Origin of the sequence: Prauserella endophytica, from assembly GCF_005146945.1 — a bacterium.
Lineage (GTDB): Bacteria > Actinomycetota > Actinomycetes > Mycobacteriales > Pseudonocardiaceae > Prauserella_A > Prauserella_A endophytica.
Genome location: NZ_SWMS01000027.1, coordinates 1 through 56,140 on the forward strand (window position 1 = coordinate 1; position 56,140 = coordinate 56,140).

Annotated in this window: 62 protein-coding genes (1 of these 62 cut by a window edge); 48 read left to right on the forward strand and 14 right to left on the reverse strand. The window is 67.7% G+C overall.

The features are described from left to right. The 10 genes from FCN18_RS31930 to FCN18_RS31975 all read right to left on the reverse strand — a co-directional run. A partial coding sequence (locus tag FCN18_RS31930; protein WP_137096818.1) for a methyltransferase, FxLD system occupies window positions 1-1,628 on the reverse strand: 1,628 nt, incomplete at its 3' end. A gap of 27 nt (window positions 1,629-1,655) precedes the next feature. Further along, on the reverse strand, window positions 1,656-2,903 hold the full coding sequence (locus FCN18_RS31935; protein ID WP_137096819.1) for a lanthionine synthetase C family protein: 1,248 nt from the start codon (window positions 2,901-2,903) through the stop codon (window positions 1,656-1,658). Beyond that, entirely contained in the window at window positions 2,900-5,974 is a 3,075-nt protein-coding gene (locus FCN18_RS31940) for a lantibiotic dehydratase (protein ID WP_206078025.1), read from the reverse strand. The genes FCN18_RS31935 and FCN18_RS31940 overlap by 4 nt, the downstream gene beginning before the upstream one ends. Before the next feature lie 126 nt (window positions 5,975-6,100). Next, window positions 6,101-6,271: an FxLD family lanthipeptide gene (locus FCN18_RS31945; protein ID WP_206078022.1), complete on the reverse strand. Its 171-nt coding sequence runs from the start codon at window positions 6,269-6,271 to the stop codon at window positions 6,101-6,103. Between the two features lie 110 nt (window positions 6,272-6,381). Continuing rightward, window positions 6,382-6,729 carry a hypothetical protein gene (locus FCN18_RS31950; RefSeq protein WP_137096821.1) on the reverse strand — a complete coding sequence of 116 codons (348 nt, stop codon included), beginning with the start codon at window positions 6,727-6,729 and terminating at the stop codon, window positions 6,382-6,384. Next, window positions 6,722-7,063: a hypothetical protein gene (locus FCN18_RS31955; protein WP_137096822.1), complete on the reverse strand. Its 342-nt coding sequence runs from the start codon at window positions 7,061-7,063 to the stop codon at window positions 6,722-6,724. Before FCN18_RS31955 ends, FCN18_RS31950 begins: the two co-directional genes overlap by 8 nt. A gap of 216 nt (window positions 7,064-7,279) precedes the next feature. Further along, window positions 7,280-8,167, reverse strand: coding sequence for an aldo/keto reductase (locus FCN18_RS31960; protein WP_137096823.1), 888 nt, complete (start codon window positions 8,165-8,167; stop codon window positions 7,280-7,282). Window positions 8,168-8,300: 133 nt separating this feature from the next. Then, on the reverse strand, window positions 8,301-8,912 hold the full coding sequence (locus tag FCN18_RS31965) for an AAA family ATPase (RefSeq protein ID WP_158303203.1): 612 nt from the start codon (window positions 8,910-8,912) through the stop codon (window positions 8,301-8,303). Continuing rightward, entirely contained in the window at window positions 8,909-9,475 is a 567-nt protein-coding gene (locus tag FCN18_RS31970) for a 3'-5' exonuclease (RefSeq protein ID WP_137096824.1), read from the reverse strand. Before FCN18_RS31970 ends, FCN18_RS31965 begins: the two co-directional genes overlap by 4 nt. Window positions 9,476-9,524: 49 nt before the next feature. Then, the gene (locus FCN18_RS31975) at window positions 9,525-10,736 is read right to left on the reverse strand and encodes a radical SAM protein (protein ID WP_228714236.1); all 1,212 of its coding nucleotides are present in this window, start codon (window positions 10,734-10,736) and stop codon (window positions 9,525-9,527) included. A 150-nt stretch (window positions 10,737-10,886) separates the two neighbouring features. On the opposite strand from FCN18_RS31975, the gene FCN18_RS31980 reads away from it, so the two are divergent. From FCN18_RS31980 to FCN18_RS31990, 3 genes are read left to right on the forward strand one after another with little or no spacing between them, the layout of a single operon-like run. Further along, window positions 10,887-12,404, forward strand: coding sequence for a helix-turn-helix domain-containing protein (locus FCN18_RS31980; RefSeq protein ID WP_158303204.1), 1,518 nt, complete (start codon window positions 10,887-10,889; stop codon window positions 12,402-12,404). A gap of 42 nt (window positions 12,405-12,446) precedes the next feature. Then, the gene (locus FCN18_RS31985) at window positions 12,447-13,520 is read left to right on the forward strand and encodes an asparaginase (protein WP_228714237.1); all 1,074 of its coding nucleotides are present in this window, start codon (window positions 12,447-12,449) and stop codon (window positions 13,518-13,520) included. Continuing rightward, the gene (locus tag FCN18_RS31990; RefSeq protein ID WP_137096826.1) at window positions 13,513-13,983 is read left to right on the forward strand and encodes a PPC domain-containing DNA-binding protein; all 471 of its coding nucleotides are present in this window, start codon (window positions 13,513-13,515) and stop codon (window positions 13,981-13,983) included. Before FCN18_RS31985 ends, FCN18_RS31990 begins: the two co-directional genes overlap by 8 nt. A gap of 284 nt (window positions 13,984-14,267) precedes the next feature. Here the strand turns inward: FCN18_RS31990 and FCN18_RS31995 are convergent, their stop codons facing one another. Both FCN18_RS31995 and FCN18_RS32000 read right to left on the reverse strand, forming a co-directional pair. Further along, window positions 14,268-15,245 carry a tyrosine-protein phosphatase gene (locus FCN18_RS31995; RefSeq protein WP_137096827.1) on the reverse strand — a complete coding sequence of 326 codons (978 nt, stop codon included), beginning with the start codon at window positions 15,243-15,245 and terminating at the stop codon, window positions 14,268-14,270. A 6-nt stretch (window positions 15,246-15,251) separates the two neighbouring features. After that, a complete protein-coding gene (locus FCN18_RS32000; protein ID WP_158303205.1) occupies window positions 15,252-16,664 on the reverse strand; it encodes a helix-turn-helix domain-containing protein in 1,413 nt (470 codons plus the stop codon). Window positions 16,665-16,935: 271 nt separating this feature from the next. Between FCN18_RS32000 and FCN18_RS32005 the strand changes: the two genes are divergently transcribed. The 11 genes from FCN18_RS32005 to FCN18_RS32055 all read left to right on the forward strand — a co-directional run bounded on the left by FCN18_RS32005 (window position 16,936) and on the right by FCN18_RS32055 (window position 25,908). Then, window positions 16,936-17,160: a hypothetical protein gene (locus FCN18_RS32005; RefSeq protein ID WP_137096829.1), complete on the forward strand. Its 225-nt coding sequence runs from the start codon at window positions 16,936-16,938 to the stop codon at window positions 17,158-17,160. Between the two features lie 3 nt (window positions 17,161-17,163). Continuing rightward, a complete protein-coding gene (locus FCN18_RS32010; RefSeq protein WP_137096830.1) occupies window positions 17,164-17,526 on the forward strand; it encodes a recombinase family protein in 363 nt (120 codons plus the stop codon). Between the two features lie 178 nt (window positions 17,527-17,704). After that, entirely contained in the window at window positions 17,705-18,310 is a 606-nt protein-coding gene (locus FCN18_RS32015; protein ID WP_137096831.1) for a hypothetical protein, read from the forward strand. Between the two features lie 94 nt (window positions 18,311-18,404). Then, window positions 18,405-19,484, forward strand: coding sequence for a radical SAM protein (locus FCN18_RS32020; protein WP_137096832.1), 1,080 nt, complete (start codon window positions 18,405-18,407; stop codon window positions 19,482-19,484). After that, a complete protein-coding gene (locus tag FCN18_RS32025; RefSeq protein WP_137096833.1) occupies window positions 19,481-20,848 on the forward strand; it encodes a B12-binding domain-containing radical SAM protein in 1,368 nt (455 codons plus the stop codon). The genes FCN18_RS32020 and FCN18_RS32025 overlap by 4 nt, the downstream gene beginning before the upstream one ends. Beyond that, on the forward strand, window positions 20,845-21,813 hold the full coding sequence (locus tag FCN18_RS32030; protein WP_137096834.1) for an amino acid--tRNA ligase-related protein: 969 nt from the start codon (window positions 20,845-20,847) through the stop codon (window positions 21,811-21,813). The genes FCN18_RS32025 and FCN18_RS32030 overlap by 4 nt, the downstream gene beginning before the upstream one ends. Before the next feature lie 10 nt (window positions 21,814-21,823). Beyond that, complete coding sequence (locus tag FCN18_RS32035; protein ID WP_137096835.1) at window positions 21,824-22,768, forward strand: S66 peptidase family protein; 945 nt, start codon at window positions 21,824-21,826, stop codon at window positions 22,766-22,768. Window positions 22,769-22,799: 31 nt separating this feature from the next. Further along, window positions 22,800-23,195 carry a hypothetical protein gene (locus FCN18_RS32040; RefSeq protein ID WP_137096836.1) on the forward strand — a complete coding sequence of 132 codons (396 nt, stop codon included), beginning with the start codon at window positions 22,800-22,802 and terminating at the stop codon, window positions 23,193-23,195. A 32-nt stretch (window positions 23,196-23,227) separates the two neighbouring features. Beyond that, window positions 23,228-23,926 carry an SDR family NAD(P)-dependent oxidoreductase gene (locus FCN18_RS32045; protein ID WP_158303206.1) on the forward strand — a complete coding sequence of 233 codons (699 nt, stop codon included), beginning with the start codon at window positions 23,228-23,230 and terminating at the stop codon, window positions 23,924-23,926. Window positions 23,927-23,928: 2 nt separating this feature from the next. Then, entirely contained in the window at window positions 23,929-24,966 is a 1,038-nt protein-coding gene (locus tag FCN18_RS32050; protein ID WP_137096838.1) for a helix-turn-helix transcriptional regulator, read from the forward strand. Window positions 24,967-24,969: 3 nt separating this feature from the next. Continuing rightward, on the forward strand, window positions 24,970-25,908 hold the full coding sequence (locus FCN18_RS32055) for a DNA-3-methyladenine glycosylase family protein (RefSeq protein ID WP_137096839.1): 939 nt from the start codon (window positions 24,970-24,972) through the stop codon (window positions 25,906-25,908). A 285-nt stretch (window positions 25,909-26,193) separates the two neighbouring features. On the opposite strand, the gene FCN18_RS32060 is transcribed toward FCN18_RS32055, so the two are convergent. After that, entirely contained in the window at window positions 26,194-26,775 is a 582-nt protein-coding gene (locus FCN18_RS32060; protein ID WP_158303207.1) for a prepilin peptidase, read from the reverse strand. Between the two features lie 581 nt (window positions 26,776-27,356). Between FCN18_RS32060 and FCN18_RS32065 the strand changes: the two genes are divergently transcribed. From FCN18_RS32065 to FCN18_RS32125, 13 genes are all read left to right on the forward strand, one after another. Further along, complete coding sequence (locus FCN18_RS32065; protein WP_228714238.1) at window positions 27,357-27,713, forward strand: hypothetical protein; 357 nt, start codon at window positions 27,357-27,359, stop codon at window positions 27,711-27,713. Further along, window positions 27,707-28,750: a hypothetical protein gene (locus tag FCN18_RS32070; protein WP_170200630.1), complete on the forward strand. Its 1,044-nt coding sequence runs from the start codon at window positions 27,707-27,709 to the stop codon at window positions 28,748-28,750. The genes FCN18_RS32065 and FCN18_RS32070 overlap by 7 nt, the downstream gene beginning before the upstream one ends. Window positions 28,751-28,870: 120 nt before the next feature. After that, window positions 28,871-29,584 (forward strand): SAF domain-containing protein, encoded by a 714-nt coding sequence (locus tag FCN18_RS32075; protein ID WP_137096842.1) that lies wholly within the window; start codon window positions 28,871-28,873, stop codon window positions 29,582-29,584. Then, a complete protein-coding gene (locus FCN18_RS32080; protein WP_137096843.1) occupies window positions 29,584-30,426 on the forward strand; it encodes a chromosome partitioning protein in 843 nt (280 codons plus the stop codon). Before FCN18_RS32075 ends, FCN18_RS32080 begins: the two co-directional genes overlap by 1 nt. A gap of 125 nt (window positions 30,427-30,551) precedes the next feature. Continuing rightward, window positions 30,552-31,865 carry a CpaF family protein gene (locus FCN18_RS32085; RefSeq protein WP_228714239.1) on the forward strand — a complete coding sequence of 438 codons (1,314 nt, stop codon included), beginning with the start codon at window positions 30,552-30,554 and terminating at the stop codon, window positions 31,863-31,865. Then, window positions 31,862-32,785: a type II secretion system F family protein gene (locus tag FCN18_RS32090; RefSeq protein ID WP_137096845.1), complete on the forward strand. Its 924-nt coding sequence runs from the start codon at window positions 31,862-31,864 to the stop codon at window positions 32,783-32,785. The genes FCN18_RS32085 and FCN18_RS32090 overlap by 4 nt, the downstream gene beginning before the upstream one ends. Further along, window positions 32,782-33,675: a type II secretion system F family protein gene (locus FCN18_RS32095; RefSeq protein ID WP_137096846.1), complete on the forward strand. Its 894-nt coding sequence runs from the start codon at window positions 32,782-32,784 to the stop codon at window positions 33,673-33,675. The genes FCN18_RS32090 and FCN18_RS32095 overlap by 4 nt, the downstream gene beginning before the upstream one ends. 49 nt (window positions 33,676-33,724) lie before the next feature. After that, a complete protein-coding gene (locus FCN18_RS32100) occupies window positions 33,725-33,910 on the forward strand; it encodes a hypothetical protein (protein WP_137096847.1) in 186 nt (61 codons plus the stop codon). A 76-nt stretch (window positions 33,911-33,986) separates the two neighbouring features. Then, window positions 33,987-34,406, forward strand: a complete 420-nt coding sequence (locus tag FCN18_RS32105) for a TadE/TadG family type IV pilus assembly protein (protein ID WP_228714240.1) — start codon at window positions 33,987-33,989, stop codon at window positions 34,404-34,406. Next, complete coding sequence (locus tag FCN18_RS32110; RefSeq protein WP_228714241.1) at window positions 34,403-34,900, forward strand: TadE/TadG family type IV pilus assembly protein; 498 nt, start codon at window positions 34,403-34,405, stop codon at window positions 34,898-34,900. Before FCN18_RS32105 ends, FCN18_RS32110 begins: the two co-directional genes overlap by 4 nt. Beyond that, entirely contained in the window at window positions 34,897-35,349 is a 453-nt protein-coding gene (locus FCN18_RS32115; RefSeq protein ID WP_137096848.1) for a pilus assembly protein TadG-related protein, read from the forward strand. The genes FCN18_RS32110 and FCN18_RS32115 overlap by 4 nt, the downstream gene beginning before the upstream one ends. A 54-nt stretch (window positions 35,350-35,403) precedes the next feature. Beyond that, window positions 35,404-35,841, forward strand: coding sequence for a hypothetical protein (locus tag FCN18_RS32120; RefSeq protein ID WP_206078023.1), 438 nt, complete (start codon window positions 35,404-35,406; stop codon window positions 35,839-35,841). A 64-nt stretch (window positions 35,842-35,905) separates the two neighbouring features. After that, window positions 35,906-38,962 (forward strand): BTAD domain-containing putative transcriptional regulator, encoded by a 3,057-nt coding sequence (locus FCN18_RS32125; RefSeq protein ID WP_137096849.1) that lies wholly within the window; start codon window positions 35,906-35,908, stop codon window positions 38,960-38,962. 26 nt (window positions 38,963-38,988) lie between these two features. On the opposite strand, the gene FCN18_RS32130 is transcribed toward FCN18_RS32125, so the two are convergent. Then, entirely contained in the window at window positions 38,989-39,414 is a 426-nt protein-coding gene (locus FCN18_RS32130) for a winged helix-turn-helix transcriptional regulator (RefSeq protein WP_137096850.1), read from the reverse strand. A gap of 1,898 nt (window positions 39,415-41,312) precedes the next feature. On the opposite strand from FCN18_RS32130, the gene FCN18_RS32135 reads away from it, so the two are divergent. The 21 genes from FCN18_RS32135 to FCN18_RS32235 all read left to right on the forward strand — a co-directional run. After that, complete coding sequence (locus FCN18_RS32135) at window positions 41,313-41,708, forward strand: hypothetical protein (protein ID WP_030472522.1); 396 nt, start codon at window positions 41,313-41,315, stop codon at window positions 41,706-41,708. A 16-nt stretch (window positions 41,709-41,724) separates the two neighbouring features. After that, window positions 41,725-42,012, forward strand: a complete 288-nt coding sequence (locus FCN18_RS32140; RefSeq protein WP_137096851.1) for a hypothetical protein — start codon at window positions 41,725-41,727, stop codon at window positions 42,010-42,012. A 14-nt stretch (window positions 42,013-42,026) separates the two neighbouring features. After that, the gene (locus tag FCN18_RS32145) at window positions 42,027-42,842 is read left to right on the forward strand and encodes a DUF7178 family protein (RefSeq protein ID WP_137096852.1); all 816 of its coding nucleotides are present in this window, start codon (window positions 42,027-42,029) and stop codon (window positions 42,840-42,842) included. A 37-nt stretch (window positions 42,843-42,879) separates the two neighbouring features. Further along, window positions 42,880-43,116 (forward strand): hypothetical protein, encoded by a 237-nt coding sequence (locus FCN18_RS32150; RefSeq protein WP_137096853.1) that lies wholly within the window; start codon window positions 42,880-42,882, stop codon window positions 43,114-43,116. A gap of 168 nt (window positions 43,117-43,284) precedes the next feature. After that, complete coding sequence (locus FCN18_RS32155) at window positions 43,285-43,509, forward strand: hypothetical protein (RefSeq protein ID WP_137096854.1); 225 nt, start codon at window positions 43,285-43,287, stop codon at window positions 43,507-43,509. 82 nt (window positions 43,510-43,591) lie between these two features. Beyond that, window positions 43,592-43,813, forward strand: coding sequence for a hypothetical protein (locus tag FCN18_RS32160; RefSeq protein WP_137096855.1), 222 nt, complete (start codon window positions 43,592-43,594; stop codon window positions 43,811-43,813). 179 nt (window positions 43,814-43,992) lie between these two features. Continuing rightward, window positions 43,993-44,511 (forward strand): hypothetical protein, encoded by a 519-nt coding sequence (locus tag FCN18_RS32165; protein WP_137096856.1) that lies wholly within the window; start codon window positions 43,993-43,995, stop codon window positions 44,509-44,511. Then, window positions 44,508-45,386 (forward strand): hypothetical protein, encoded by an 879-nt coding sequence (locus FCN18_RS32170; protein WP_137096857.1) that lies wholly within the window; start codon window positions 44,508-44,510, stop codon window positions 45,384-45,386. Before FCN18_RS32165 ends, FCN18_RS32170 begins: the two co-directional genes overlap by 4 nt. A gap of 149 nt (window positions 45,387-45,535) precedes the next feature. Then, the gene (locus tag FCN18_RS32175; protein ID WP_137096858.1) at window positions 45,536-46,051 is read left to right on the forward strand and encodes a hypothetical protein; all 516 of its coding nucleotides are present in this window, start codon (window positions 45,536-45,538) and stop codon (window positions 46,049-46,051) included. Between the two features lie 53 nt (window positions 46,052-46,104). Next, entirely contained in the window at window positions 46,105-46,689 is a 585-nt protein-coding gene (locus FCN18_RS32180) for a hypothetical protein (protein WP_137096859.1), read from the forward strand. 164 nt (window positions 46,690-46,853) lie between these two features. Next, on the forward strand, window positions 46,854-47,447 hold the full coding sequence (locus tag FCN18_RS32185; protein ID WP_137096860.1) for a hypothetical protein: 594 nt from the start codon (window positions 46,854-46,856) through the stop codon (window positions 47,445-47,447). 47 nt (window positions 47,448-47,494) lie between these two features. Then, complete coding sequence (locus tag FCN18_RS32190; protein WP_137096861.1) at window positions 47,495-48,301, forward strand: hypothetical protein; 807 nt, start codon at window positions 47,495-47,497, stop codon at window positions 48,299-48,301. Window positions 48,302-48,392: 91 nt separating this feature from the next. Then, window positions 48,393-48,776, forward strand: a complete 384-nt coding sequence (locus FCN18_RS32195; RefSeq protein ID WP_137096862.1) for a hypothetical protein — start codon at window positions 48,393-48,395, stop codon at window positions 48,774-48,776. Window positions 48,777-48,882: 106 nt separating this feature from the next. Beyond that, window positions 48,883-49,497, forward strand: a complete 615-nt coding sequence (locus FCN18_RS32200) for a hypothetical protein (protein WP_137096863.1) — start codon at window positions 48,883-48,885, stop codon at window positions 49,495-49,497. Window positions 49,498-49,716: 219 nt separating this feature from the next. Beyond that, complete coding sequence (locus tag FCN18_RS39565; RefSeq protein WP_228714242.1) at window positions 49,717-50,919, forward strand: phosphoadenosine phosphosulfate reductase domain-containing protein; 1,203 nt, start codon at window positions 49,717-49,719, stop codon at window positions 50,917-50,919. A 113-nt stretch (window positions 50,920-51,032) separates the two neighbouring features. After that, the gene (locus tag FCN18_RS32210; protein ID WP_137096864.1) at window positions 51,033-51,560 is read left to right on the forward strand and encodes a hypothetical protein; all 528 of its coding nucleotides are present in this window, start codon (window positions 51,033-51,035) and stop codon (window positions 51,558-51,560) included. A 101-nt stretch (window positions 51,561-51,661) separates the two neighbouring features. Beyond that, window positions 51,662-52,231 carry a hypothetical protein gene (locus FCN18_RS32215; RefSeq protein WP_137096865.1) on the forward strand — a complete coding sequence of 190 codons (570 nt, stop codon included), beginning with the start codon at window positions 51,662-51,664 and terminating at the stop codon, window positions 52,229-52,231. Between the two features lie 87 nt (window positions 52,232-52,318). Beyond that, on the forward strand, window positions 52,319-53,164 hold the full coding sequence (locus FCN18_RS32220; protein ID WP_206078024.1) for a Mom family adenine methylcarbamoylation protein: 846 nt from the start codon (window positions 52,319-52,321) through the stop codon (window positions 53,162-53,164). Between the two features lie 81 nt (window positions 53,165-53,245). Beyond that, window positions 53,246-53,797 (forward strand): hypothetical protein, encoded by a 552-nt coding sequence (locus FCN18_RS32225; RefSeq protein ID WP_137096866.1) that lies wholly within the window; start codon window positions 53,246-53,248, stop codon window positions 53,795-53,797. A gap of 271 nt (window positions 53,798-54,068) precedes the next feature. Then, a complete protein-coding gene (locus tag FCN18_RS32230) occupies window positions 54,069-55,274 on the forward strand; it encodes a hypothetical protein (protein ID WP_137096867.1) in 1,206 nt (401 codons plus the stop codon). Between the two features lie 133 nt (window positions 55,275-55,407). Then, window positions 55,408-56,140, forward strand: partial view of a hypothetical protein gene (locus tag FCN18_RS32235; RefSeq protein WP_137096868.1) — the 5' portion only. Its footprint extends 68 nt past the window's final position; 733 of the gene's 801 nt are visible here — the first part of the coding sequence; the start codon lies at window positions 55,408-55,410; the stop codon falls past the right edge of the window.

Below are 56,140 nucleotides of genomic sequence, written 5' to 3' on the forward strand. Positions count from 1 at the left end.
CCTTTCTGGATCGCGTCGGGCAATCCGATCTTGGTCCATCCGCGGCTTACACAGTTGTCATGACACGGCCGGACGCGGCGGGCGTCGTCGCCGAGGCCCCGCAGGGGCATGAAGATCGCCATCTCGCTGCTCAGGCTGCTCCAGCCGTCCTGGTCGCGTTCGAAGACGATGCTGCGCGAGGCGCACCCGCGCAGGCGCACCGGGGCCACCAAGCGCCCGCTGGGTGCGAGCTGGTCGAGCCAGGCGGTGGGGATCTCGTGGGCGCCGACGGTGGCGATGACGCGGTCGAAGGGCGCGTTCTCCGGGTGGCCGAGCGCGCCGTCGGCGGCGACCGCCTCGACGTTGCTGATGCTGGCGGCGGCGAGGTGCTCGCGGGCACCGGCGACGAGGTCCTCGTCGATGTCGATGGTGGTGACGTGCCCGGTCGGGCCGGTCAGGGTGGCCATCAGGGAGGCGTTGTAGCCGGTGGCCGCGCCGAGTTCGAGCAGCCGCTCGCCGGGCTGTATGCCGAGCTGTTCGAGCATCATGGCGACGATCTTGGGCTGGGACGCGGCGCTGATGCGGGTGCCGTCGCCCTCGTGCTTGGTGTAGACGGGCTCGTCGGCGTACGCCTCGGTCAGCGGGAGGCCGGGGAGGAACAGGTGGCGCGGCACCTGGCGGAACGCTGCCTCGACGGCGTCGGTGCGGATGGTGCCGTCCTTGATGAGGCGCTCGGTGAGCTGGGCGCGCAGTTCGTCGGCGGAGTCGGTGGAGGCGTCACTCACAGTAGTCGTCATTGTCGGAACCCTAACGGTGTTGGAGGTGGTCCCGGCTGGTGCCTGCCGGGTAGGCGTGCTGTGGAAGACGGCATCGACGGCCAGCGCAACGAGGGTGGCTTGATCGGGTCCGGAGAGTCCGGCGCGGTTGGCGTGGAAGATGAAGTGGTGCGCCAGGATCGCGCGCAGACCTCTATCGAGCTGCCCTTCGCGGGCGAGCGTGGCGAGTTGGCTTCCGGCGGTGTCGAACGCCGCGCACCACGTCTCAGGCACCTGGTCAGGCGCCACGTCGGAGATCCTGTGCGTGTCGGTGGTCATCAGACGCCGCACGGCCTGGTTCCACCGCTCGGTGCGCTGGGAATCGGTGTGGTGACCGTGGGCGGCGGGCCGGAGTGCAGCGACCTTAGCCCAGACGTCGCCCTGCTCGAACCAGTCGAGCCCGGCGGCGCGCAGCATCGCGCTGAACAGCAGGACGGTGGTCTCCCGCTGCCCCAAGGCCACTGGCGCCGCCTCGCAGGCGCGGGCGAGGCAGTGGCGGCTGTCGTGGTGGAACAGCGTGTGCGCGATGTCCATCCCGGCGGGGCCGCCGAAGGCGACGGTTTCGGGTTCGTAGATGCCGCGGGTCCAGCGGGCGACCTGTCCGTCGGCTTCCAGTTCGGCCAGCAGCGTGTCGACCACGGTCGTGTCGGGGTTGACCGGCTGGTAGCGCAGCCGCCAGGCGGGCGTCTTGCGCAGGTGCCACCACCTGTCGAGTTCGCCGTCCTGCTGGGCCTGGTCGAGGGCGGGCGCCAGCAAGGTCGCGGCGGTGTGCTCAGCGGTGGCCGGGTTGGCGAACTCGACCAGGTAGTGGTGCCAGCGGCTGTCCGGCGGCATCGGGGCGGGTCTCCTCTCTCGTGTCGGTCAGGTGATCAGCAGGCAGGTGTCCCAGCCCGTCGCAGGCTCGGTCACCGCGGCGAGGGCGGCCAAGCCAACCCCGGCGGCGCCCTCCAGCACGCCGGGCCCGTCGGGGATGGGCTGAGCGCGTGCCCGGTGGAGCAGGTCACTGGCCAGCGCGCGGAGCCGGGTCGCGGCGGGGCCTGTCGCGTCGGTCGCGGCGCGGGCGGTGATGCGGGCGAGGCCGGCGTAGCCGTGGCACAGCGAGGCGTCGCTGACCAACTCCTCCTGGGTCGAGTCGGTCACCGCGCTGACGAGGGCGTCTTCGGCGATCTGGCGGCGCGAGTCGTCACTCAGGGCCAGGGCGGCGAGGTGCAGGGCGCGGGCGATACCGGCTGTTCCGTAGCACCAGCTCGGGCGGCGGTCGGCACCGCTGTGCTGCACGTGCGCGGGCCTCGACCGCGCCTCTTCCCTGGTGATCATGTAGGGCCAGCGGTGGCCGCCAGGGGCGTCGATGCGCCAGGAGTCCAGCCACGCGCAGATCGTCTCGACGGCCTCGCGCTGCCCGTCCACAGTGATGCCCCGGCGCAGGGCCTGGGCCAGCAGTGCCAGCGGGCCGCTGATGCCGTGCGCGAGTCCGAAGTTGCCGTGGCCGCCGGGAAACTCGTCCTCCACTCGACCGGTGGGACCGGTGAGGGTCCACCACCCCGGAAGCGCCTCTCCCTCGATCGTCACCGGGTGGGCAAGGCGCACCAAGGCACCCAGCACGGCCCGTAGAGCGGTGCCGCCATGGTCGTGGTGCAGCAGGTACGCGCCCAGCCCGGCGAGGCCGCGGATTGTGTCGAACTCGGCCATCACCGGCAGCTCCCCAGCGTCCATGCGCCTGTGTGCGGTGTCGACGCGGGCATGGGCATCGGCGGCGACCTGCCGGGCCAACGGTGCAAGGGCAGATCGGTACGTGCCAGGGCGGACCGCGGCGGCGCCCGCAATGGCACGGGCGACGGCCGGCGCGCCGTAGAAGCCGCCGGTGCTCGCCCCGGCGGTGACCGGCTTGCCTGCGACGACGGTCAGCCACTCGTGGGCGCGGTCGAATGGCCGTATCCCGGCTGCCGCCAGTTCGATGTGCAGCAGCGCGACGCCTGGAGCCCCGTGGGCCAGGGACTGGTGCCACCACGGCTGATCGGTCGGCAAGTCAGCGTCGTCCGGCAGAGCGAGGCGGTCGGCGATCTCCACCGCGAACGCGACCGTGGTGTCTGCGGCGAGGTCGGCGTTCATCGAAGTTCTCCCGCGCGGGCGGTGAAGGTCAGGGCTGCGGTCCGGGCCAGGTAGAGGCACACCGCCTTGTCCTCGGGCTCGATGCCGCACGTCCGCAGGAAGTGGGTGTGCAGCAACGACCCCAAGGCGACGTCCTGGTCGACGCCCTCGGCGTCGGCCCCGGACAAGCGCGATCGGTAAGCGGCCAGGGCCTGGGCGCGTTCCGCCCACGTCGCGACGATCGCGCCCCCGCCTGGTTCGCCACGCAGGACGCGGAAGTCCTCGCGGGGATCGGCCAGGCGTCGTGCCTCGGCGAACACCGGCCGAGGAACAACGGCGGGCGGCTTCGCTGGAACATGGTCGATCAGCCACCGCATCCCGGCTGCGGTCCCTCCGGTGAAGGCGATGGCGATGGCGGCGAAGTTCGCGGCGGCCAGGGCGTGGTGGTGAGGCCGCACGGGCTGGGCGAGCTGGGTAAGAACGGCGCGCGAGTCGGCGGTGAAGACCGCCTCGGCGGCTGCCAGCGCCTCACACGAGCCCCAGCGGCCGGTCTCCGGGTAGGAGGTCGCGAAGGCCACCTCGCGCAGCAAACCTTGGTGGCGGAGTCGGTCAGTCCAGGCGCTGACTCGACCGGCGGCTTCACCGAACACCGCGGCGTCGGAGCTGGGCAGCGCGATACGCAGACGCAGGTAGTGTTCGCCGCCTTCGCGGAACCGCAGGAACCACCACCGCGGCTGGTCCTCGCCCCACTCCGCCAGCAGCGCGGGCAGATGCTCGGCGAGCACGGTGTTCTGACGTTGTGCGTCGCCGTAGAGCTTGGCGAACAGCAGCGGGGACGCACCAGGCGGCAGGCCGTGCTCACCGGGCCGGACGATCCGCTGAGGCGTCGGGCGCGGCGGTCGCGTCGTGGTCTGCGGCTGGCGAGCGGCCAGAGGCACGACGATCTCATGAGCCCGGCCGTCGAACCATCTGGTGGCGTCTTCGGCTGGGCCTTCCTCCAGCACCGCGTGCGGGTGGGTGGCGAGGTGCTCTCGCAGCAACACTCGGTGTGCGTCCTCGTTGAGATCCAGCGGCAGTCGCCAGTCCCCGTCGACGAGATACACCCTGCGCGGCAAACGGCGGCGGCCTTGCCAGTCGGCCAGCGCAGTGACCCACGCCTCCCAGCTCGCGCTTCGGCCGGGCAGATCAGCGGCAGCCAACCGCCACCGCGCAGCAGCCAGCACGATGCGTCCGGAGCGCAACCGCGGCAGAAACGGCAACGTCGAGGCGGCCCCCCAGTCGAAGTCGGTGACCTGCGCGGACTGGGCGCGGCACAGTTCAGTCACCAAGCGGGCCAAGGGCGGGGTGTGCTTCCGGAGATTGAGTGCGTGCATCCCCCATGCCTCCACTCTCCTGCCGAGGGTGGGAGCTGTGAGATACAGGCGGTGACTGTCGCAGCCGACGGCGAGATCGCTCGCCGTCAGGACGTCCGCCGAGGCGGTGTTGCTGTGCTCGGCGAGGCTGATCACCGTCGGTAGGACCTGCGTGGTCCGGGTGACGTGTGCTGTGGCGGGGTCCAGCGGCGGAAACGACAGTTGCGCGAACAGCACGTCGTCCTCGCTCGGCATGTCGACCAGCGCACCGGTCAGTGCGTCCCGCTCTCCTGCGGTGAGCAACTGCAGGAATCGGCCGGTCACGACGCCCGCGGCGCGGGAGACCGAGGTGACCATCATGCGGAAGTCCCCGCGTCCGAGCGCTTCCACGCTGGTGGCGTCCACACGGGCGCACAGCTCCAGATGGGAAGGCAGCCGGACCGGGCCGGTGTCCGTCAGTTCCAGCTCGGCAATCAGCGCCTCGTCCAGGATCACTTCCACGCGCCCGTCCAGCGATGCGCCCTGGGCCAGCGCCAGCAGAACCTCGTCGCGGCGTGTCCGCTGGGGACGCCCCGGAGCAGCTGAAGCACCGGGATACCCGTCCGGCCAACCGACGCCGCTGTCCGCCACGAGCTCCAAGAGCGGTACGAGCGTGCCGGCGCCGAAGCGCTCGTAGAAGCGCCGGTGATAGTCACCCCACAGGGGCGTGCCGTGCGGGTAGGGACTCAAGCGCGTCAGGAGCATTGCGGCACGTTCGGCCTCGCGGGCGACTGCGTCGGGAAGGACGATCTCGGCATCCAGCCGCAGATCGACCGCGACGGGATGCCGCTTGGTGCGGGCCAGACGATGCATCCGGACAACGGCTTCCGCACGCACCGCGCGACTCGCATCCAGGGACTCTCGCTGGTGCTGCTCCAGCAGGGTGTGGATCTCCCGCAACGCGGCGGACTGCTTCGCCGCGGCCTCGCCCGCCGCTTCCAACTCCCGCAGCAGATGCCCCAGGGCGTCGGGCTGGGTACTGGGTGCGTAAAGGCTGGTAACGAGCACACCTTGTGCGACCAGCTCGGTAAGCATCGCGGTCACCGTCGCTGGTGGCGCGTCAGGGAAGTCGGTCTGGACCTTGGTACACAGGTCCTCCAAGCGGATTGGTCTCCGCGCAGCATCCAAGGCAACGCGCACCGGGGCGGTGTGCCGCAACGAGACCTCGACCGCGCCGGTACCCCGATCTAGAACACTCGGCCGATACGGCACGACCAAGCGATCACCACGCACCATGACCGTGCTGTTCGTGACCACGAGCAGATTCGGCAGAACTTCGGGCCGACGCTCCAATTGGCTGATGATCTCGGCCAACCAACCGGATTCACCTCGGGCGACAGCCCGGTGCGCAGTGCCCCACCGCAGATCGGTCCGATGGGCGAAGCTCGCTGGGGCCACCCCGGCGAACAGGCCGTTCGGAGTCGGCCGGCCGGTCATGCGGGCCAGATAGCGGACGACGGACAGCACCGCCCGCCGCGTCTCCCGCTCGCCGGGATTGTTCGTAGCGCACAACGTGCGTATCTGGTCTGCCAAACGAGGACTGGCGTGGCCAACGGCATCACTAACAGATTCAGTGGCCCACACCTGGCGCAACCAGTCCAACCAAGCTGCCACCGCGGACGGACCAGTTCCCGACGGGTTAGGCCACTGCGGCAGATCCAGGCCGCCATGAGTAACGGCGCGAACCAATGCACCGCCCATGGCGCGGAATCCTGCGCCGCCGTGGATAGCCGATTTCACCAGGAACCCTTCCCGTGAGAGCAAGTGTGGAGACCGGACGCCACCCCGCGCCGTTCGAGGTGGTGGCGTCCGGTCAAGTCGTGACGATCAGGCGGCGCTGATGCAGGTCGACTTCTCGCAGGTCTGCCCGCAACCGTCGTCGGTCATGTTGATGAGGTGAGCGGGATCCACCACCTCCAGCAGGGTCACGTCGAGGTCGAACTCCGATTCCGTCGTCGACGTGATCGGCGCTACGGCGTGATCCATTTGAACTGTCACAGTTTCTCCTTCGTGATGGTGCAATTTCCGGGATTCGAGCATTGGACTCGGAATGAGGACTTAGTGGACCGGAGATGGCGCCGCGTCCGGGGCCGCGGCGCCGTCCCCGGTCAGGAGGCCCCCAGCACTGCGACGGTCGACCGTCCGGCGGCAGCCGCATGCCTGCCGGCTCCGGCCGCGGGAGAACCGTCGGCGGCAATCAGATGCTGATGGGCGATGGTCCACACGGTGCACGGGTGTCGTCGCGGGCGTCGCCATCCCGAGCATTCCGGGCAGCGGCTGTGCTCGTCGGGAGCGTGGAGTTCCAGCAGTGCCCGCCACGCGTCGGTCAGTCGGGCGATCTCCGTTTCCGCCAGGGCAGCACGGGACGGCTCATCACCTTTGGAGACCAACCGGTCGAGATAGTCCAGACGTTCGATTACGGCCGTGTTGAGGGTCGAGGCCAGGTACTCATCCATCGGGGGACTCCTCGTCGAACCAGGTTTCCGATTGCGGGGCGGCTTGGGGTCGTGGTGCGGGCGGGGCGGGGGATCGGGGCTTCGGCTTTCCCCACAGCCGGGCGTGGAGGTCGTTCGGTATCCAGTCGCGAATCTGTAGCCCGGCGGTCATCACCTGATGGGCAGCGGCGTTGAACCGGGAGCACGGCCAGGATTCGGTGGAGCACAGTGGGCAGGCCCACGGCTCGTCCGGGGGCGGGAGGTGCGCGGTCAGTTCATCGATCGCTTTGACGACGCGCCCGGTAGCGCTGTCGGCTGCGACGATGACAGCGACGACCTCGCGGATCCCGCCCATCGATCACGCCGCCGCGTCGGGACCGGTCGGGGTCTGGTAACGCCGCGGCCGTCGCCATCCGGTCTGTAGGTCGGTGATCAGGTAGCAGGCTGCGGCCGAATCGTGCGGGAGCGGGAGCATGTGAAAGCCGTTGGGGGCGAACGGCGGACACTTCCCGGCTGGGATCTCGGTGTCGCGCAAGCCGAGCATGGTCAACCTTCTTTGTTCGAGTCGGCGTTAGACAGGGCTGGGGGCCGGGTTGTCGTTGATGGCCAGCCCGATCGCCGTCACGTCCTCGCGCGTCAGGTCGATCTGAACTGCCACCAGGTTCTCGTGGAGATGCGTGCTGCAGCTGGTGCCGGGGATCGGCATCATCACCGGGGACCGGTGCAACAGCCATGCCAGTGCGAGCTGGGCGGGCGTTGCGCTGTACTTCGTGGCCAACTCGTCAAGCACGCCACCAGGTTCAGTGAGCTTGCCAGTCGCGAGAGGCGCGTACGGCACGAAGGCGATCTCGGCGATCTCGCAGTGACGAAGAACCTCTTCGAACACACGGTTCGAGACGTTGTACTTGTTCTGCACCGCAGCGACATCAATCAGCTCGCCGGCCTTGCGAACGTGACCTATGTCTACCTTGGACAGGCCGATGTGGTGGATCTTCCCTTCGGCCTGCATGTCGGAGAGCACAGCGAGCTGGTCTTCCATCGGGACGGCAGGGTCGATGCGGTGGAGGTAGTACAGGTCGATCCGCTCAACCTGGAGCCGCCGCAGGCTCATCTCGACGCACTGGCGCAGGTACTCTGGCCGGCCGCACGGGGCCCACTTGCCTGGGCCTTGGCGAGTGAGACCGCCCTTGGTAGCGATGACCAGGCCCTCCGGGTACGGGTGCAACGCCTTGCGGATGTACTTCTCTGCGGTGAACGGACCGTAGGCATCGGCGGTGTCGATGTGCGTCACGCCAGCGTCGACCGCATCGCGGAGTACTTGCATGGCCTGTTGCGGATTGTCCGGAGCGCCCCAGTGACCGGGGCCGGTGAGCTGCATGGAACCGAACCCGAGGCGGCGCGTGGGCAGCTCACCGACCGGGAGAACGTTCGGAGCGGAGTTCTGTTTGTCAGCGGTCATCGATGAATTCCTTGTGGTGGTTGGACAAAGTGGACGGTATGGGGCGGCGTCGCCGCGCGCTGCGCCTTGGTGGACGGCGGGATCAAGGGTCGGGGGCCTCGGTCGCTTGAACCCGCCGCCGGCTTTGAGGCGGCTACACCGCTGCTTCGCCGGCTAGCGACGCGGTGACGAAATCGATCGCCCGGAACAGAGCTCGGTCGTGTCCGTCTGCTGGCAGCAGCTCATGGGTCAGGTCGAGGTCATCGAGAACGCGGCCGACGAAACGATCCGCGAGCACACGGAATTCGCCGTCGTCGTCGCGTTCCTTGTTGTCGCCCAACGGAATTGAGGTGTCCAAAGTGGTGCAGAACAACAGGTCGTAGTGGACACTGTGACCGCGGACGAGGGATTCCAAGTAGGCCAAGGTCGTGGGCTCGGGCTGCTCGCCGCGATACTCCAGCGCGGCACGGTAGTACCCGAGGGCGTCAGGCACCGGCCGATCCACGAGCACGACATCGCCGTGACGCCACGCTTCCAGTTCGTAGCTGATCCCGCGCGTGGCGAACCACAGTGTCGAGGCCCAGGTGTGGTTGTGCAGGATCGGCAACCCGATGCGTTGGGCCTGCTCGCCGAGATCAGCCACGGTTGCGACCTGGATGTGCCGGCGACGCAGGTCGTGAGCGAGGCGGGCCAGGAAGGTGGACTTTCCGGTGGAGTGGGTGCCAAGGACTCCGATCACCACGGGCTTTTCGACTTCACCTATCACCACAACCCTCCTTCGGGTTCGCTGGGTGGAACGAAACCTGGGAGTGCGGCCAACTTGATCAGCTTGTCCCAGTCGAGCTTGCCGAGTTCGATCAAGATGAGCAGGAGCTTCCAGGCGCACCAGGTGTCGTAGCCGGCGCGGTGGTAGCGCTGTTCGTTGATGCCGCTGGTGTCCAACTCGACCACGCGCACCACGTTGTCGAGTCCGTAGCCGCCGCCGAGGTTGGGCAGGACGTGCTTGACCAGACGCAGGGTGTCGAGCACCATCGGTGGTTTCCAGTTCGGGAGGTGGGCGGTGAGGACGTTCAGCTCCACCGAGGCGTTGTGCGCGACCAATGTGCGATCGGCCAGCAGCGGCTCGACCTCGGTCGCGACCGCGGACCATGGTGGACAGTGGGCTACGTCCTCGTTGCTGATGCCGTGGACCTTGCGGGTCACCATCGCGTTGATCGGCCGTTCAGGCCGGATCAGCCACGACCGCAGGTGCTCACCCGACACCTCGCCGTCCACTGGCAGCACCGCGATCTCGATGATCTCGGGCGGCTGCTGGCCGTTGCCCTCCACGTCGACACGGCAAGCTGCTGGCCGTTCAGGGCCGCAGGGAGGGAAGCGGTCACGGCGTCGTCTCCTTCGTCATCGCGGGCCAACCGAGGTCGGCTCGCCCGTGGCGGTGCGGGTGGTGCGGCTTGGTCACGTCGTGCACCTGGTAGCCCAGGCTGTGCTGCATCACGTACCGACGCTGCTCGTCCAGCCCGTCAACCACCACGGCACGGTCGTTGATGGTGATCAGCCTGCCGCCCAACGCCTTGGTCATTGCGGCAACCTTCCGCGTCTGCGGCGGAGTCCATGCTTTCGCGCAGCGCTGCACCTGAGCCGCTGGACAGATGTCGCATAGTTCGCGGATGCCGTAGTGGCCGTTGTAGTCGGCGACGCCGTGCGCGTAGGTGACCGCACAGGAGGTCTTGCGGAACAGCGGTGAGCCACCGGCCGGGCGGGACTGCGCGGCGGCCAGGATGCGCTGTTCCAGCGCCTCGGGGAAGACCTTGCGACGTGCCCCGTCCTGGTATGGCTCGGGGAGGCCGTGGTCGCGGTAGTAGGCGCGGATCTGATCCTTGTAGAACAGGCCGGTGAACACGGTGGCGTGCGCGTACTGGCTGAGGTCGAGCGCTCGGCTCAGGTGCTCGTCGCTGTCGTTGAGGCCCGGCACGATCGGCCGCCAGTACAGGATCGTCCGGTAGCGCTCGGCGTGCTCGAACGCCGTGCGCAGCGAGGTCGCGGCGATGGTCGAGTCCACCGGCTCGACCTGCTCGTGTTCGATCCCTGAGTGCGTGATCAGCAGCGTGAGCTTGATGTTCCGGAACGAGTTCAACACCGCGCAGTCCTCCGGCGTGACTCGCCAGCGGGAGATGACCAGCACGTGGTTGGTCAGCTTGTGGGCGTCGAGCAGTCGTAACGTCGCGAATGTGTGCGGCTTGACGGCCGGCAGCATCGGGTCGGTGGCCCGGTTGAGCAGCTGAATTGGGGTGACGTGGGGCTGGAAGAACGGGTGCCCGACCAGTTGGTCAACGGCCTGCTCGTCGCTCATTAGCGCGCGGGGCACCTTCATGGCGAAGTTGTCGAACAGGTGCCGCACGCAGTACCCGCAGTCGAGCGGGCACCCGATCACGTGGTTGAGGCTCAGTCCGCTCTTGCGGTTTTCGATCACCTCCAGCAGGTCCGGCCGCAGGCCCGCCCGCTGCTGCTCGGTCAGTATCGGCAGCGGCTTCCGCGAGGTCGCCGTGGGCCTGTCCTGAGCGGGTGCCGGGCTGGTGGGCGAGATCGTCACAAGAGCCTCCTGCTCGTGGAGCGCATGATCGGGGAGCCAATTGCCATGTGAGCAGGACCACCTATGCTCACGGAACGGGGCAACTCTGCGACACGGTGTGGTTGGACCCCTGTTGCCCCTTCTCGACACACGCAGCGCTGGGAGCCCGCCATGACCCACGACGACGCCGAGGAGACCACCCTCGGTGAGGACGTCGAGCCGGCAGCCGCGCAGCTTGCCGAGGGGATTCGACGACGCCGCAAAGCGGCTGAGCTCAGTCACGCCCAGCTGGCGGTGAAGGTCGGCTACTCGCGCGAGTACGTGCGGCGGGCCGAGAGTCCCCGCAAGGGCTTGCCGTCGATCGACCTGGTCCGCGCACTCGACCACGCCCTGGGTGACGACGGCACGCTGCTGGCCCTGCGCGAGCAAGCCGACGCCGCGCGGCAAGCACGTCGCCGCTCCCGAGCGCACTCTCTCGTGGCGGGAATGTCGATATCGGCGGTCCCCACCACGGTGGCTGGTGTCCCCGCACTCGCCCTGGATACCGACGGCAGAGCAGACACCGAGGTCGCCGTGCAGGCACCGCCTGGCCGGTTCTTCACGGGAACCTCGATCGCGGCCAGGGCCTACCCGGCTAGCGATGACGGCCGCATCCTGGCCGCTGTCCCGACGGGGTTCGCTGACGACATGTTCCTGCGGCGCCCCCGACGTGGGCTGGTCATCGGCATCACCGAGAACGAGCATGGTGTCAGCCTGTTCGGGCTGGACAGTCGGCAGGCGCGCCGACGATTGGCTGGCGCACCCGAGGGGGCACGGCTGCTGATGTCGCGTGCCTACGCGCTCGACGACCTCACCCTCGGCATCCTGTGGGCGGTGGCCAACCTGGACGAAGCACTGCTGGACGACGACGCGACCCTGTCGGACAGCCGGGGGCAACTGGCCGCCTACGAGCAGTTGCCCCGCTCCGCCGCCGGCCGTGAGATCGCTGCCGACTTGGCCCCGGTCTCGCGGATGTGGCTGGGCTCCCAATTCTGCGCCAGCCACATCCTGCGCCACACCGACACGCTCACCGACATGCCCGCGTTCTGGACCCGCGAGCAGCGCGGCGAGGAGGCCAGCACCTGGCTGCTGTTCGAGCACAAGTACGACTACCTGCGCCAATCGGCCGGTGCAGCCTCCGGGGCGGGCACAGGCCCCACCCGCGCCTTCTGCATACCGGCCTCGGCAGTGGCCGACTCCAGCCGGCCCGAACGGATCCTGCTGCTGCTCGCGGTGGCACTGATGGAATCGTTCGGCATCACCGTCGACGTGTGTGCTGAACCCGAATACGCTGCGGTCCCCGGCTTCGTCTTCGACGGCCATCGGCGCGCAATCGTGGCGAACTGGGTCGGCGCCGACGGCATCTGGCAGGTCGACGTCACCGACACCACGCCGTTGCTGCGGGAGTTCGCCGACGCGACCGGCTACGCACGCTCCCACTCCATCGCCGCTGCCAACACGCCGGGCGAACGGCTGCACGCGTTGGCGAACTACCTCGAACTCGACTGGGCGTGGCTCGTCCGCCGCTGTCACGAACTCGGCGAATACGGGAGCGCAGGGATCGCCCAGCCTCGCAGCCGCTTGCTGTCCACCGAGGGCGTCGACCAAGCCTGCCGCTTCCTCGCACTGGCTGATCAGGGAGGCCGCTAGGCTGCCAGGACATCCCGAAACCCAACCCTGGAAGGGATACCTGTGCTCGAACCCTCCACCACGCTGGCACGCCGAGTGGTCGTCTTCGGTCTGGGTGGCACCATCGCCATGACCACCAGCGACGCGGGCGGCGTTGTCCCCGCGCTGTCCGCCGACCAGCTGGTTGCCGCCGTGCCAGGGCTGGCCGAGTCCGGCATCGCCGTCGACGTGGAGGACTTCCGCCGCGTCCCCGGCGCATCGTTGACCTTCGACGACCTGGCCGCGCTGGCCATTGCGATCGACCAGAAGCTCGCCGCGGGGGCGGACGGGGTGGTGATCACCCAGGGCACCGACACCATCGAAGAGACCGCCTACCTGCTCGATCTCACCCACACACGCTCGGAGCCCATCGTCGTCACGGGGGCCATGCGCAACCCCACCCTCGCCGGAGCCGACGGACCAGCCAACCTGCTGGCCGCCGTCCAGACCGCCGCCAGCGCCGATGCCCGCGACCTCGGCACCCTGGTGGTGTTCGCGGACGAGATCCACGCCGCGGCCCGCGTACGCAAAACGCACTCCACCAGCGGATACACATTCGTCTCCACCAACGGCGGACCACTCGGCTACGTCGTGGAAGGACAGCCCCGAGTACTCAACCGCCCGAGCAGCCGCACCACCGTCCCCACAGCAGCCGAACTCCGCCCGGTCGAGGTCGGCCTGATCACGATGGTGCTTGGCGACTCCGGCACCCTCCTGGAAGCCGCCGCCGATCGCCTGGACGGGCTGATCGTGGCCGGCTTCGGCGTCGGACACGTCCCCAATCGCGTCGTCGACACCCTCACCAAGCTGGCCGCCCAGATGCCCGTGGTACTGGCCTCCCGTACCGGAGCTGGCTCGGTGCTTTCCCGCACGTACGCCTTCCCCGGCTCCGAATCCGACCTCCTGGGCCGAGGCTTGATCTCGGCCGGGTTCCTCGATCCGCTCAAGGCCCGCATCCTGCTGCACCACCTCCTGGCCACAGGACGCGACCTGGCCGACATCCGTGCCGTGTTCGCCCAAGCCGGCGCCGGCCACAACGCCACAAACCCGCGCTCTAGCCACCCAGCCACCACCCTGCAGGGAGCCGCCCGTGCGTAGCCACGAACTGACCCTCGGCCGCAGCTTTGCCGTCGCCTTCGACCACGGCGACGACTTCTTCACCGCCCTGACCGAGTTCTGTCAGCAGCACGGCGTGCGCCAGGGCTACATCCCCGGCTTCATCGCCGGCTTCAGTGAGGTCCAGATCGTCGGTACCTGCGACAAGCTCGATGACCCCAACGCACCGGTGTGGACCAAGGTCCACCTGACCAACGTCGAAGCCTTCGGCGGCGGCACCCTGGCCTACGATCCGATCAACGACCAGGTCGCTCCACACATTCACGTCGCGGTCGGCCTCAAGGAACAGAGCGCCACCGGCCACACCAGCCACCTGCTCGGCGCCACCGTCCAGTTCCTCACCGAAATGCTCGTGATCGAAGTCGCCAGCCCACAGATGCACCGTGTCCGCCAGCGCGACCTCTACGACGTCCCTCTCTTGCGCTTCGGACCGAACGGCGAGTAGCGACACAGCCGGGACACCACCCCGACCGGCGATTTCGGGCCCGCAGGCGTGGACGGCCAGACCACCGCGGAGGTGGAAGACGCCACTCAGCGCCGACAGGCGCTGGGCAGAGATCATGGTGCGAGCTCCAGGGAGTGTCTTTGGGGGATCGCTGACAGGCGCGAGTGTCAGCGTGGTGTTGATGTCTCTCGTCGGTCAACGGCAATGACTTGTTTGCACCGTCAGGGTTGGATGCATCTTCGGGGCCTATCTCTGACATTCCTGACAGCACCAGCAGGTCATGGTTAGTTGATCTCGAAATGCCTGCGGGACGAGCCGCAGTGGCCCCTCACGACAGCCGACGAACTGTGAGGCGGATCGGTGAACGTGCCGTCGTGCAAGCGCCCTCGCTGCATCAGCAACTCGTGTTTGGTGTGGCCGTCGTCAGCACAACCGTGCTCCGAAGCCGAACGGTGAGGTTTGTCGTCGAGGAGGCGTGTGCGCAGCGCCTGCAACTGGCGACTGGTGAGACCGCCGTGGTGCAGGTACTGCTCGGCGCCGCCGTACTGGGCTCGAACGTGCGCCAAGGTCGCCAGCATGGTGTCCGGGCGGGCGCTGTGTAGTTCGTGAACAAGTTCCAGCAGTTCGGGATCGTCGATCCGGGCTCGTTTGGCCCGGTAGTGCGCGTCGAGCCGGATGGCACTGACGGCGTAGTCCGCGGCGATCATCTCGTCGAGCACGCCGATGGCGCTGAGGATCAGCGCGATCACCAGCCCGGTGCGATCCTTGCCGGCTTGGCAGTGCACCACCACGGCGCCGGGCGGCGCATCCGCCACGGCCGCCACCGCGTCCGCAAAGCGGCGGAGGTTACGGTCCAGTTTGGACCGATATCGATCGATCAGGTAGGGCTGGCGATCCGGACTGTCGGCAGGATCCGATAAGGGGACGTTCCGGTAGAGGTGGGTATCCGCGAACGGGTTCGGCTCGCGTTCACACTGGCGAGCGGCGCGTAGGTCGATGATCCGTCCGGGCGCGATCCGGCGAACCGCGTCGACGCCAGTCGGGGTGAGACGCGACAGGCGGTCGGAACGAACCAAGACCCCGTCGCAGACCCGACCTCCATCCTTGGTGATCAGACCGCCGAGATCGCGAGCATTCAAACAGGCCGGCCAGTCCAGATGGCGGGCCTCCGCGTTCGTTTCTGTCGGTCCGTCGCCCTGCGGATTGCTGGTCGTAGTACTGCCCGTCCCCGGAGTTGCATCTTGGGGAGCTACTGCACTCATTCCGCATTAGCGATTCGTTGAAGAGCCCGAGACGGTGGAGAGGCGCTCCACCAATGACCGCACTTCTTGGTTCTCCTGGTATGCCTTCAACTTGTCCGCCAGGTCCTTCACGTACCCGAATGCCCGATCCGAGGCGATGTCCTGCCCGAGCAGGTTGAGCGCGCGGTGGCCGTGTTCGGCGGCCGTGTCCAGCTCGCCCAGGCCGAGGAAGGCTTCGCCCGCGTAGGCGTGGTAGAGGATCAGGTCTCGCTCGGACGGTTCGGCGTCAACCACGTTGGCCTGGTCGCTCAGGTAGGCGATGCCTTGCTCGTGGTCGCCCACCAGCGAGAAGCCTCGGCACATCTCGGCGAGGTGCTCAGGCTGGCGGTACCAGTACAGCCAGTCGGGATCGTCCTCGATCCGGCGGCGGCCGAACCGTTCGCTGGCGCGGTCAAGGGCACGGCGGAAGCTCTCACGGTTGCCCGCGAGCGAGTGCGCGCGGGACTCCCAGGCATCGAGCATGGAGAGTACGCCAGGGGTGTTTACGCCCTTGCCGCCGTGCCTGGCGCTGTCGAGCAGCAGGAGCGATTCGCGGTACTGGTCGAGATTCGACGCCTGGAAGGCCAGCATCGACAGCACGTACACCCCGAGCAGCCGGTCACCCGAGACGTGCGCCGCGTACAGCGCGGTCTGGTAGTAGCGCTGGGCGAGCTCGTGCTTGCCGTCGTCATAGGCCGCCCAGCCGGCGAGCTGCGTCAACTCCCCGATGATCCGGTACAGCCGGGTGCGGCTGTCCGGGGTGAAGCTGCCTCGGCGCATCAGGCGGATGGCGAACCGGACTTCGGGCTCCACCAGGTCGAGCACCTGCCCGCCGCCGAGGTGGTCGTCAACGAGGCGCAGCTCTTGTACGAGAGCGTCAAGCCGGTCGAGCAGCGTCGCCCCGATCGCGCCGCCTTCCGCGGCCTGGTTCACGGCCACCGGCTCCGCCAGCAACCACTCGTGCGCCAAGGTGGTGAGCTGAGGGCCACGTAGTACACCAGCAAAGGCTGGTTCATCGGTGTCGAGCGCGGCGGCGAGGCTTGTCAGCCCGGCCGCGTCCCAGCTCACGATCACGTCGTCGTTCGTCGCTACGTCGGCCGTCGGAGCGGTGCCTTCGCGAAGCGCGGTGATCTGCGTGTCCTCGTGTTCGCGGATGGCGGCTACGACTTCGCGGTAGCGATCGAGCAGGCGGCCGTTGGCGCTGACCAAACGGTCGGCGGTCTGCCAGAAGTCCTGATCAAGCAGTTGTCGACCGGCCTCGGCGTGCGTCACCGACGAGCGGCTGTACCCGGACTGGTGGGCGAGGTGCTGCTGGGTCACGCGCGCAGCCTTCCGCAGCGAGGCAAGCTCGGCGCCAAGGGCCTGACGCAGCCTGTCCAGGTGTTCTGGCTCGTCGGCCACGGCGCTGTCCTCCTGATCAAGCGGCTTGACCTGCTGCTTTGCAATCTAGGGTAGCCGAGTGCTCACGGATGCTCACAGAGGTGGACAGCCCTGGCCCACCTACCCCGCACGCCCTTAAGTCGGGGTCAAGGCACCTGGCGTCGGGATGACATTTCACCCGAGGTCCGTCCGAGCAGCGACCCCCGACGATCATTCCCCGGCTGCTCGTGTCGGCCGAGGGCCCCGGCGCCGGGTGCCATCCACGACCGACGTGCAAGGTGGGTGGCACCAGATGACAGCACTCGCAACGGTGATCCCGTTGCCGCACAAGGAATCCAAGCCGATCGATCGCGCCGCGGTTTCGCCCGAGCCGGTGCAGCTCTACGGCCTGATCGTCATCGCCCTGCTGCTCCATGTCCCCGCAATGGAGCAGACAGGCGCGCCATGCAGCGCGTGCGCCCAGGCATGGCCGTGCCCGCAGGTGCGTCTCGCCTGCCGACTCCTTGACGGGCTGTGAGCCATGCCCGCCGAAGCGATGACGCGGCTCGTCTATGGCTACATCCGTGCCGAAGAGCCGGACGAGATCGAGATTGCGATGCTGCGTAAGGAGATGGCCGCCTACTGCGAGGCGCACGGCTACCGGCTGACGAACGTGTGCTGCGACCGAGGCAGTAACGGAACCGAGTCGGATCGAGTGGGCTTCACGGCCGCGCTCGACGCCCTAACCCTCCCGTCGAGTTACGCCCTGCTGGTGCCTGCGCTGGCCCATCTGTCCACCGATGACGTCGTCCGGGACGGGCTTGTGCGCCTCGTACGGCGCACCGGAGCCAAGCTGCTCGTGCTCCACGCCGAGCAGCCGGACGAGGCTGAGGTGGCTTCCTGATGGCGCCGGTCATCTGGGGCGTGCTCGGCGTCGGTGGTGGCGGCCTGGGTCTGTGGGCCCTGCTGCTCATCGTGACCAGTCGGCGTGAAGGGGTGGGGCTCACCCGGCGTCAGCTCCGTGACGCCCGCCGCGCGTCGGATGAACAGGGGCGTACGCGCCCCCAGACCAGCCCGAGGTCATGAACGCCGACGCGCCGGAGGTGACGCGCCGGCGGTTGCGCAAGCAGCTTGCCGAGCTGGTCACGTGGCTGGAGACCGGCGAGGAGCGGCCGGAGGTGTTCGGCTCGACCGACGAGTACGAGTGGCTGTTGCGCCTGACGGGCGTGGTGGCGTCGCTGCTGGCTCGCCACCGGGTAGACAGCCGGGGGCGCTGCAGGTGGTGCCAACAGCGCCGACACGGCTGGCGCCAGCTGGTGCCGCGCTGGACCAATCGGACGGCCTGCCAGGTGGTGTCGGCCGCGTGGTCGTACGCCACGTCGGAGCTTGCCGTCGTGTGGTGGCAGGTGTTCAACCTGACCGGCGAGAAGATCAGCCTTGACGCGGTGCGGGACTGGCTGAGCGCCGAGGGCCAGCCCGATACCGAACCGCAGCACACCGTCCGCGAAGGCCGCCACGTCCTGAGCGACGACCTGTTGGCGGGTCTGCATGCGACCACCGCCGCCGAATTGACCCGGCACGTCCGTCCCTATGTCAGCCGCGCAACGCCGACCGTGCAGTTCTCCCGGCAGCCCTCTGATCTGCCCGAGGCCGAAACCGAGGAACTGCCCAAGATCAATGAACCATGACGTTTTCACTTGTCAGAAATGTCAGGGATCGATGGTTGACCGCGCTCCAACCCTGACAGACCAATTGGGTTCCCGTCATTGACCGAGGAGAGTCATGAACACCACGCTGCCAACCATGCCTGTCAGGAATGGCAACCACTCCGCGCCTCGCTTGCCGCAGTTCCGCGTGACCGTGAACGCCCGCTGCGGCCGGGCCTGCTTCTTCTGCCGCCCTTCCGGTGAGGCGGTCGCCACGGAGGCCGGAAGCGAACTGAAGGTGGACGATCTGATCGCGGTCGCGAAGGTGGTGCGCGCGGCGGGCATCACGAGCATCAAGCTCACGGGTGGCGACCCGGCGTTGTACGACCCCTTGGAAGACGCGGTATCGCGGCTGCGGCGCGAGGCAGGTTTCGAGGAGATCGAGGTCATCTCCCGCCACCCCCGCATCGGGGAGCGCGCCGAACGCCTTGCGGCGCTGGGGGTTACGCAGTTCAACATGAGCCTCGACACGCTCGACAAGCGGCTGCACCACGAGCTGTGCGGTGTGGATGATCTGCCGGAAGTCGTTGGTGCGCTTCAGAGTTGCGTCAAGACCGGCGTGCCGGTCAAGGTCAACATGGTCGTGATGGGCGACATCAACGACGAGGAAGTGCCCGGCCTGGCGGGCTTCTGCGCCATGAACGGGGTGCGGACGCTCAAGCTGCTCGATGTCATCAAGGACCTGGACGGCGGCGCGGAGAGCTTCGCGCGGCGGCTGGCGATCAAGCGTGGTAGGAAGCTGCCCGAGTTGTACGTGCCGCTGGAGACCTTCGCCGCGAAGTTCGGCGCGGTGGCAGTCAAGACGGAAGTGCGCAGCCAAGGCGGCCTCGGTCACCCGATGACCGTGGTGACGCTGCCCTCGGGCCTGGAAATCATGCTCAAGGACAGCAACGCGGGCGCGTGGTACGGCTCGGTCTGTGACGGCTGCCCGTTCTTCCCGTGCCACGACGCGCTCATGGCGCTCAGGCTGACGGCCGATCTGCGCCTGCAGTTCTGCTTGCTGCGCCAGGACAACACGATCGAGCTTGCACATCTGGTTCACGACGACGACCAGCTCGGCATCGTCATCCGCGACGCATTGGAACCCTATGCCAGCGCGCATTTCCGTGACTCGACCACGACCGACCTGCCGCTGAGCGAGGCGGTGCAGGCATGAGCGCCTTCCTCGGCATGCCGAGCCACCGGCCGCTGGTGATCCTGTTGTACCCGAAGGTGGACCACGAGAAGGACTACGTGTACTTCTGGATGCCCTTCTCACTGCTGACCTTGGCGAAGCCGTTGCTCGACGAGGGTCTGGCGGACGTGGTGCTGTTCGACGGCAACCAGGCCAACGACGCGGCGTGGTCCGACTTCCTCGACGAACACCTGGACCGCGCGGTGTGCATCGGCGTCAGCATCATGACCGGCGGCGGCCAGATCGGGCACGCGCTCGACCTGGTGAGGATGGCCAAGGAGCGGCCGGGATGCCCACCTGTCGTGTTCGGCGGCCCGCACGTCAACGTCCTCGGAGAGCAGACAGCCGCCCACGAGCTGGTGGACGCCGTGCTCGTCGGGCCAGGGCAGAACTCCATGCCCGCGTTCGTCACAGCGCTGACGAACAACACAGCCTGGGAGGACGTACCGGGCCTGATCTCGAAGCGCCGGGGCGAGCTGGTGCGCGGACCGGTCAACCCACCGCGTACCGGGATCATGGGCCAGTACCCCTGGCACCTGCTCGACATCGAGCGCTACGTGCGCGACGACCCGACAGTGGCACCGCGGACGCTGAACTACATCAGCTCCCAAGGCTGCGTCTACAAGTGCCAGTTCTGCTACGAGCTGACCTACCAGCGCAAGTACAGCGCGATGGCGGCTGACGGCCTGGTGGCCGATATTGATGACCTGGCACGGCGTTTCGGGCTCAACGGCATCAAGTTCTACGACGCCGACTGGTTCGTGAACCTCAAGCGTGCGGCGGCTTTCTGCGAAGGCGTCATCGAGGGTGGACTGGACATCAGGTGGGCGGCCAGCATCAACCCGAACGACATCCTCAAGGCGCGTCGGGCCGGCATCCCGCTGCTCAAGCTCGTGGCGGCTAGCGGCGGTTCCCGGCTGTTGATGGGCGTCGAGTCCGGCAACGACCGGGTGCTGCGCGACGTGGTGAAGAAGGAAGTCACCCGCGCGCAGATCCTCGATGTGGCAAGGGACATCGCGGAACACGGCGTGCTCGGTTCATACACCTTCATCGTCGGCTTCCCCGGTGAAAGTGACGCCGAAGTGGACGACACCTACGGCCTGATCGAGGAGCTGCGAGCCTTCGATCCGACACCGGAGACTCGCGTGCACCTGTTCGCCCCGTACCCAGGCACGCCGCTATATGACGACGCGGTGCGCGCCGGCTTCGAGCCACCGTCCACATTGGATTGTTGGTCGCACTTCGACTACTACGACTCGCAGACTCCGTGGACGTCGGACGAGACGGTACGTCGGGCCCGTGCGGCCACGCAGATGCGACTACGACCCCAAGAGGTTGGTACATGACCAGAACTGCACCGATGCCCCTGACGCGCGTGCGTAACAACCTCTGCCAGAAGTGGAGGGAATACCTGCTCGATAGCTACGCGGTGGAGGTCGCGACGCCCATCCTGCATACCCGCCCGGACATCGCGCCGGTCCACCAGTTCACCACGGTGCACCCGACGACGGAGGAGCTTCGATACCTGCGCATCGCTCCCACCGAGCACCTCAAGCGGCTGCTGGCGGCCGGCGAGGAGCGCGTGTTCGAGTTCTCGACCAACTTCCGCGATGATCTACCGGACGAGACGCACCTGCCGGAGTTCACCTCGCTGGAAGTCATGGCGCGGGACACAAGCTGCGCCGACATGGAACAGGTGGCGATTGATCTCTGCGCCTTGGCCGTGGACGTTGTGCGGAGGGCCGAGGTCGCTACGGGGCTGCCGCTGTGGGTGCAGCAGTGGGGCGAACGTGAAGTGGTGCGCATCGAGCTGGCGGACGAACTATTTGAACACTACGGCGTGCAGCCCACCTGGCTGGAGCAACGGGCGATGGTCGCGCGTCTGCTCGGTGATCTCGGCGAGCCCGTCGACCCCGAAACCATGCTGCCCCGGCTGCTGGATCAGCTCGTCACCGCTATCGCGCAACGGCATAGCGGCGTCGTCCTGATTTCCGGCTTCCCAGAACAATTGGGCGGACCTGCCGCGCCACACGAACGACACTATGGCTTCAAGCAGCGCGCCGAGCTATTCATTAACGGGCTGGAAGTGGCCAACATGTCCAGCAACCTGACCGATGGACATGCGCTCCGACGGTGGCACGAACACGGCGTCCGCATCAAGAACGACCTCGGAATCACGGCCAACTGTCTTGACGACGAACTATTGCAGGAATTAGACGGCAGTTTGCCGCGGTCTGCGGTAATCGGCATTGGTGTTGAGCGCATGTTGCAAGCCACCCTCAACCTGCCTGATATTCGCACGCTTCGGTAAAATTCAATCCATGGAGAAACGAGCAATGCAGTTCGTCCGCCCAAAACCCATTGCCCCTGGCGCCGCCGTCGGCGTGCTGTCGGTATCCGCCCCCGAGCCAGCCGCCGACCCGGCCTTCTTCGAGCGCGGCATCGCGGCGCTGAAGGCACGCGGCTACGACGTCGTGCTGGCCCCGCACACCACCGAGCAGCACGGCTACGTCACGGCTGGGGCCGCGGCGCTGGCGGCCGACCTGCACGGGTTGTTCGAGGACGACCGGGTGGCAGCCGTCATCTGCGCAGGCGGCGGGGTCAACGCCAACCGCCTGCTGCACCACCTGAGCTGGGACACGATCAGCGCGCACCCCAAGAGCCTCGTCGGCGTGAGCAACCCGACCGTGCTGCTCAACGCCGTCACCGCCCAGACCGGGGTCATCACCTATCACGGGCCGAGCGTGGTGTGGGACTTCGGCGCCGAGGGCGACATGCCCGACCTGACTACCAACCACTTCTTCGGCCTGCTCGAATCCACCGAGCCGGCCTACGAGGTCCCCGTGAAGCCAGACTGGCGCTGGCTCCGCGAAGGCGAATTGCACGGCCGGGTCATCGCGGGCAACCTGGCCTCGCTGCAAGGGCTGATCGGCACGCCGTACGAGCCGGACTGGGACAACGCCGTGCTGATGTGGGAGGACGTGGCCAAGCCGGTTAACCGCCTGGACATGATGCTGACCCATTTCCGCGATGCGGGCGTGTTCGACCGCATTAACGGCATGGTCGTCGGCAAACTCGTCTCCTGCGAGCCGAGTAATGGCGTCACCTACGACGCCATGTTGCTTGACCTGCTCAAGCATGACGAGTTCCCGATCCTGACCGAAGTGCCATTCGGCCACACCCCCGAAAAGCTGACGCTGCCGATCGGTGCGACGTTGCAAGCTTCGTCGTCGAGCGGCGTGTTGCGCTTCGAGTTTCCGAGTTAAGCCGACAATCCCAAAAGGAGAACGACCGGCCGTGATGCGTGCAATCATTATTGAGGAAAGCCTGAAAGGTGGCACCCTGCCACCGAACTTCTACGGCACGCGAGTCAAGGAATACAAGCACCCGCTCGATGAGGACACGATGGTCACGATTGTCGAGCTGGCAGTGGCCGAGCGGCACGCCCTCGACGCGGGCATGGCCCTGGCGCGCAAGCTGCTGCCCCGCCGGTACTACGCGCACCTCATCAACGACCAGTCGATGTACATCGCCTTTCCGAACTGCCTGGTGCACCTGGAACGGGGCGACGACGAAGGCGAACACCAGGCCCAGGTCATCGGCCAGACGTTCGACATCCCGCTGTCGCAGATGCGCTTCCTGGAGATGTTCGAGGTGGACCACCCGGACGCGCCAGCTCAGGGCAGCGAATGACGAGCTCGACCACGCAGGAGAAACCGCTCGCCGTGGTGGCGGGCGCGAGCGGAGCCATCGGCACGGCCGTGGCGCACCAGCTCGCCGCCGGCGAATGGGATGTCATCGGCACCTTCCACCTGCGCAAGCCTGCACCGCATCCGGGGATCCGGTGGGTGCCGTTCGACGGCGCCGACGAGGACAGCCTGAACGAGCTGCACGCGACACTGGACAGCGACGCGCGTCCGGTGCAAGCCGTGATCAGCTGTATCGGCGCACCGTCGAGCAAGCGCCGGATCGCCGACACCGACGCGGACGAGTTCGACGCCGTCTTCATGATCAACGTGACGGCCGTGGTGCGGCTGTGGCAGGCCGTGTGCAAACGCGCCAGGCTCGGCGCGGCCGGGGTGGTGCTGCTGAGCTCGGACACCACCGCCACGCTCCGGCCTGGCAACGGGGCCTACAGCGCGGCCAAGGCCGGACTGGAAGCGTTGGCCGTGACCCTGGCGGCCGAGGAGGCCGAACACGGCGTCCGGGTGAACCTCGTCGCCCCCTCCCTGACGGCGTCGCCACTGGCGGAGAGCGTGTTGGCGCTCAAGGGCGTGACCAACATCGAGGAGTACTACCGGACGCTGCCCTGGGGCCGCCCACTGTCTGTAGCCGAAGTGGCCGCCGTTGCCGTGGAGATCGCCAGCGCGCCACACTGGCGCTATGCCAGTGGTCAGGTGGTGCGGCTCGCGGTTCACGGCTGACGATGACGACTAAGCGTCACGCCCGTCAGGTCGGCATCGTCCACGTCCTGCGCTCCCGTGAATGGGTATCGGCAACCTCCCTGGCTCAGCGGTTCCAGGTCGCGGTGCGCACCATCTACCGCGACATCGAGGAGCTGTGTGCCGCTGGCGTGCCGATCGAGTCCGTCTCCGGCCCGGAGGGCGGCTACCGCCTGGCCTCCGACCAACCCCTGGCGCCGCTGACCCTGGACTCCGACGAAGCGCTCAAGCTGTACGTCGTCAGCCTGCTCGATCGGCCGAAGGCCGACGAGCCGGACACGAACGTGCCGGAGATCGGCAACGCCTACTCGCGCGAGGCGCTCAAGCGGCTTAGCCAGCGCATCTACTTCGACACAGCCGACTGGTACTGGAAGGACGAAGGTTCCGGGCATCTGCCCGCGGTGCGCTATGCCCTGCTGACCGGCACGGCGCTCAAAATCACGATGCGCGTCAAGGGGCGGACCGAGCCGACCGCCACCATCGTCAAGCCCTACGGCGTGGTGTGGAAGGCGGGCGAATGGCACCTGGTGGCCGCGCCCATCGACGAGCCGCCCACCCGATACCGGCTCAACCTCGTTGACCACCTGACGCTGACCGACCTGCGCTTCTCCTACCCCGAGGGTGAGGAGTTCCACCTGCAAGCCTGGTGGACGGCCGAAATGGAGGCATACGGCCAAGGCGACACCCGCGTCGTGCTGCGAGTCGAACCCGCCGCACGGGACGAACTGCTGCGGCTGACGCTGAAGTCCACCTCCGAGGTCGAGCACACCGACGACGGCGGCCTGGTGATCCGGCTGTACGTCGACCGCTGGCAGTGGCTGGTCCCGCTGGTCACCAGCTACGGCGGTGACGTGCTGGTCGAGGAGCCGGCCGAGCTGCGCGACGCGATCGTGGGACACCTGCGCCGTGCGCTTGACGCCTACGAGAACGCTGCCAAGCTCGACTTCGACACGGCCGTCCCTGGCTTCCGCAACGACGACTCGCGGCTGCGTTCTACGCGCGGGCGCACCCTGACGGAGTAGTTCATGCCCGACCCCCGCATCTTGGCTCACGTCGACACGCTGCGCCTGGCCGTGAAGCAACCCTTCAACTTCCGCTACACGCTGTGGAAGCCGTCCCACTTCGCTACCGGCCTCGAACAGCACAGCGCGGACACGAGCTGGCGGACCTTCCGCGTGGGCGAGTTGCTGACCGGCGTGGTGATGGCGATGGAGGATGCCGACACCCTGCGCGCCGAGGTCTACGCCGATGGGGCCTGGCAGGAGGCTGACCGCGACCGGCTGACGGCACGCCTGACCCACTCCTACGGTCTGGACGAAGACATCTCGGCCTTCGTCGCCCAAGCCGAGCAGGTACCGCCCATGCGAGAACCGCTGGCGGCGCTGGCCGGGATGCGGCAGAGCTGCCCGGAGAACCTGTTCGAGATCGCGATCATCTCCCTGTTGCTCCAGAACGCCACGGTCGCCCGCACCACGCAGATGATGACCAACCTGCTCGACCACTACGGCCGGGTGGTCGAGTTCGACGGCGTGACGCTCAAGGCGTTCTTCACACCGGAGGAGATCGTGGGCGTGGACGAGGCCACCTTCCGCGAACGTGACCGCCTCGGCTACCGGGCGAAGTACATCGGCCGGTTCGCGGAGTTCTTCGCCACCCACGATCCCGACGTGGCCGACCACGCCGACAAGGCTGAGCTGATGCGCGAGTTCCAGACGATCAAGGGCGTCGGGCCGTATACGGCGGCGATCATCGCCAGCCACGCGGTCCGCGATCCGTCCGCGCTGGGCCTGGACGTGTGGAACCGCAAACTGCTCGCCAAGCGCTTCCTGGGCGTGGACGACGCCGAGGCGGACGTGGTCATGGCCGAGATGACCCGGCTGTTCCCCGGCTACGAAGGATTGGCCGGGCTGTACGTCATCGAAGACGCGTACCGCGCACAGGCCGTGGTCGAACTAATCGAGTAATCACGAGCAAGGCACGCGATAGGCCAGCATGGGCTCCGCCAGACAGGCTGGCTCAAACGCACGGCCGGTCAGCTGCTTGGCCTGCGTATTGTCAGTGATCTCGCTGCTTTCGTTCGCAGACCCTGACTCACCCGTTCGAGTTGGTTGGCAATCCGGCGCCACCGAGGTGCGACCGCGCAGACGTAGCCTTGACGCTCCCGCGATGGTCGAACCTCCCCCTCTCGGCATCGCGGGGTCGGCCGCCGGCCGGTGTGGTTCCCCCAGCCGTAGACCGGTCGGCGGCCTTCACACCGGTGGGGTGGCGAGAACCGTCACGAAGGTCCCGATCATGAGGAACGGGCCGAGCGGTACATCGCGACCGTCCTCGGTGTGCCGAACAGCCCGGAGCGCGATCACTGCGATGGCCGCTGCGAGCCAACCGAGCAGCGTTCCTGTCAGCACAGCGATCCAGCCGATCCAACCGAGGACAAGGCCCAGAAGACCGCCAAGTCGAAGGTCCCCGCCGCCCAGTTCGCCTGGCCGAAGGAAGTAGATCGCGCCGTAGAACGCGAGCAGCACGACCATGCCAGCGAAGGAACGGATGACCGGGTACGCGTCGCGGTTGACTGCGGCGGCCATGCCGAAGAGTGCGAACAGGACGATGCCGCTAGGCCAGATCAGCCTGGTGGGGAGTCGGCGGGTGCGCCAGTCGACAGCGGCTAGGGGCGCGCTGATTGCCGCGAACCAGGAGTAGGCGAAGAGCTCGGGCTTGGCGCCGGTCCGCCAGGCCAGCGCGGCGAACAGGAGAGCGGTAACCACTTCCAGGACGGCGGGTGGAGCGACACGCTCCGTCACCGTCGGAAGCGTGACGACCCGCTCGACGAACATCCGTAGGCCACTCCCAATGAGCAGCCCGACGAGTCCCCAACCTGCGATGCTCGCCGCGCTCATCATCCACAGGGCGCCAGTCCGGGCCGGTTCACGAGAGTAATCAAGTCACGCATCATGTACCCCCTGTAGTCGGATCGCGACGACCATCTGGGTGGCCGACGCTACTACGCACCGCGATTTGGACACGCTGTCATTAGCCCATTTGGGTGAACTTTGACCTGTTTTCACTGTTCCGACACCTGTGTCCCTTCATAGGGACATTGCGGTCTCCTAGGGGGCGCCAGGTAGACGTGAGGAGTACCACACTAGATCGAAAGGAATTTCGCAGATCCGAGGGGGTGCACGTGGTCGGGGGCAACGTACACGGCCGCAACGGCCGGCGCTGGGTGGGACTGGCGGTTGTTGGACTCACGGCGCTGACGTTGGCGGCCTGTAGTTCGAACTCGTCTTCGACGCCTGGGGGCACAACTGGGGCGGCAACGCCGCAATCAACGACCAGCGCTCCGCCGTCGTCGGCTTCTTCCGCGGACACCGCGCGTCAGCAGGCGACGGCTGCCTACACGGGCATGTGGCGGCAGATGGCCAAGGCCGGTGAGACCGCCGACTGGCAGTCACCTGAGCTTGCGAAGTACGCAACCGGCGATGCGCTCGGCGTGATCAACCGCAGCCTGTACACGGACCATCTCAACGGTGTCGTGACGAAGGGCGAGCCAAAGACGAACCCCCAGGTGTCCAAGGTGGATCCGCCGGACAATCCGACCACGGTCATGATCTCGGACTGCGGAGACGACAGCGGCTGGCTGAAGTACAAGAACGGTCAGCTGCTCAACGACACACCGGGCGGGCGACGCTCGATCACCGCGGAAGTCAAGAAACAGCAGGACGGCACGTGGAGGGTCACCCGCTTCGCAGTAGAGGCGGTGGGCACGTGTTAAAGCGATTGGGAGTCGTAGTCGGTCTGTCCGCGGCCGTGATCGTGGCGACCGCGGTCCCCGCCTTCGCGGACGGCGGGTGGGGATTCACCGACTGCAGCCAGTACCCCAACCCTGGTTGCGAACTCGGTGCAGGCAAGAATCCTCGCCCTGGAAACGGTAACCAGGGCAACGGGAACAGCAAGCCTGGCAACCCTGGACAGAGCAATCCCGGCTCGGGTCAGGCCAACGCCAATGGCGACACGATCGTCGGCGGTAACCCCAACCTCGCCCAGTGCGGATACGAACGCAGCGACTACCAGGGCCCGCCACCGGGAGGCGCGCAGCCGGCGGCCTTCCAGGTCCCGCCCAAGACCGGTGCGGTCACTGCGGTGCCTGCGGTGTACCGGCCGCAGCGCGAGCCGGCCAGCGCGCAGTTCGCGGTCGCGCAGCCGCGGTTCGCGCAGGCCCAGCCGCCGTCGGGTGCCTGGTACGTCTACAAGTGCACTGGGCCCGGCTTCGCGGATGCGCTGTACCGGCCGCCGGTGTGGATCGCGGACGGTCAGCCCGGCCCGGTGCCACTGCCGTCGCCTGCCGAGCTCGCGGCCCAGGCGCGGAACCAGCTGCGGCTGCCCACTCCGAAGATCAAGGCGAATCCGGCTGGTGATCAGCTGGTCAGCCTGCCGACCTGGTTGTGGCTGGACCGCAGCAGCTGGGGCGACGTTTCGGCCACCGCCTCGGTGCCGGGGGTGTCGGTGACCGCGGTCGCGAGGCCGACCTCGGTGACCTGGTCGATGGGTGACGGCGGCTCGGTGACCTGCACCGGCCCTGGCTCACCGTTCCCCGCCGGTGGTGATCCGAAGAGCGCCTCACCGGACTGCGGCTACACCTACAGGACGTCCTCGGCCGGGCAGCGCGCCGACGCGTTCCCAGTGACCGCCACCGTGAACTGGACCGTGACGTGGTCCGGCGCTGGCCAAGGCGGCACATTCCCGAACATGACGACCTCGGCGTCGGTGGCGTTCCGCGTGGCTGAGAGCCAGGGAATCGCGACCGGCTGAACCGAAGCCTCCCGCCTCATGAGGGCGGGCGTGCACAACGAAACACCCTGTTGAGAGCAAGGCACGTCGAACACCCGAGTCGACGCGTCGCGATGGCGTCATGCCTGAAGGAGGTCGGTGGTGACCACTACCGCAGGTTCGACCAGCACGGACACGACGACGCAGAAACCAGCGTCGCCGAACGCGTGGGCTGGCCGCGACGGCAAGACTCCTTCGCGCTTGAGCGGCAGCGGTCGGCGCCGCCGCGTGCCCTACCTGTTGCTTGGTGTCCTGCTGGTTCTGGTGTGCGCGGCCGGAGGTGTGTTCGCCGGAATGCAGCTGGGCGACCGGGAAAGCGTGCTCGCCCTGGCCCGTCCTGTTGCCGTAGGCCAAGTTCTGACGGCGCAGGATCTCAAGCAGGTCAGCATGGCCGCGGACTCCGGCATGGACGTGATGCCCGCATCGGCTGCGTCCACAGTGGTGGGTCAGCCGGTTGCGTTCAGCCTGCCCGCCGGCTCGCTGGTGACCCGTTCGGTGCTCGGCGCACCGCAGATTCCGGCGCAGGGCAAGGCAATCGCCGCCGTGGGGCTGAAGCCGGGACAGTTCCCGCCCGACCTGTCGCCCGGTACCACCGTCGCGGTCCTCACGACTCCAGGGCAGGGCACAACGACCGGAACGTCGACCGGTTCCGGGCAGACGTCGTCGTGGACCGCGGTGGTGACAGGCATTGCCACGCGCGAGACCGAGCAGACCACGGTCGTGTCGCTGCAACTGTCCGAATCGGACGCTCGCGCATTGGCATCGGCCCCGGCGGGACAACTCAGTCTGGTCGCGATCGCGGGAGGAGGCCGCTGATGCTCATCGCCGTCTGCTCGCTGAAAGGATCGCCGGGCGTGACCACCCTGGCGACCGCGCTCGGCGCCCGCTGGCCGGGCCAGGAGAACCCGATCGTGGTCGAAGTCGACCCTGCCGGCGGTGACCTGATGGCCCGCTTCCGGCTGCCCGACACACCGGGCCTGGTCAGCTTGGCCGCGGCGGCACGAGGCCGCGGCGGCGCCGACCCGAATCTGCTCGCCCAGCACACCCAGCTTCTCCCCGGTGGCCTGCGGGTGGTGCTCGGCCCGGTCGGCGCCGAACAAGCTCGCGCCGCCCTGGCGGTGCTGGCCTCGGGGCCGTCCTCGCCACTGCGGCGGGCCGCCGACCAGCCGGAGACCACGGTCATCGCCGACTGCGGCCGGGTCGATCCCGACTCACCCGCGTTCCCGATCATCCGCAGCGCGGACGCAATGCTGCTAGTTGCCCGCCCGCACGATGACGAGCTCGCACACGTTGCCCTCAAGCTGCAGGCCGCCCAGCAGTGGTCGCGCCGCCCATGCTTCGTTCTGGTCGGCGACGGCTACCCGACCGCGGAGGTGTCCCAGGCGCTGCGCATCCCGGTGATGGGTCGCGTGCCGGGGGACGACAAAGGCGCCGCCATGCTGTGCGGCCAGGGCACCGGTCGACGTGGGCTCGACAAGTCCGCACTCGGTCGCGCAGCCGCCAAGATCGCGCTCAACATCTACGCACACGGGCACTCGCCGGCCACGAGCAACGGCAGTCGTGCACCGCACCTGCAGGTGGCCGTTCCGGGTGAGCCGGTCTCGGGCGCGGCCCTGCAACCGCTCGGGCCGCAGACCCGCAATGGAGCGACGTCATGACCCGGCCCGGACTCGGCGACAGCCGCGTGACAACCACGTCCAACGGAGCAGGCCCGGATGCGGTTCCGTCAAACCTGCCCGGCCCTGCGGAGCTCCCGAACCGACCTTCCGGAGAAGCCGCTGCCGTGGAGCGGTTGCGGACCTACCTGCGCGAGCAGCTGTCCACCCAGCTCAGCCAGCGCATCAGGGACGACGAGAGCGCTGGCCGTGCCCCGATGGGCACCGTTGCGCGCCGCCAGATGGCCGAGGCGATCTTGCAAGACGCGGCCGAGGCACATGCCCAGATAGAGATGCGCCAGGCCCAGGATCTGGTACGGCCGGACGTTGAGCAACGGGTGATCGCCGCCGTGCTCGACGAGGTCTTCGGTATGGCCGGTTTGGAGCCGCTGCTGGCCGACACCGAGATCGAGAACATCAACATCAACGGCTATGACCGCGTCTTCGTGCGCTACGCAGACGGCCGCCGACGCCGGTTGCCACCGGTGGTGGGCTCGGACACCGAGCTGATCGAGCTCATCCGCGACCTGGCCACTCGGTCCGGGGTGGAGGAGCGCCGCTTCGACCGCGGCAGCCCGATCGTCAACTTTCAGTTGCCAGGCGGCGAGCGTGTCTCGGCGGTCATGGCCGTCACCATGCGGCCGTCGGTGTCGATTCGGCGCCACCGGTTCACCAAAGTCACTCTGGCGGAGCTGCGCGAGAACGGCACCATCGACCACGCGCTGGAGTCTTTCCTCGCCGCGATGGTGCGCGCCCGGCGCAACGTGCTGGTCACCGGCGGCACGGCGATCGGCAAGACCACGCTGCTGCGCGGCCTGGCCTCGGCCATCCCGTCGTGGGAGCGGTTGCTGACGATCGAGGACGTGTTCGAGCTCGGCCTCGGCGAGGACGCCGAGGCGCACCCGGATGTGGTGGCGATGCAGGCCCGTGAACCCAACCTCGAAGGGGTCGGGGCGGTCACGCTGTCGGACCTGGTGTGGCAGTCCCTGCGCCAGAGCCCGGACAGGGTGATCGTGGGCGAGGTCCGCGGCCCGGAGGTCATCCCGATGTGCAACGCGATGTCTATGGGCAACGACGGCAGCATGGGCACCCTGCACAGCAGCTCCAGTCAGGGCGCGTTCACTAAGCTCGCTGCCTACGCCGTGCAGGGCCCCGAGCGGTTGCCGATGGAAGCGACCAACCTCTTGGTCGCGGCGGCGCTGCACTTCGTGGTGCACCTGGAAAAGCCCCGCGACGACCCGAGCAAGCGCGTGGTGTCCTCGATCCGGGAAGTCGTCGGCGCCGACGGCGCCCAGATCATCAGCAACGAGGTCTGGCGACCTGGCCCGGACCTGCGCGCGGTACCGGGTGCGCCGTTGCGCACCGACACCGTCGACCTGCTCGTGGAGGCGGGCTACGACCCCGACCTGTTTGAGCGGCGCGAAGGGTGGTGGACGCCATGACCACGACCGCCGCCCTGTTCGGCCTGCTCGGTGCCGGTGCGGCGGTCGGTGTCCTGCTCGTCGTTGCCGGGCTGCGCGGTCGACCCGCCCGCGCGGCGACGCCGTCGCGGCTGAGCGCCTGGCTGGCCGCCCGGCACGACCGCAAGCGGGTCGGCTGGCTCGCCGTGGCCGTGCTCGCCGGCCTGGCCGTCGGCGCGGTCACCGGCTGGGTGGTCGCCGCCATCCTGACCGCGCTCGCGCTCGTCGGCCTGCCGCGGATCCTCGGCTCGAACGTCGACCACAAGCGCCACCTCGAACGCATCGAGGCGATCGCCGGGTGGACGGAAATGCTGCGCGACACCCTGGTGGCCGCGGCCGGCCTGGAACAGGCCATCCTCGCCACCGCCCCGGCCTGCCCCGAGGCGATCCGCGAAGAGATCACCGAGCTCGCCGTCCGGCTGGAGCGCGGCGAACGCCTCGCACCCTCCCTGCGCCACCTCGCCGACCAGCTGCGCGACCCCACCGCGGACCTGGTGATCTCCGCGCTCGTGCTGGCCGCCGAGCACCAGGCCCGGCAGCTGGCCGACCTGCTCGGCGAACTCGCCAGCGAGGCACGCGAGCAGGCGTCCATGCGGATGCGCGTCGAGGCCGGCCGCGCCCGTACCCGGACCAGCGTGCGCGTCATCGTGATCACCACGCTGTCCTTCGCGATCGGGCTGGTACTGCTCAACCGCGGCTACCTCGCCCCCTACGACTCCGCGTTCGGGCAAATCATGTTGCTGTTCGTCGGCGCGCTGTTCGCGGCAGCTTTTACTTGGCTGGCAAGGATTGCGCGCATGCGTGAACCCGAGCGCTTCCTCACCGAGCTGGCCACGATCCGGCCCCACGACGCCGACGTGGACGTCGACGACCTGCTCACCGGGAAAGGGGCATCGTCATGATCAGCGCGTTGTTGTGGGGCGCCGGGCTCGGCGTCGGCCTGTGGGCGCTCGTGGTCTACGTGTTCCCGCCGAGGCCGCCGCTGCGCGCTCTGGTCGACCGGTTGCACGCGACGCCCGCACCACCACCGATCCTCACCGCGGACTCCGACGGCTGGGCGTTGCGCGTGGGCCGGCCGTTCATCAAGCCGTTGGCCGCACTCGGGCTGCCCAACCGCAAGCTGCGCAACGACCTCGCGGTCACCGGCAAGAGCATCGAGCACCACCTGGCCGAGAAGGCCACGCTGGCACTGACCGGTCTGCTGCTGCCGATCCTGATGCACCTGCTGCTCGTCGTGGCCGACGTTGGTCTCGGCTGGGAAGTCCCCGCGGTCGCGAGCCTGCTCTTCGCGCTCGGTGGATTCCTGTTGCCGGATATCAGCGTGCGGCAGGAAGCCGAGCGGCGACGCTCAACCTTCCGGCACGCGCTGTCGGCCTACCTGAACCTGATCCGGGTCCTGCTGGCCGGCGGCGCCGGAGTCGACGGCGCCCTGTCGGATGCCGTCGGCATCGGCAAGGGCTGGGCCTTCCAACAGCTGCGCCGCGCGCTGGTCACCGCCAAGCTGACCCGCACCACACCGTGGTCGACCCTCGGTCAGCTCGGCACCGAGCTCGACGTGCATCAGCTGTCCGAGCTGGCCGCCTCGGTCAGCCTCGCCGGCACCGAAGGCGCTCGCGTGCGCGCCAGCCTCGCGGCCAAGGCCGCGGCGTTGCGCACCCGTGAACTCACCGACGCTGAAGGCGAAGCGCAGGCCGCCACCGAACGGATGAGCCTTCCCGTGGTGATGCTGTTCGGCGGATTCCTGATTTTCATCGGGTTCCCAGCCCTCGCGAGCGTGCTGGGAGGTCTCTGAGTTCCACAAGAACTGTCATACCGGACCCCGAACCACAGGGGAGAAGCTGATGTTCACCGAAGTTCAGATCCTCATCGCCCGCATCCGGGCCGAGCTGGAGCGACTGCGCCGCGACGAAGCGGGCTACTCGACCGAGGCGGTCGTGGTCACCGCGTTGCTGGCGGCGCTGGCCATCGCGGTCATCACGATCATCGTCATCAAGGTCACCCAGAAAGCCAACGGCATCAACCTGTAGGCCGGTGACCACGATGCCTCGACGCCCCAGCCGACCCCGCACGCCGAACACACGCGAGCGTCCACACCGGACACGCGTGCGGGCGGCGCTGCGCAGGTTGCGGACGGATCAACGTGGCGCCGGCACGGTCGAACTCGTCATCGCCACGCCCCTGCTGTTGCTGCTGATCCTGCTGATCGCACAGTTCGCGCTCTACATGCACGCCACCCACATCGCCCAAGCCGCAGCGTCCGAAGCCTTGTCCGCGGCACGCGTGTACGGCGGTAGTACGGCCGCGGGCAATGCCGAGGGACAGCGAGTGCTCACACAACTGGGAAGTGGCCCACTGCAAGGAACATCGGTCAACGTCCAACGAGGACCAAACCAAGCATCCGTGACGGTCACCGGAACCGTAATCAACGTGATCCCGTTCGCGACCTTCACGGTGCACGCCGAAGCCGTTGGGCCCGTTGAGAAATTCACCCCGCCGACCGACACCGGAGCGGTGGCACCATGACCGCGGCCCGCCGTCTTCCCGCGTTCGCGCGCTCGATGCGTGCGAGTATTCGCGCGCTGCGCCGGGACGACCGAGGCTCCGCTGCAGCCGAGCTCACTCTACTGACTCCGCTGCTGATCCTGCTGCTGTTGTTCGTGGTGTTCTGCGGCCGGCTTGCCGACACCAAGCTGCGGATCAACGACGTGGCGCACCAAGCGGCACGCGCCGCCACTCTGGCCCGCACCCCATCGCAGGCCACCGCCAATGCCCAAGCCACCGCCAGCGCAGCCCTGGCGTCCGCCGGGATCACCTGCCAGTCGTTGTCGGTGTCCACCGACACTCAGGGACTCAAGCCGGGCTCCACGGTGACCGTCACCGTGTCCTGCAGCGTCGGCCTCGGTGACCTGACCTCGCTCGGTGTGCCCGGCAGTCGGACGTTCGAATCCAGCTTCTCCTCCCCAGTTGATGTGTGGCGCGGCACGTCAGCACCTGGCCAGGCGGGAGGTGCCGAATGACGTTCACTGCATCGCTGCGCCGCCGAACGCGCCGGCTGCGCAAGGACGAGGACGGTCGGGTGACCGCCTTCGTCGTCATCATCACGCTCGCCGCACTGCTGTTCGCCGGGCTCGTGCTCGACGGAGGGCTCGCCCTGGCCGCCAAGGTCCGCGCGATGGGCGAGGCACAGGAAGCCGCGCGGGCCGGCGCCCAGGAAATCGACCTGACCGCCTACCGCGCCGACGGCACCCTGCGCCTGGTCCCACACCAAGCCAGCGCCGCCGCTCACAGCTACCTCGCCGCCACCGGCCACACCGGCACCGTCTCGGTCGCCGGCAACACCGTGAACGTGACCGTCAGCATTAACCAGCCGACCCAGCTGCTCGGACTGGTCAGCATCGGCTCAATCACCGTTACGGGAACCGGGCAGGCCCAACCGCAACGCGGGATCTCCGGAGTACTCCCATGACGACCTTCACACGCATGTACCCAATTCAGTGCCACACCGGGGAAGGAGACCAGGATGGCGACCACTGAAGAGATCGAACGCCGCGTCGAGCAAGCCGACGCGGCCCGCAGCGCGAAGAGGGCCGCTGCGGCCAAGCGCGTCGGTGAACTCGCACAGCTGCGGGCAGAGGTGGCCGAGAAACTCGGCGACATCGAGCGAGAACTCGGCGACGTCCTCGCTGAGTCCAGCGACGTCATCAGCGTTGACGAGCTGGCCAAGTTCACCGACGTACCGGCCACCGACCTCACCCAGTGGCTCAACGGCCGCAAGACGACTCGCCCCAAGCGCAAGCGGTCCACCGCCAGCACCGCTACCGCGAAACGGGATGCAAGCCAGGCATCGTCCACATCGACCCCGGCGCCGGCCACCCAGCCATCCGCGTCACCTGAGCTCGCCGGGCCTCGCAACGGCGCGGCGGACACCTCCACCCGAATTCCCACGCCGGTGACATGACGCCGCTGGCTCCGCTGGCGACCGCGGAGCCGTAAACCTGTACGTCCAAGGAATCGAGCACGCCATGACCGCACACTCGCACTCCTCCCACCGAAAGCCGATACGGCCGAGGACAGGCCGCCCCGCGTGGTGGGCACTGGCCGCGGTGCTCCGGTTCGTGCGCGGTCTGCTCGCCCTCGTCGTCCTGCTCGCGCTCGTGGCGGGCCTGCCCTGGGCCCTCGTGCACTTCGTGGGGTGGCCCCTGCCTGACGACGTGCCGACGTGGGACGAGATCCAGGCGACGCTGCTCAACCCGATGAGCGCGCAGTTCCTGCTCAACACCCTGGCTGTGCTGTGCTGGATCGTCTGGTTCTTCTTCGCACTCGACGTCCTGCGCTGCACCGTCGATGCGGCGCGCGGGATCACCTGGCCGCAGGTCCGCCCGCCTGGCCCGCTGCACGGCCTCGCCGCGGCCCTGATCGGCACCATCGTGCTGACCCTGCTCGGCAACCGGACCCCGTACACGGCGCCCACCCCGACCACTGCAGCCCTGACCGCCGATCTCACGCCGGTCGCGGTCGTCGCACCGTTGACGCCCGGCCCGGCTATGCAGGCCGCGGCTCCGCAGGCGGCCGTCATCCCGGCGACCACCTTGGTGGTCGATCGGGCAGCGCCGGCCCCGCCGGGCATGGTCCAGGTCACCGAAGAGGTCCGGCTCCCGCACGACGGGATCTACGACAGCCTGTGGCGGGTCGCCGAACGCATCTACGGTCCCGGCGGCGGCAGCCGCTGGCCGGAGCTGTTCCAGCTCAACCGCGGCGTGGAACAGCCCGACGGCCGCGCGCTGACCCAACCCAATCTCGTACGCCCCGGCTGGAAGATCACCGCCTACATCCCAGCCCCGCCCGAACAACATCCACCCGGCGAGCAGCAGCCGCAGGTGCCGCCTCCGCAACCACCACCTCCTCCGACGAGCACTGCGCCGACCACGCCACCGTCAACACAGCCCGCGCCGAACACGACCCCGGCGCCGGCCACGGCGGACGAGGCTGGCCAGCACCACGACGACCAGGCCGAACCGGGGCTGGACCTGCTGACGGGCGTGTTCGTCAGCCTCGGCCTGGCCGGAGCGATCACGACGGCCATGGTGTCGGTCCGGATGTGGCGCCGACGCCGCTACCGCGTCGGCAGCGGCGATCGCGCCGACCTGCAGCGGCCGATCGCGCCCGTGGTCCGCGCCCTGCGGGCCGCCTACGACCACGACGAAGAAGGTGACCGCAGGCCCGTGGACGACGTGGAGTTCGTCGACCTCGCGCCGGCTCCACCGCGGATCCACGTCACCGCCGCTGGGGCCCTGGAACCCGACGACGAACCAGTCCCCGTACCGGCGAGGGTGGGCGTGCGGGGCGGTCGCGAACTCGCCCTGAACCTGGCCAGCACCCGCGGCCTTGGTCTCGCCGGCCCCGGCGCCACCGCCGCTGCCCGCGCGCTCCTGCTGCACCTGCTCACCGAACAGCAGCCCGGCGACGGCATCCGCGTGCTCGTACCCGCCGACGACCTGCATCTCGTCTTCGACGGCGCCGACGTCGAGAACCTGCCGTCCACCGTCCACGTCGTCGCCACGCTCGACGCTGCCCTCGACGAGATGGAAGCGGCCCTGCTCACCCGGACCCGCCACGCCATCGAGGAGACCGAAACCCAATCCACCCCGGCCTCGCTCGTGCTGCTCGCCAGCCCCGCGCCCCACGCCGAACGCCGTCTGCAAGCCGTGCTCGACAACGGCTCGACCCTCGGCCTGGCCGGTGTGCTCCTCGGCCAATGGCGCCCCGGCGCGACCGTGCGCGTTCGCCACGACGGCACCGTCAGCGCGACTAGCCCCGGCCTCGGCGACGCCCTCGCCGACACACGCCTGTTCAGCCTGCCCGCCACCGACGCCACCGAACTGCTTGAAGTGCTCCGCGATGCTGAAGGCCCCACCGACCTGGCCACATCCGACCACGCGACCAGCGGCCTCACCGGCGACGAACTCGCACCGCCCGCGGACGATCACGACGTTGCACCCACGCCGTCCGTCCCCGCACAGCGCTCGGTCGACGAGATGACCCAGCTCGAATCCACCCGCCCGCCGGAACAGGAAGACAACCAGCAGACCTCACCAGCCCCGAGCCTGCAGCTGCTGGACGTCCAGCCCATCCCCGTGGACGTCCAGCCGACGGGTCCGGCCCCAGCCACCCCCGACGACGACGACACCGACGAGCGCCGCACGGCCGCCGAGGACGTCGAGCCAGCCGCCGACCAGGCACCGGCCGCCGAGGAACCCCGGAAACCGGACAACGGTGACGGGGCAGCACCGCAACCCCCGCTGGTTGTGCGCGTGCTGGGACGCCTGCACTTGGCCCTGCGCGGCGACGAGGGAGAGAAGGAGCTCAGCGGCGCGCTGACACCGAAGCAACGGGAACTGCTCGTCTACCTCGCGCTGCACCCCCACGGCGTCCGCCGCGAAGTCCTCAACGAGGCCGTCTGGCCCGACAGCCGGCCGCCGCGGCCTTACAACTCGTTCCACAACACCCTGTCGATGTTGCGCCGCGCGCTCACCGACGCCACCGACGGCAGGATCAACAACCTCGTCCTCAACGACGACGGCCGTTACCAGCTCAACGACGAACTCGCCGTCGTCGACTACTGGCAACTCCAGCACGCCCTGCAGGCGCCCCGCCCACCCGATGCTGCGGCCCAGGCCCAGCTGCACGACGCCATCGAGCTCTACCAGGGCGACCTCGCCGAGGACCTGCTCGTGCCCTGGATCGAACCGTTCCGCGAGGCCACCCGACGCGACGTCCTGGACGCGCTCGGCGCCCTGATCCGCGCGCACGGTGACAGCGACCCCGAAACCATGCTCACGCTGCTAGAACGCACCCGGAAACTCGACCGCTACAACGAAGGCGTCTACCGCGACATCATCCGCACCCAAGCCCGCCTCGACCAGTACGCCGCCATCCCCCGCACCCTCGCGCTGCTAACCACCACACTGGACGAAATCGGCCAACACCCCAGCGCCGACACGCTCAACCTCGCCGACTTCCTCCAACGCCGCGGCAGCACCCGGCGGGCGATCTCCACCGACAACGCCGCGGCCAGCTGAACCGCGTCCGCCAGTGCAGCGGTACCTCAGTCAGGCTGATCCTCGTCGTCCTGCGGCTGATCGCCGTCGTCCGGCGCCTTCTGCAAACGCTCGATCAGATCGAGGTTCTCTTCCGCCCAGTCGATCAGAGGCCGCGCCCGGACCAGCAAATCCGCGCCCGCGGGAGTCAGCGAGTACACCACCGACCGCGGAAACGTCCGTTCCTCGACCCGGTCCACCAGGCCGGCGGTCTCCATCCGCCGCAAGGTCCGGCCCAAGGCCCGGCTCTGAATCCTGCGGACCGTCCCGGTCCACGGATCGAACGTGGTCATGTCCTGGATAGCGGTATGGAGCTCGTTGTAATGCAGCGGCCCAGTACTCAACGCCACCAAAATGTGCGTGATCCATTCCCCGTTTAGCACGTGACGGAGATCCCGCGACCGCGCTAGATACCTAGCGTCCCCCGTTACCATGTATATCCCCCGTACTCGTTCGTGATGGCTCGCCTACACCCCGCCCCCGCGGTACAGGCGAGCCCTGAGATTCAAAGATTAGAATCGCCTCCTTTCTGGCCACAGGCGTATAATTTCGTCCGTCACCAGCCCCCTCGGTTGATCAGTGTCAGCGTTGTCAACGCTACGTCAAACGGGGTACCTCGTGCAGCGTGTTTCTACTTAGGGCGAACTGGCGTCACCACATCGAGTGGCCATCTAGTAGATCAACAGTACGTTCAGTGATCACCTTGTAGTGTCCTGGTCACCTACCGGACGACGGTCCGATCCAGCTACCTGTTAGAGCGGTAGCCCTCCGACGCGGCGAACCGCCTGGTCACCCAGCCCGCAGGGGCTACCGATGCTGCGCCCGACTCGGTGGCCGGCAGGCACGTGAACAGTCGATTTGGGTGGGTGGTCGCCGGCCGTTACTCATGATCCCATGGTCACCCCGACTGCTCCGGTCACCATCCTCCCGTACCCCACTTTCCGCCGTCTGACGGCTACGCATTGCCTCGTCTCTCGCTGCTCGGTCGCCACGGCTGTAGCCCCCCTGCTGCGCACTTGCCGCTGATCAACTTCGATCGAATCCGATGCTTTGTATCAATTCACACTCGATTACCGATTGCGCTTGATAAGCACAATTGCGAGCGCATGTCAATACTCGAACTTTGTTTGAGTTCTCCTGGCTTGAATCGCGCGAGTGAAATAGCCCAATAACAACGCTCGCGATTCGCCATTTCTTGGCATTTCGCCATCCATAAACACAAAGCAAGAGATGAGCTGTCCGCTCCGCTGGGGCCTCCGCCGCGCCGGTCGCGTCCGCTGGGGCCTCCGCCGCGCCGGTCGCGTCCGCTGGGGCCTCCGCCGCGCCGGTCGCGTCCGCTGGGGCCTCCGCCGCGCCGGTCGCGTCCGCTGGGGCCTCCGCCGGTCCGCTGGGGCCTCCGCCGCGCCGGTCGCGTCCGCTGGGGCCTCCGCCGCGCCGGTCGCGTCCGCTGGGGCCTCCGCCGCGCCGGTCGCGTCCGCTGGGGCCTCCGCCGCGCCGGTCGCTCGCTTCGCTCGCCTCCCTATGCAGCCGCGCGTTGCTGGCACGAATACCGCCTGACCAGCACTCTCACAAGATCATGTAACGGCAAGGTCACAGCAGGGGCATTCCCTCTTGCAGAGTGTCCTATTTGGGTGTCTAATAGACATGTCAGCAGGACAGCTACCGAGGAGGCGACGAGGACCAGGGCACGGCGTCCCTGCGAGTCGATCACCACGGCAACTTTCCTAACGACAACAACCTTAAGTCCCGTATAGCGCGGGCAGCGGCTTGGGCCGTGCGGTCAGCAGCGAATCCGTGCAGAGCGGAATGGTGAACGACGCGTAGCCAAACGCTCATTTCCGAGAGGGAATGTGTAGTAACTGCGCTTGCAGCACCATTTGTATAGCTCTTGCTATAGAGCGGAGTAGCGCGCATAAATGGCATGCCTGCCACAGGTGTGTCCCCAAGATAAGTCAATGGTGGTCTAGCACCGAAAAACGTCGCAATGTGTAGGCGTTCGGGGTTGTTTTAGGCGGTTGCCGACATTGGGTTTTTCTGGCTTGAGAGCGTCGCTCTCGCCTGCCCATAGCACGCCAAACCCATACGGGCATGGTTCCTTGCGTTGCGCGCTAGACATAACGGCTTATCCCAACAGTGCATTAAAGATTCAGGGAATGTGCCATCGGAACGCGCAACCCTCATCACGCGAGTAGTGCCGTATTGCACGGATACAGGATGTGTCCCCTTTGCGGAGATCTCACAACGGTGAGGGTTGCACGTTTCGGTGCCAGTTCACAACTGGCCTGAATCACTGCCGGTCAACCACTTTTCTCGCACGAAATGGAGTACCGCCATGACTATGACTCTGATCGATTGGTCCGCCCGGATTAGCGCCATGGCGGACGCTCTGTCAGTTCCTGACGGCGGATTTTCCGTCAACCCGAACGACGGTTCCGACATCGGCACGGGCTACGCGGTTGCCGTACACCCGGAACATGAACGCGTTTTCGACGGCCCCGTGACCAGTAACGATCTTCACGAATACATCGGGCAAGCGAAAGACGCGCTCTCGCTGCCCGGTCGCGTTCTCGGCGGATGGCGTGACCCTGCGACCGGTCGCGTCTACCTGGACGTTTCCGTCGTGACCGCAGACCTGTCCGAGGCAATGACGCTCGCGCGGGAAACCGCGCAGCTCGCCATTTTCGATTTTTCCGCCATGGAATCCATACCGGTCACGGTCGCGGCGTGAATCAAAGGGGCAAACCATGAATGCAGTCATCGTCATGATCAGCGACGGGCAAGCGCGGCGTATCGCGTCCGATTGGCACGGCGGTATGTCGTCCGCGCTGTATTCCCTCGCATCATCGGGCGCGATTGACCTTGACCGTGTGCGGGATGAGATCTCCCGTGAGCTGTGGCAATTGGACGTCGGAGAAGTGCGACGCGAATTGCTCGCTCTGGACAAATACGTACGAACCGCCGGCGAACGTTCCACACAAACGGGATGGTCCCGCTTGTGGGACGACTCGCTGGTGAGCGTGGATCACACCTAAAGGACTGATAGAGAATGCCTGTTCCCAGCGATCACCCATGGTTCCGGGCGCACCCTGTGAGCCACGAAAACATCGTGTGGCACTGGGAACAGGCCACACCCGACGAAATCGCGCAAGGAATGCGCTGGTATGCCGACGCGCATCACGTGGCAACCGTCATCGCCAACGGGGACGCACATCTCGGCGCCGGAATGCTCGCGATCTACTCACCACAACAGGGATGGATCGGCAACGTCCTTAATGCCGCTCGCGTCTTGCGCGAGGGTAAGGGAATCGGCGGACCTGGTTCCGGGATGTTCGCCACGACTGGCCAGAAAAACGCTGCTGACCGGTTGCTCGCCGGTGAACGGTATGAGGACATCCTCAACGGTCCGAAAATCCGCGACTTTGCCCACCTGATCGAATTCGGCGGAGACCAAGATCCGGACGCGCCGCGCGTAGTGATCGATCGGCACGCGCTGTCTGTGGCGCATGGTCGCGCGCTCACCTCCGACGAATACGACGCGGCGCCGGTCGACGGCTTCCGGCGCAAGGACGGCTCTGTCAGCCGCCGGCACTACGACCACGTGGTGAGCCTGTACCGCCGAGCTGCAGAGCTGATCTCCGATCGCGTGGGTAAGCGGGTTTCGGCACACCAGGCGCAAGCAGTGACGTGGTTGGTACGGCAACGGCTCAACCAGCAAGCCGAGCAACGGCGCGGCCCCACCCGACTGGACAGGGGACGCAACCGGGCCCGCGCGAATTCTGAGCGCGCGTGGAACGACTTCCGAACCAACCATCTGCCCGGTCTCGCCAATTGCCCCGGCACGGGTTACCAGTCAGCCGCATAAAGCAGATGGAATGGGTCAACGTAGAAAGGACGAGATCATGACCGAGATGGAATTCTTCATCGAGTACGAGATTTGCCCCGATCCGGGAATTCCTGGTCGCGGATTCGAGATCTGGAAGCGAAGCAGCGGGTATTTCGGTGCGATTCGCATTGTCAACCAGGACGACTACGTAGCGGAAGTTCCGACCGAACAGGGAATCGGTCGGCGTTCGCTCGGTGTCCGACGCTCGTTCGATGGCGCGTTCAAGCTGCTACGCGCTCACTTGTCCGCTTGACCGGTCAGTGGTCCATCCAAACGGGAAGGAAAGGCAGGTATGCCTAGCTACAGGCTCACAATCGACGCACGGCGTTCTGACTCGCTGTCGTACAAGTGGCGCACCTTTTACCGGTACGTACAGGCGGACACAGCACGCAAAGCGCGCGGGTCGATCGGTAACCGATCGGTGGTCGACCCATCGGACGGCGCGTGTTTTGACGAGTGGACCATCACGGCCACGCGCAAGGTCACGCGCTACGAGGTCGTGACAACGGATAGCCACGCGTGGCACTCGCGCGGCATCACGGGCATCACGGTGTTCTACAGCAAGCGCGAGGCCAACAGCTACCTCGCGCGCACGCTCACAGGCTGCAAGCCCAGTCAAGGCGCGTTCCTGCGCACTGTGAAGTGAATCCAGCGCCATCGGTACAGCACGCGTGTTGACTCGCGTGCCGTGCCGTAACCGCTGGGACACAACGGAAACGGAGACTCAAATGTGGTACTCGCACGTGTGGAAACAAGACGACACCCTGATCGTGGTCACCACTGAAGGGGCACAGCTTCGCGGCCTCTCTCAAACGGCCGGCCGACTGGCGCGCAAATGGGCACGCGAAAACGGCGCGGAAGTTGTCGAGCGCGTGAGCGTGAGTACCAGCGCCACCTACGGCTTCGCCGCGCAAGTGAAAGCGCGGTATCGCATTCGAGGCGTGAGCTAGCGCCATCGGTGCGGCACAAAGGATTGGACAGCGCGCAATGGTTGCAACGGTTCTCGTTGTGAATTGTTTCGACTCATCCGCGCGCACGCCAGAGAAAAGCATCACCTCGCAAGTAAAGGAGTTCGGTCATGTTTGTGTATGGCGTGTCTTTCAGCGATGTTCAGAGTGTCGTCCGCGACGTGTCCGACTCCCTGTATGACGGGAATCTGACCGTTCGGACCGGAGAGGACCGCAGCAACCGCGCGGGCCCCCGCGCGAGGTTCACCCTCCGCACGCTCGACAGCGCGGGTACGGGCGCCAAGGGCAGCGCGTCCTGGTCGGGCAGCGGCACCGGCCCCAAAGGGCGACGACGCACCATTTCCGCGTGCTGGCACGCGCACTACGACGTGTTGGCGGAGCTGTTCGCCCGGTTCCCGCACGCGCGGGTCGTGACGGCTATCGCCACCTACACGGCGTCGACGTTCCATGACCGTGCGCTGGCGACCGCCTCACTCAATGTCGGTTGCCAACTCTGGCCGGTCACGGCGCCGGAATGCTGCGAGTGCGACCACTCCACCTACACCTACCGCGTCGACTCGCCCGACTACATGCCCAGCGTGGACGCCATGCGGCCGAATTCCGACGTCGAGTACTTCCTCGACCAGCTCGACCGCGTTCTCGCCGAGAACACCTCCCGTGACAGCGAGCTCGTGTCATGACTGCGCACCACCCGACCGAATCCGACGCGCTGCGCGCGGCTCGTGCGGATGCCGACTCCGAACGCGCACGCGCCGATGCCGCGGAAGGGGTGAGCCGGCTGCAGGCGGCCAGCCTCGCCGAGCTGGCGGGCCTGGCCGAGGACGTGCGGTGTCTGGTCGCGGATCTCACCGACGACGCGCACAGCTCCCAGCCGATCCCACCGGACCGGCTGCGCCGGTTCACGGCCCAGCTCAACGAGCGCGCGGACACCCTGTCCCGCGCGGCGCGCGGCTACGCGGACGCGCGGGCGACCGACATGGCCTACCCGAGCATCCATGCCGATCTCGACGCGCACGGATGGACACCCCGCCCGGACCGGGACCTGGACGGCACGCTGCCGCCGATCCCGATTACGGAATTGTCCGACCGGCGGGGCTACCGGCGCGGCTGGCAGCGTGGCGCGGAGTGGATCACCCTGTGGTTCACCGGGCCCCATGGGCTGGCTTACGCCGATTCGAGCCGGTACGGCCGGCTGTGCGAGGCGCGCGAGGTCCGCGCTGTGATCACCTCCCCGCCGCACGGTGCGGCAGACCAGGATGAGCCGGTCACTACGCGACCGGCGACGTCCGCGATCCCGTTCGATGCCACTTTCGAGCAGGTGGCCGAGCACATGCGCGCGGCCGGCTGGGGTTCCCCGGCCGAGGTCTACCGCTGCGACGCACGCGGGAAGCGGCGGGCGAACGGCAGCCGGACCTGTGCGGTATGGCGCCGGCCGAGCAATCCCGCTGCCCAGCTCTCCGTCTGGGGACGCCAGGGCGAACCCGCGCAGGTCCGGTACTGGGGAGGCCCGGTCGTCGATCTGGCCACCCTGTCGCGGATCACCGAATCCCGCTGAGCCGATACCAGCGGATCACCATCCGGCGCGTCTGAACCGGCCGATTCGGACGCGCTCCCCGCCGGCCGACCGTTCCCTGTGGACGGTCGGCCGGCCCTGTCACACCCCTCTTTCTCTGCCTGGCCACGACATCAGGAAGGACACCAGCCATGCCGACCGATCGCACGTACAGCCTGCTGCTGACCCTCGACGACAACCACCACGGTCGCAACACACGTCACCTGGTCGCCACGGTGGTCTCCGTCGACGAACAAGGCCACCTGTACTCAGCCAGCGAGTACCGCGTGCCGGAGGAGGCAGCGCTGGCCGACTTCCGTATCACCGCCTTTCTCGACTCCTCCGAGGAACACGCCTGGGGCTTCTCCCACGGCTACCAGCCCTACCTGGTGGACCTCGACCGCGCGGAAACGATCGTCCGCACCCTGCGCAAGATCGCCAAGGGCCTGGACAAAGCCACCACCGAGCAGGGGCACGTGACCGACTTCGCCGACTACCTGTTCCGGGTGGCCAAGATCCTTCGCATCCGCTCCTTCTACCTGCGCAACTCCGACCGTCGCCGCGAGATCACCGGCCAGATGTTTTCCCAGGTCGACGCGGCCAGCGTTCAGCACTGGGTCCGCGAACAGGAACAGCAGTACGCCAAGAAACCCGCTCACGCTGGCTGAGCTACCCCGGCGCTCGATTCACCGCGACCGTCCACACAGCACTGGAGCACGCCATGACCACGCTCACGCTCGCCCACACGATCGCCGGCCACCTCGGGCAGGGCTGGCACGCCTACACCGGCAAGGCCGCCGACGGCTCGGAGGCGCATCTGGCCGGCCCGAACGATCAGGTCCTCGACCTGTTCGACGGCACCAGCACCGGCCGCAAGGCCGACCAGGGCCGCCTGATCATCACCGGCTATCTCGGCTTCCTGCGCAACCACGTCCCGACCGGCATGCGGCGCGACCACACGATCACCGTCGACGAGGCCAAGCCACCGGACAGGATCGCCCGCGAGATCCGGCGCCGCCTGCTGCCGAACTACCAGGCCGCCCTGTCCGCGGCCTGGGACGCCAAGCACGCCAGCGACGCCACCGCCACCGCCCGCGAACAGCTCGCCGCGACCGTGGCCGCGAGCCTCGGCGTGCAGCGCGACGAGCCGGACACCGATTTCCACTTCGGCACGGTCGACGCAGGCGTCCACGGACGCGTGTCCGTGCGGCCCGGCACCTCCGACTCCGTGTTCACCGTCCACGTCCCGCACGACCGCGTGGCCGAGTTCGCCCGGCTGCTCACCACCTTCGGGCGCCGGCACTGATCGACCCCTGGCTCGGCTCGGCCGCCCACCGCGTGGCCGCGCCGAGCCCTGGGACACCGGTGACCACCGGCCTTCGCTCACCTTCCCATTCCCGTCCGCCGGCCCCGGCGGGCGCTCGTGCGCGCATCCGTTCAACCACCCGGCCTGAGAGGACCGATACCGCCATGACCACGACCCGCACAGCCGCCGCCATGGCGGACGTTCTGGACTGCGGCCACCCCGCCACCCCGGACACCAGCGGCACCGGGGCGACCGGCTACGCCATCGACCCCGCCACCGGCGCCACGAGGTGCTACCCGTGCTCGGACGAACGCGAACGCGAGGCCATGACCCGCGCGAACACGTTCGTCGCCTACGTGTCCACCGACGGCCGGACGCTGACCACCTGGCCCGGTGGGCACCTGGCCACGATTGACCCGGCCGACGCCCACCAGTACGGCCGGCGCATCTACACCCCGTCCGGCGGGATGTGGACCCGCTACGTCTGGCACGCCACCGACGTCGACGGAGGCCGCTGGGTCGGCGTCAACGGCGGGCCCGGCCTGGTCATCCGCATGCGCCGGCTGCGCGTGTGCACCTGGCAAACCGAGGTCGGCAACGGCCGCAGCTCGCGCTACTGCCACCGCCGCGCCACCCACGCCGGCCGCGGCGGGGCCTTCGACCTCTACTGCCGCACCCACGCCCGCCAGGTCTTCGACCTCTACGGCTGGACCACAACCGCCCTGCCACCCCGCGCGCTCGCGCCCGTCACCGCGTGAACCGCGCCACCTGGCCCGAACCCGTACCTGATCCGAGGTGAACACCCATGCCTATCGACGACCCCACAACCGCAACCCCCTCCGAGATCGACGAAGAGCTCGCCCGGCTCGACATCGAGCACGCCGAGGCCAACGACACCCTCACCGCGCTCACGGCCCGCGTCCAGCGCCTGGTGAACGACGGCATGGCCGAGTACGCGACCGAGTTGCGGCCCAGGATCGAGCAGGCCCGCCAGACCATCGCCGAGTGCGAGGCCGCCGCGCGCCCCCTCGATGCGGAGTTCGAACGCCGGGGCGGCTGGACCCGCGCCTGGCTGGTCCTCAACACCGGTGGCCACGTGCACCGCACTACCGCCTGCCGCATCTGTTTCCCGTCCACCCGGTTCGCCTGGCTCACCCAGCTCTCCGGGCACGACGAGGCGGAGATTGTCGAGCAGGCCGGCGAGGCCGCGTGCACGGAGTGCTACCCCAGCGCGCCGGTCGACGTCCGCAAGCGGCCCAGCCGGATCAAGACCCCGGAGCAGCTCGCGCGGGAAGCGGAGAAGGCCGAACGCGCGAAGGCCAAGGCCGCGAAAGCGATCACCGCACCGGACGGAACCCCGTTGCGCACCAAGGGATACGGCCAGATCGAGACCGAGTTCACGGCTCGCCGCTCCTACGCGGACGCGCTGGCCTACGCCCGGCACCTGTCCAGGGCCGACATCGCTCGGCACCGGGACACCATCGCCGACTACCGCGAGGACGCCCAGCTCATTCTGGCCGCCCTGGCCGCGAAGCACGGGCGGACCGAGGACGACCTACGCACCGAACTGGCGCCCAAGGTCGAATCCCGGTGGAAGCGCGAATACAAGTAGCCGCACCAACGCCCGTTCCCCCTTGGCCTGTCCAGCGCACGCATCCTCCGCAGTTCTACGGAATCCCGCTCTCTTACGAAAGGCACTACCGATGATTCTGGTTGAGACGCTGGAAGATCTGGTCCACAACTACCTCGAAGATCCCACCCGTCCCGGCTCAACGGTCGGCAAGGTCAACGCGCAAGACCTCGTCGGCCACGTTGCACAGCACCTCACCGAGTTCGGCGTCGACGTCGGCTTTGCCGACGGCTCCCGGCTCACCCTGGCGGGCACGACACTCCCGCCGCCGGAACCCCGGCGACACCGCCTTCCCCTGGTACTCCAGGAAAACGACGACGGCCACGTTCGCATCTACTGCGACAGCCGCGACTGCGTGTGGTCCTGGCCGCTCTACAAGAACGCACCGGCGCAGGCGAACGGTGACTCGATCACGAACGCCGTCCAGCACGCCCTCCGCCGACACGGCCACGCCTGACACACCACCCACCTCACCCAGACACAAGACCGGCGCGATACCTCCCCACAGCGAGGGCATCGCGCCGGTTCTTGCTCTGAACCGTTTTCGAAGGACACGAACCCTCATGACTACCAACGACATTCGCGACGCGCGACAACTCATCGCCGAGATAAACCACCCCACCGAACGCCCGCGCTGGGCGTGGTGGGCGCCCGGAGACGCCACCCGATACCACGTCACCCTGCTCAACGCCGCGCCCAGCGACGCGATGCTCGGCACGGCGCCGATCGGAACGTTCCGTGCCCTCGTGATCACCATCGACCTGTACACCGATCGCCCGATCTCGATCGTGGTCCCGCGACCGACCAACGACGAAGACCGGTACACCGCCGAGGAATGGGTATACCGCAAGTTCCCCGGCGGCTGGTGGCCCGGCATCCGACCACTGCTCGCCGCACTGGGCTGGACACCCAAAACCGACCGCGACACCAGCTACCGCAGCACGGATCACCGAGACATCACCGCCGCGATTGCGCGTGACTGCAGCACAAGCACTCCCAGGACATCGGCCGAGCGCGTCATCGAGCTCCTCAACCAGTACGGCCAGGCCAAGTTCGGAGACGAATGGTGGCCCGGCAACGCCGATTCCTGGCTGGACCAAGCCGACGCTGACGAACTGGCCACGCTTCTGGACGAGTTCGATCACGGCTCACGCCAGAGCCGAAACTCGCTCCAGTAACGAACACCGTCGTAGGCATCCACGTCGTCCTCTACCGATCGGACGGGCCGCCAGATCCGTGTCCCGATCGACCTCGACGACACCGAGTCCTGGCTTGTCCGCAATGCCAAGGACAACACCGCTCCCGTCCATGGATGCCGTAATCAGATCACCGCAACTGTCCGCTCTGGACATCCGCATCTCTGCCTCTCGTCGATGAAGGGGTGACTCATGCACACGTTGACCGCCGACACGCCGGACCTCGCCGCCTATGACGTCATCCTCGTCAATTCAAGCGGTGGCAAGGACTCGCAAGCCATGCTGGATGTGGTCTGCACGCTCGCGCAACGCGCAGGCGTACTCGACCGCGTGACCGTCCTGCACTGCGCGCTCGGACACGTCGAATGGCCAGGAACCAGCGAGCTGGCGCGCACGCAGGCCGAGCATTACGGGGTGCGCTACGAAGAGCGCCACCGTGAGCAGGGCCTGCTGCTCGACCAGGTTTGCCGCCGAGGTAAGTGGCCGTCGGCCTCGGCGCGCTACTGCACCTCGGACCAGAAGCGAGGCCCAGCAAGGAAGATCATCACGCAACTGGTCGCCGAGCTCGGCGATCTGGACCGTCCGGCCCGCGTGTTGAACTGCATGGGCCTGCGCGCGGAGGAATCACGCGCCAGGCTACGGAAATCGCCGCTGAGCCGCGACGAGGCCGCCAGCAGCGGACGCCGCATCGTGGACACCTGGCTGCCGATTCACGACTGGACGGAAGACCAGGTGTGGCAACGCATTCGCCAATCGGGTGTTCCATACCACCCGGCGTACGACCAGGGCATGACCCGACTGTCGTGCTCGCTGTGCGTGCTCGCAAGCCGCGCCGATCTGATTCGTGCCGCGCAGCTTCGACCGGATCTTGCCGCCGAATACGCCACGTTGGAAACCGAGATCGGCCACCGTTTCCGCAACGACATGTCCATGTCGGACATCATCACCGCGGCAGCGGCCAGCAGCGCGGTCAGCCTGGAAGGCGCCGAGCACGCCGCCGTAGTCGAGCTCGGCCAGGGCCAGCTCTGGTGGCCGCGGTTCGAACGGCACACCGACCGCTACGGAACCATCTTCCTGTGCACCGGGCCGGACAGCGAGGACTACGTCACCTTCGAGTCCGCTCCCGTCGGTTCCCGCGGCCGACTAGTCGCCGTCGTGCTGGAAACTCGGCCGTCCGTCCACTGTGGTGACCTCACCCGCGGCCTAGCGCCGACGACCCCGGCGGTCGGGGAGGAGATCACGCTCGGGTCGGGAACCGTGTTCACCGAGCCCGACCCGGACACCGGTCTACCCACCGCCGTCGGCCTCGTCCCGGACGACGGCCGGGACGAGGACTGGTTGGACCCGCGCGCCCTCTACCGCTGCCACAACCAGACCGTCCGGCTCGAACTCCGCGCTGCCTGACCGCTGCTCGGCGCAGGCACGTGGGTGGTCCCGCTGATCAATCCCATGGATCTGCGGGACTCGGCCATTCCCGTGCGCCTCAACGCAAACCCCCAGCGAACAGGAGCTACGTCATGACCGACACATCCGTCCCCCCGATTCCCGCCTGGCTGGCCCATCTGCCCACGGTCGGCGGTCTCGTGGTCCCGTGGATCACCCCTCGGACCTCCGACGGCCGGTATCTGTTCGGCTCGGTCAACCGCGATCGGATGGAGCACGCGTTGCTGCGCCGATGGTGCGGCGTGTGCGGCCGACCCCATGCCGACCGGCTGGTGTTGCTGATGCGGCTGTCCGACCTATCGCGCCGGTGCACCAGCGAACCCCCGCTGCATCCCCAGTGCGCCGCCTACACCATCACGGCCTGCCCGATGGTCGCCGGGCGCCTCGACCACTACCGCTCTACCCCGCGGCGGCTGGACGCCACGATGGCGCCGGCACCGGACTCAGCGGCCCGCCAAGGCTCGCCCGCCGAGCCGTGGTTCGCCGTGTGGCAGGACGGCTACCAGGTCGTCACCGACCACGGCAACCTCGCCGCGTCCTACGCCGACAGGCGCCCCCTGCGGATCCGGCCCATCACCTGGCGGCTGCCCGCCATCCTCTGACGACCCCGCGAACACGTCCACCAGCGCCGTTCGCTGCCACGGGCGCGTGATCGACCCGCGCTCACACCCCTTGCCATCACACCGAACTGAAGGAGGCACGCATGCGCCACTACAGCCCACCCACCGTCGCACCGGACGACGAGTTCGACATGTACGGCCTCGAACTGGAACTGGGCACCTGGTCCTACATACTCGATGACTTCGGCATCGTCTACGGACCCGGCTGGTACCCGTTCCACCGCGCGCTAACCCGATCCGAACAGAACCCGTCCGCCCCGCTCCTGAACCGCGCCGTGCCGGTCGGCACGACCAAGCCCACGGGCGTCCGGCTCTCGCCGAACGTCGCGGAGTACTCGTGGCGCAACGAGTACGTCCTGCTGGCACCGATCGACCACCGCGTACAGGCCCGCACGCGGCTGTTCGTCCGCAAGCAGGGCCTGGGCGCCATGGTCCGCCGCATCACCATCGAGGTCGACCTCCGGGCCGAGCTCGTCACGATCCCCGACCAGTGCCCTGCGGCACTGCGGGAGCAGGCCGAGGTCAAGGGCCAGCGCGTGCTCGACCTCCTCCAGGCCGCGCGCCGCGAACGCCGCCGTCGCGCGAAGACACCGACCGCAGTGCTCGGTCCGTGGGTCCAGGACCAGTCCGCGGGACCGCAAGCCGCGACGTGACAGCAACTCGCCCAGCAACCACCAGACACCAGCAAAGGGGGTGATATCGCAACCCTTGCCACCCCTCGAAGGGAGGGACGACCAACCATGTCCACCCCTGGCTTCACCCAGCGGTGGCGCAACGGCACCCACCGCTGGCGCACAACAGCCGGCCCCACGTTCAACCCCGATCGTTACAGTGTGTCCGAACTGGACAGCATCTTGGCCGAAGAGTTCTGCGTTCGTCATCACTACTCGGCCGCCTGGCCAGCCACCAAGTACCGCTTCGGGCTGTTCGACTTGCACGCGTACGAACCGCAATTGGTGGGCGTTGTCGCCCTGGGCATCCCGATGAGCAACCAGGTCCTCACCAACCCGTTCCCCACCCTGGTGCCCAACGAGGAATCGCTCGAACTGTCCCGATTGGTCTTGCTGGACAGCGTCGCCATGAACGGCGAATCGTGGTTCTGTGCAAGGGTTTTCGCCCGTGCCGCCGAACACGGCGTGCGAGGGCTGGTGAGCTTTGCCGACCCCGTTCCACGCTGGCGCATCATCGAGGGGCGGACCGAGATGATCAAGCCTGGGCACATCGGCATCGTGTACCAGGCGCTGAACTTCGACTACCTCGGCCGGTCCACCCGCCGCACCCTCACCTTGCTACCCGATGCGACGGTGCTGACCGCCCGCGCACAAGCGAAAGTTACCGGCGGCGAACGCGGACGCAACGGCGTCGTGGCCCGACTCGTCACGCTCGGCGCCGCACCACCTCACCCCGACGAGGACCTCGCGCAGTGGCTCGCCACCGCCTTGCGCGCAATCGGAGCACGTCGCCAACGCCACCCCGGCAACCACCGGTACGCGATCCGCCTCGGCCGCACCCGCGGCGAACGCACCCGCACCACCATCGGCATGGCCACCGGCCCGTACCCGAAGCCACGCCTCGCCGCCGCGTAACCGAGCTCGACCGCCAGACAGCTCCGCTGCCGCGCCACCCGAAACGCCACCGCAATTCACCACAAAGAAAGGGGCTCAGCCATGCCCAAAACAGCCGAGAACTACTCCCCAGTGGACATTCTGCGTGAGGTGACCAGCTTGCTGAAAGAGGTCTTTCAGCAACTCGACTGGGCAGAAGACGAGATTCGCCGGGCCATGAGGCGGCATCCGTCCGAACGCGACCTCCTCTATCACAGCTTTCCCCTTCTCGTAGCCACACACAAACTCATGGCTACCGAGTTCGTCTACCGCTCGCACTGCCGCGAACTCCTGGAGCGCCTGGTCAACGACGCGGACACGCGGCCGGGCACCGCCGCCGAGGTGTGCTGCCTGTGCCACGACATCAGTCTGCGTGCCCCGCTGCGGTCACACGCCGCGGGCCTGTACTTCCGCATGTGGGCCACCGCGTTCCCCGGCAAACCACTCGACGACGACAGCCGCCAGCACCACGAAGCATTGGAAGGGTCGACCATCGACGACCTCGAAGCGATCGCACGACACAAGCTGGCCGTCAACAACCGCAAGCTCGGCGAGATCACCTGCGACGGTCGCCACGACGGCGACATCGTCCAATGCAAGTACGCCGGAGCGTGAAACAGCCAGCCCCGAGCGCGCCAGCCAAACCATGCCACGAGTAGCCGGACCCCGCTGATCACCAACGGGGTCCGGCCGCCGGCTTGGTGCTGCCGCCCCTCCGCCACACGAATACCCGTCCGCAGAACAACAACGCACGGAGGACAACATGGAAAGGAGAGCACCCGACGCCTCCACTCACGTCGACACCAACCCAATCCACCACACCGAGCTGATGCCGTACGCGTGGTCGTACGGCATGGGAGCAGAGTCAACCGCCGGGATCTACCGGATGCTCACCGACCCCAACGCCCGGCCCGACACGATCGCACCCGACTACTCCAACCTGGTCGTCGTCATCGCACAGACCGGGGACGAATGGAGCACCACCGGCAAGCTCGTCGAGCGGCACATCCTCCCGTTGCTCCGCAAGCACAACGTGCGCCTGGTTGAGGTGGCCCGCAAGGGACCGACCAAAAAGGACGGCGTCGCGGTCCTGCAGGACACGCGCCAACCGTACCGGCTGCACCTGGAGGGCGCCTACAAGCTCTCACACGAAAACCGGGCAACCGGAACGATGCCTCAACTCGGTGGCGTCCGGAAATGCAGCCAGAAAGCCAAGGGCTGGCCCCAGGATGCCTGGCGTGCCAAGGAATTCGGCGACCAACAGTACATCCACGCGATCGGATTCAACGTCAACGAGTACACCAGAATCACACGCGACTCGGCGTACTCCATGGGCGGCCAACGCATTCCCACCTACCCGATCTACGAGTGGGGATGGGGCAGACAGGACTGCATCGACTACCTGTACCGCGAACTCGGCGTGGTGTGGCCGAAAAGTTGCTGCCGCCATTGTCCTTACGCTGGCTGCCAAGCCGGGTGGCCCGAGCAGCTCGCCCGGTTCGCCACCCTACCGGCCGAGGCCGCGCAGCACATCATCGACGAGTACGTGTGCACCGCACTGAACCCCCGATCCGGGTTGTTCGGTCCTGGCAAGTCGTTGATCAGCCGGCTGCAACGCGACCGCGTGACCGAGCCCGTCAAGCTGGCTGCCGCGCGGATGAAGAGGATGCCGTGGGCGATCTACCGCGTGCGTCGCTTCTACTTCGCGCCCGCCAACGCGATCCGCTCGGTGGATCGCGTCCTGCTCGGCGGCCACCTGGTGGTGTACGCCGCGCTGGAGGAGATGAGCGACCTCGTCGGCGTGCCGCTGGTACGCCACGAGCAGATCGCGGGCGCACCGGTACGCGACGGCGATCGGGACGTCCACCGACGTCTGTGGGTGCGCCAACGTCAAGACGGGGCGTACCCGGCCATGGAGGAGTTCTACACCGTGGCCCCGGCCCAAGCGCTGGACAAGTCCATGGATCGCTTCGACGACACCTGGGCCGCGCACACCGACACGCTGCTCGCTCGCCTGGAAAGCCGTTGCGAGGCCGCGGCTGACGTGGTGCGGCACGCCCTGACTCGATCCCGGTTCACCAGCGCGTCCTAGCGGCAGCGCTGGGCTCGATGCACGAGCTCACCTTCCCGCCTCGTCCGCAGCATTTCGCCTGCGGCACATCGACTTCCGGCGCTGCGCCACGCCGAAGTTTCGCAATCTTCCTGTTCCGAAAGGGGATACCGCTATGGCTCCGTTCGAATTGCACACCGCACACATCGACGGACTCGTCAACGCTGGCCTCCAGTTCGACATGATCGCAACACGCGACGACGCCACACTGGCCGGCCAGATGTTGCTCCAGCAGCACTACCGCAGCATCGGCGTGCTCCGCGAACACGAGGACCCGCCGGACTACACGGCGGCCCTGGCCGACCACGAGTTCCACCCGGTCGCGGTGCTGAGGCTGCTGGACAGCTACGAGTACCAGTCGGACGAAACGGCTGACTGGAACACCAGCCCCGCGTGCACGTGGATCAACAGGCTCCGCGACGAAGTCCTCAGCAGGCTTCCCGCCGAGACGAAAACCAGAGTGCGCTACCGATCGCTGTCCGTCCCGGCCTACCAGCTCCTGCCCGCCTACACCGACACCCCCTGGGCCGTCACGGCACTGGAGCAGATCCCCAACATCGGGGACAGCACCATCGAGATCCCCGTGGTCCGCAAAGGACTGCCCGCCGAGATCCTGACCGGACCGATCCACTGCCCGAACGGCGGGCTGTCCTCCCATGTCCGGCACGTGACCATCCTCGGCCTCGGCCAGGACCGGGAGCTGCCCGCCTTCGCGCGAGTCCGCGAGCCCTCCGATCAGGCACCGGGGGTGTACCTGCTGTTCGAGCACGGCCGGCACGTGGCCCGCCCGGCCGATGCCCCGCCCATGCGGTTCGCCGCGTCGGGCGCCTTCATCCACACCGGCGACT

Excerpts from the sequence above, each read along its gene's own strand:
- FCN18_RS31935 (WP_137096819.1), bottom strand. The coding sequence starts at position 2,903 with ATGAACGCCGACCTCGCCGCAGACACCACGGTCGCGTTCGCGGTGGAG.
- FCN18_RS31940 (WP_206078025.1), bottom strand. The coding sequence starts at position 5,974 with ATGGGCGGTGCATTGGTTCGCGCCGTTACTCATGGCGGCCTGGATCTG.
- FCN18_RS31950 (WP_137096821.1), bottom strand. The coding sequence starts at position 6,729 with ATGGATGAGTACCTGGCCTCGACCCTCAACACGGCCGTAATCGAACGT.
- FCN18_RS31955 (WP_137096822.1), bottom strand. The coding sequence starts at position 7,063 with ATGGGCGGGATCCGCGAGGTCGTCGCTGTCATCGTCGCAGCCGACAGC.
- FCN18_RS31960 (WP_137096823.1), bottom strand. The coding sequence starts at position 8,167 with ATGACCGCTGACAAACAGAACTCCGCTCCGAACGTTCTCCCGGTCGGT.
- FCN18_RS31980 (WP_158303204.1), top strand. The coding sequence starts at position 10,887 with ATGACCCACGACGACGCCGAGGAGACCACCCTCGGTGAGGACGTCGAG.
- FCN18_RS31995 (WP_137096827.1), bottom strand. The coding sequence starts at position 15,245 with ATGAGTGCAGTAGCTCCCCAAGATGCAACTCCGGGGACGGGCAGTACT.
- FCN18_RS32005 (WP_137096829.1), top strand. The coding sequence starts at position 16,936 with ATGACAGCACTCGCAACGGTGATCCCGTTGCCGCACAAGGAATCCAAG.
- FCN18_RS32010 (WP_137096830.1), top strand. The coding sequence starts at position 17,164 with ATGCCCGCCGAAGCGATGACGCGGCTCGTCTATGGCTACATCCGTGCC.
- FCN18_RS32015 (WP_137096831.1), top strand. The coding sequence starts at position 17,705 with ATGAACGCCGACGCGCCGGAGGTGACGCGCCGGCGGTTGCGCAAGCAG.
- FCN18_RS32020 (WP_137096832.1), top strand. The coding sequence starts at position 18,405 with ATGAACACCACGCTGCCAACCATGCCTGTCAGGAATGGCAACCACTCC.
- FCN18_RS32025 (WP_137096833.1), top strand. The coding sequence starts at position 19,481 with ATGAGCGCCTTCCTCGGCATGCCGAGCCACCGGCCGCTGGTGATCCTG.
- FCN18_RS32030 (WP_137096834.1), top strand. The coding sequence starts at position 20,845 with ATGACCAGAACTGCACCGATGCCCCTGACGCGCGTGCGTAACAACCTC.
- FCN18_RS32035 (WP_137096835.1), top strand. The coding sequence starts at position 21,824 with ATGGAGAAACGAGCAATGCAGTTCGTCCGCCCAAAACCCATTGCCCCT.
- FCN18_RS32050 (WP_137096838.1), top strand. The coding sequence starts at position 23,929 with ATGACGACTAAGCGTCACGCCCGTCAGGTCGGCATCGTCCACGTCCTG.
- FCN18_RS32055 (WP_137096839.1), top strand. The coding sequence starts at position 24,970 with ATGCCCGACCCCCGCATCTTGGCTCACGTCGACACGCTGCGCCTGGCC.
- FCN18_RS32060 (WP_158303207.1), bottom strand. The coding sequence starts at position 26,775 with ATGTTCGTCGAGCGGGTCGTCACGCTTCCGACGGTGACGGAGCGTGTC.
- FCN18_RS32065 (WP_228714238.1), top strand. The coding sequence starts at position 27,357 with ATGGCCAAGGCCGGTGAGACCGCCGACTGGCAGTCACCTGAGCTTGCG.
- FCN18_RS32080 (WP_137096843.1), top strand. The coding sequence starts at position 29,584 with ATGCTCATCGCCGTCTGCTCGCTGAAAGGATCGCCGGGCGTGACCACC.
- FCN18_RS32090 (WP_137096845.1), top strand. The coding sequence starts at position 31,862 with ATGACCACGACCGCCGCCCTGTTCGGCCTGCTCGGTGCCGGTGCGGCG.
- FCN18_RS32095 (WP_137096846.1), top strand. The coding sequence starts at position 32,782 with ATGATCAGCGCGTTGTTGTGGGGCGCCGGGCTCGGCGTCGGCCTGTGG.
- FCN18_RS32100 (WP_137096847.1), top strand. The coding sequence starts at position 33,725 with ATGTTCACCGAAGTTCAGATCCTCATCGCCCGCATCCGGGCCGAGCTG.
- FCN18_RS32110 (WP_228714241.1), top strand. The coding sequence starts at position 34,403 with ATGACCGCGGCCCGCCGTCTTCCCGCGTTCGCGCGCTCGATGCGTGCG.
- FCN18_RS32115 (WP_137096848.1), top strand. The coding sequence starts at position 34,897 with ATGACGTTCACTGCATCGCTGCGCCGCCGAACGCGCCGGCTGCGCAAG.
- FCN18_RS32120 (WP_206078023.1), top strand. The coding sequence starts at position 35,404 with ATGGCGACCACTGAAGAGATCGAACGCCGCGTCGAGCAAGCCGACGCG.
- FCN18_RS32125 (WP_137096849.1), top strand. The coding sequence starts at position 35,906 with ATGACCGCACACTCGCACTCCTCCCACCGAAAGCCGATACGGCCGAGG.
- FCN18_RS32130 (WP_137096850.1), bottom strand. The coding sequence starts at position 39,414 with ATGGTAACGGGGGACGCTAGGTATCTAGCGCGGTCGCGGGATCTCCGT.
- FCN18_RS32135 (WP_030472522.1), top strand. The coding sequence starts at position 41,313 with ATGACTATGACTCTGATCGATTGGTCCGCCCGGATTAGCGCCATGGCG.
- FCN18_RS32140 (WP_137096851.1), top strand. The coding sequence starts at position 41,725 with ATGAATGCAGTCATCGTCATGATCAGCGACGGGCAAGCGCGGCGTATC.
- FCN18_RS32145 (WP_137096852.1), top strand. The coding sequence starts at position 42,027 with ATGCCTGTTCCCAGCGATCACCCATGGTTCCGGGCGCACCCTGTGAGC.
- FCN18_RS32150 (WP_137096853.1), top strand. The coding sequence starts at position 42,880 with ATGACCGAGATGGAATTCTTCATCGAGTACGAGATTTGCCCCGATCCG.
- FCN18_RS32160 (WP_137096855.1), top strand. The coding sequence starts at position 43,592 with ATGTGGTACTCGCACGTGTGGAAACAAGACGACACCCTGATCGTGGTC.
- FCN18_RS32170 (WP_137096857.1), top strand. The coding sequence starts at position 44,508 with ATGACTGCGCACCACCCGACCGAATCCGACGCGCTGCGCGCGGCTCGT.
- FCN18_RS32175 (WP_137096858.1), top strand. The coding sequence starts at position 45,536 with ATGCCGACCGATCGCACGTACAGCCTGCTGCTGACCCTCGACGACAAC.
- FCN18_RS32180 (WP_137096859.1), top strand. The coding sequence starts at position 46,105 with ATGACCACGCTCACGCTCGCCCACACGATCGCCGGCCACCTCGGGCAG.
- FCN18_RS32185 (WP_137096860.1), top strand. The coding sequence starts at position 46,854 with ATGACCACGACCCGCACAGCCGCCGCCATGGCGGACGTTCTGGACTGC.
- FCN18_RS32190 (WP_137096861.1), top strand. The coding sequence starts at position 47,495 with ATGCCTATCGACGACCCCACAACCGCAACCCCCTCCGAGATCGACGAA.
- FCN18_RS32195 (WP_137096862.1), top strand. The coding sequence starts at position 48,393 with ATGATTCTGGTTGAGACGCTGGAAGATCTGGTCCACAACTACCTCGAA.
- FCN18_RS32200 (WP_137096863.1), top strand. The coding sequence starts at position 48,883 with ATGACTACCAACGACATTCGCGACGCGCGACAACTCATCGCCGAGATA.
- FCN18_RS32210 (WP_137096864.1), top strand. The coding sequence starts at position 51,033 with ATGACCGACACATCCGTCCCCCCGATTCCCGCCTGGCTGGCCCATCTG.
- FCN18_RS32215 (WP_137096865.1), top strand. The coding sequence starts at position 51,662 with ATGCGCCACTACAGCCCACCCACCGTCGCACCGGACGACGAGTTCGAC.
- FCN18_RS32220 (WP_206078024.1), top strand. The coding sequence starts at position 52,319 with ATGTCCACCCCTGGCTTCACCCAGCGGTGGCGCAACGGCACCCACCGC.
- FCN18_RS32225 (WP_137096866.1), top strand. The coding sequence starts at position 53,246 with ATGCCCAAAACAGCCGAGAACTACTCCCCAGTGGACATTCTGCGTGAG.
- FCN18_RS32230 (WP_137096867.1), top strand. The coding sequence starts at position 54,069 with ATGCTCACCGACCCCAACGCCCGGCCCGACACGATCGCACCCGACTAC.